The sequence below is a fragment of the Sphingomonas faeni genome, from assembly GCF_003053745.1.
Taxonomy (GTDB): Bacteria; Pseudomonadota; Alphaproteobacteria; order Sphingomonadales; family Sphingomonadaceae; genus Sphingomonas; species Sphingomonas faeni.
The window spans coordinates 170268-227938 of record NZ_QAYE01000006.1; the positions used below are offsets into that span (position 1 = coordinate 170268).

Sequence of the window (57671 nt, forward strand, 5' to 3'; positions counted from 1 at the left end):
GCTTCGCTCTGGTCGACCGCGGTCCGCGCGCGCGTCACGTCGAATGCGGTGCCGCGACCGCCGCGTTGCAGGCGTTGCGTGACGTTGAGCGTCTGGCGTTGCAGCGCGAGGATGCGGTTGTTCGCGGCCAGCACCGAGTTCGCGGTGCAGGCGGTGGCGTAGCTCCGCGCGGTCTCCGCCGCGACGGTCACGCGGACATTGTCGCGCGCGGCGGCGACCGCCTCGGCATCGCCTTGTGCGGCCTCGATCGCGCGGCGGATGCGGCCGGACAGGTCGAGTGGATAGGCTAGCGTGATGCCGAGGTTGTAGTCGAGCGTGCCGGGCAGGCTGCCGCCGGTCGTGTAGGGGCGGTCCAGCGAGGTGCCGCCGCCGAGCGCGGTCGACAACGTGCGACCAGCCGCGACTTCGGCGACGACTGCATCGGCGCGGCGGAGGTTGGCGTCGGCGGCGCGGAGATCGGTGTTGGCGGCGAGCGCTTCGGTGACGAAGCCGTCGAGGCGGGGGTCGCCGTAGAGTTGCCACCAATGGTCGGGGAGCGGGGCGTTGGCTAACGCCTTCTCGTTGCCGCTGTCGAATGCGCCCTGGGCGGAGGGACGGTTGACGACGGCGGATTCGGGGAGGGCGTAGTTTGGGCCGGCGGTGGTGCAGGCCGCGAGTGCGAGGGCGAGGATACTCGCGGCGATACCGCGGCGACCTTTACGCTCGCGTTGCCCAACTCCGTCATCCTGACGAAAGTCAGGACCCAGAGCCACGCAGGACATCGCTTGTAAGCCTGGGTCCTGACTTTCGTCAGGATGACGGCGAGGGGCGGGGCGGATGGAGGTGACCATCATGCCGTCGTCCCCGGTGCGACGCGCGGCTGGACCGTCACCGTCGCCGTGCGGCCGACGATCAGTTGCGTCCCCTTCGGCACCTGCGTCAGCTTCACCCGCACCGGAATACGCTGGGCAAGTCGCACCCAGTTGAAGGTCGGGTTCACGTTGGGCAGCAGGTTCGTCGTGTTGGTCCGCTCGCTGTCGTTGATCCCAGCCGCAATGCTGTCGACGCGGCCGTGGAGCGCCTGCGGCTCGCCCATCAGGTGGACGACCACCGGATCGCCGACCCGGATGCTGCCCAGCTTGGTCTCCTCGAAATAGCCTTCGACGCGGAGCGAGTCGGTGTCGACCAGCGCCATCGCCTGCGCGCCCGTCGCGATATAGTCGCCGGGGTGGAGGTCGAGGTTGGTGACGATCCCGTGCACCGTCGCGCGCACCGTCGTTCGTGCGAGGTTCAGCGCCGCGGTCGACCGCGCGCTCTGCGCCTGCGCCAGCGCCGCCGATGCTGTGGCAACGCGCGCGACGTTCTGCTCGTGCGTTTCCTTCGCTACCAGATCGCCGAGCGCCAGGTCGCGCTGTGCCTCGCGGCGGGCCTGCAACAGCGTCGCGCGGGCGCTCGCGATCGACGCGTCGGACTGCGCCAGTGTCAACTGGAAGCGCGGGCGATCGACCACGAACAGCACGTCGCCAGGCTTCACCGCCTGGTTGTCGTGCACCGCGACCTGGGTGACGAGGCCGGCGACGTCGGGCGTCACGCGAACGATATCGGCGCGGATATGCCCGTCGCGCGTCCACGGATCGGTCTCGTACCGCTTCCACAGCCACAGCGCGACCAGCACCGCTAGCGCGACGATGATCAGCGTGACGGCCGAGCGACCCAGCGGGGCGAACAGCGACTTGAGGCGGGAAGAGGTCATGCGGAAGGTCCGGTCAGCAGGGCGAGCAGCCCGAGGATGAGGATGAACAGCGCGAGGTCGACGAGCGGTCGATACGTCACCACGCGGTAGGCGCCCGCGAACGCGAGCAACCGCGTGGCGATGCCGGTCAGGATGACGGCGGCGACCGCGAGTAGCAGGATGCTCGGCAGATAGACGCCGCCAATCGAGATTTCGCCGGTCATGCCGGTGCTCCGTAGGCTGGCGCTTGTGGGAACAGGTTGCGACGGAGCGAGGTCAGCGCGAGCACGCCGGTGCGGTGGCGATCGGGCGTGCTGGTCGCGAAACCGGTCATCGCGGCGTCGATTCCGGCGAGCAGGTCGGGTTCGGGTGGCGCGGGCTCATCCGGACGTAACGCACGGTAATGCGCGCCGATACCACGAAGGACCGGCGTGATCACCGCGGCCTCGTCGGGGGAGCCATCGATCCGCAACTGCTTGAGTTCGCCGACCGCGACGCCGACACGCAGGTCGGTCAACGCGTCGAGCAGCGGCTTGCCTGGATCCTCGCCCTGCAACGCAAGGCGCGGCGCGAGCAGGCCGATGCGGTCCAGCATCCGCGCGATCCAGCCCGCGGCGTCGGGGCGGCTCATCGAGTCGCTGCGCGCCGCCAGTTCGCGCCAGCCTGCGCGGATCAATCGCCGCGCGCTGGTATCCGCACCGATCGTCTGGAACAGGCCGACCGTGACGACCGCGAACAACGTGCCGATCAACTGCGCGATGCCGCCGTTGAGGAACGCGTCGAAACTGCCGCCGAACCGATCGTTGAGGCCGACCGTGTTCAGCGCTCCGAGCAACCCGCCGAGCGTCATTAGCAAGGTCGCCGGACGGGCCAGGAACATCCCTCCGATCAGCATCGGCGGTGCGAGCACGGCGGCAAGCGTCACGAAATCGGTCACGCGCGGCAGGATGGCGAAGGCGTAGAGGGCGGATATGACCAGCCCGATGATCGTGCCGTAGAAGAACGCCAGGATCGATGGTGCGGGGTCGTCGCTGTTGCCGAAGAGCGCGCAGCACACGCCCGCGATCAGCACCGCGCCCGCCCCGTCCGCCCAGCCGGTGCCGATCCAGAAGACGCAGCCGAGCAGGATGGTCGCGACGGTGCCGGCGGCGGCGCGGAGTGCGATACCCCGGTCGCGGTGCAGCGGTCGCTTGGCGATCCGGGCGAGCAGCCGTGCGACCGCGGGCGTGACCGGCGCGCGCGATGGCGATCGCATCTGGTCGCGCAGGTCGCGCGCGTTGCGGTGCGCGTCGACCAGTTCGCCGAGCCGCGCGAGGAGGCTGAGCCGCAAAGCATCGCGCCAGATGAGCGTGTCGCCCACCACCGGCTCGAGGACACGCGCCCGTTCGATCAAGGCATCTGCGGTCGGGCCTCGCTCCGCCACGGGCGGCGGATCGCGCAACCATTCGCGGACGTCCTCGATCAGCGCGAGCGCTTTGGGGCGGGGCGCATCGGCGCCGCGCTTCAGCTCGACGATCCGGTCGTCGACCGCGCTCGCCAGGGGCAGAAGCATCGACAACTCCGCCTGCAACGCACGCAGCGTCCGCGTGCGGGGAAGCAGGCGTGCAGTGTCGAACGGCAGGTGGATGGACAGCTGGTGAAGCTCGTTGATGTCGAGCGCCAGCCGCCGGCGATCGCGGTCGAGTGCGGCATCGGATGCTCCCGCCAGCGAATCCCGCGACCAGCGCTCGGCATCGGCCAGGATCGCGTCGATCCGCGCGAGCAGAGTCGCGGTAACGGTCTGTGGGAAGACGAAGCCGTGGATCAGGCTCCCGCAGAGAATGCCGATCGTGATCTCCTGCACGCGCAAGGCGGCGATCGTGAACACCGCACCCGGTGTCGTGACCGACGGAAATCCGATGATGCTGGCCGTATAGCCTGCGAGCAGGAACAGGTACGCGCGCGGCGTCCGATCGAGCAGCGAGATGTACAGGCACAGCCCGAGCCACAGCGCGAGGCCGAGCGAGAGAAGCTCGGGCGCGTTGACCAGGTTCGGCACCAGCACCACCGCGGCCGCCGCGCCGAGCACCGTGCCGGCGACGCGGAATACCGCCTTCGACAGCACCGCGCCTGCCAGCGGCTGCGCGACGATGTACGACGTCGTCACCGCCCAATAAGGACGCGTCAGACCGATCCTGAGCGCGATGTAATAGGCCAGGAACGCCGCGATCAGGCATTTGACCGAGAAGAGCGCTTCCTTTCCGCCGAACCGAGTGAGGTTCATCGTGCCGGGCTCATCGGGCGTGATCCGCGGTGAACCGTGCCCCGAGCCGCTCCGCGACGTGCAACGCGGTGGCGAGATCGTGGTCGGACACGTCGTCGAGCATCCCCGCGCGCAGGCTGGCGAACTTCGCCTCGATCGTGGTGACGAGCGCGCGGCCGTGATCGGTCAGGCGAATACGGCTGACGCGTGCGTCGGCGGGGTCGCGGCGACGCTCGACGAGGTTGGCAGCCGACATTTGGTCGATCGAGCGGACCAGCGACGCCTGCGTCACGTCGAGTTGCTGCGCGAGGTCGGTTTGGCGCACGTCGTCGCCGAGCCTCCCGACCTGGACGAGCGCCCAGCCGGTCGACGCCGACACGTTCATGTCACGCAACGCCCGATCTGCTGCCCGCCGCCACATCCTTGCGAGCGGCAGAAGGGTGCGAGCGTAGGACGACTCGAGAATGGCACGGGGGGAAGTCATTAGCGTGCTAAGTAATGACGATTGCGTGTGCTGCAATGCGGAATCGGTTTGTGACGAAAATGTTAGGAATGGGTGCCGCTAATTGGTCGTTTTCCCGCGAAAGCGGGAACCCAGGAACCAAGCAGCGTTGCGCTCGTGGTCCTGGGCCCCCGCGTTCGCGAGGGAACAGAAGGAGAGCCTACTCCACCGCCAAAATCACATGGCTTGCCTTGATTAACGCCAGTGCGCGGGTGCCGATCTGTAGGTCGAGCGCCTCCGCACTTTCCTTGGTCAACGTTGCGGTCAGCGTCTTGCCGAGCGTCAGTTCGAGCGTCACTTCGCTGGAGATTCCGCCGTCCTCGCGCGCGATCACTGTCCCCGCCAGCGTGTTGCGGGCCGATGTCCGCAGACTCTCGTCACCGCGCGCGAGGATGACGAAGCTCGACTTGATGAGCGCGAGCGCGGTCGCGCCCGGCACCAGTCCCAGATCCTCGGCACTGCCGCGCGTGATCGTCGCGACGATCTCGACGCCGTCCGCCACCGCCAGCGTCACCTCGGCATCGATCGTCCCCGGAGTCACCCGCGACACGGTGCCGCGCAACACGTTGCGTGCGCTCGTCTTCATTCCGATTCCCCATAGCAAAGGTTTCAGCGACAGCCCGTTCGACACGCTCGCCTCGATCCGTGCCATCGCGCTGGCGAGTTCGGCCTCGGCGACCGCATAACCGTCGAGCACCGCGACGCCCGCCTCGGTGATCGGGCTCGCGCCACCGTCCTTGCCGCCCGCCGCGGGGAGCACGAGCGGGCGGTCGAACAGATTGTTCATCACCTGTACCGCGTCCCACGCCGCCTTGTAGCTGAGCCCGACGACCTTGGCGGCGCTGGTGATCGAGCCACCGTCGCGGATCGCGCGGAGCAGCGCGATCCGGTCGGCGCCGACGCGGCCGGTCTGGTCCTTGGCGAGCAGGATCGTGGCGTGGAGGGCGGGGTCCGTCATCCTCGCCTCATACTCACTGCTTGATGCGGAACGTAAGCCCGATCGTGTGCGGGTCGCTCGGCGTGGCGAGGATCAGGCCGGAATTGCCCGCCTGGATCGTCACGTTCTGGATGTAGTCCTTGTTCAGCAGGTTGCGCGAGAACACGGCGAGTTCCCAGCCCTCCTTCGAGCGGAAGCCGATGCTGCCGTTGACGATCGTATAGCCTTCGATCACCGTGAACGCCGAACCCGAGGGATCGCCGAACTGCCGCGTGCGGGTGTTCGAGTCGATATGGACGAAACCGCTGCCGATGTCGGCGATCGGCTGGTTGTAGTCCGCGCCGAGCGTGTACGACCAGCGGGGCAGGCTCGACAGGCGCTGGCCGCTGAGATCGCAGAACGCCGCGGTGTTGAAGATCCGCTCGATCGGGCAGGGGGCCGCCGGGTAGGAATTGAACTTGCCGTCGGCGTAGGCGACGCTGCCGCGCAGCGACAGGTTGCGCGTGACGAGCGCGGTCGCGTCCGCCTCGAACCCGCGGACGGTGACCTTCGGGATGTTGGCGAGGTAGGTGCGGAGCGCGGCGGCGGCGCGCGTGTCGGTGACGTTCGCCTGGAAATCGGTGACGCGCGTGTAATAGCCGTCGACGTTGAAGATCAGGCGATTGTCGAACAGCTGCGTCTTGAGGCCGATCTCGTAGGCGGTGTTCATCTCCGGGCGGACGACTGCGGTGCCGATCGCCGGCTGGTTCTGGTCGTTGAGCGGCAGGCCGGACATGTTGATCCCGCCCGACTTCTCGCCACGCGCGTAGCTGGCATAGGCTAGGACGTTATCGGTCGCCTGATACGCGATGTTGGCGCGCCCAGTCAGAGCGCCGTCCTTGTCGCTGGCGGCGTAGTTCTGGCCGCGCAGGATCGACAGCTTGGCCACATTGAGCGCCGCGTTCGTCGTCTGCAAGCCGCCGAAGGTGAAGGTGTCGTACGTCCCCTCCTTCTCTTCATAGGTGTAGCGCAGGCCTCCGGTCAGGGTGAGGCGATCGACCGGCTTCCAGTTCACTTCGCCGAACGCGGCATAGCTGTCCGAGCGGAAATCGGTGCGGCCGTCGGTGCCGTAGCCGTCGAGCAGGTTGCTCGGGACGGCGGTTGCAGCGGCGCCGGTGCCCGTTGTCGTGCCGATCAGGTAGCGGGCGGCGGCGGGGCCGTAGATCGAAATCGGGCGGCCGATAACGCGCTGGCGGAAGAAATACAGGCCGCCGACGTAGCTCAGTTTGTGGTCGCCGTTCGAGGCGAGGCGGAGTTCCTGGCTGTACTGGTCCTGGCGCGAGGGGATGTGCTGTTCGATCTGGATCGGGATGCTGGTGTAGTCGCGGTCGTTCGCCGCGTCCCAGTTCCAGAAGCGCCACGCGCTGATCGAGGTGAGCGTCGCCGCCCCGAGGTTCCAGTCGGCGATCACGCCGACGCCGCCTTCGTTGGTATCGACGCCGAGCGCCGCGTCGATGTCGGTCTTGCGGTCGTACGGATTGGTGCTGGGCGGTGCGTAGTTGAACTGCGCGGCGAGGCCGGTCGGGCCGCCGAACTGTCGCGTGGCGGTGCGGAACAGGCGGCCGTCGGTGCCACTGCCGGGCCGGGTCGCGACGTTGTAATAGACCTGCGTGCAGCAGTTGCTCTGGAAGTTGGTGAAGTCGGCGCTGGCCTTCACCTGGAACACTTCCGAAGGGCGGAACAGCAATTGCCCGCGGATCGCCTGGTTGCCGATGGTGTTCTGGTCGCGGCCGGTGACGACGTTGTCGATCACGCCGTCGCGGCGCGTGCTGACCACCGACACGCGACCGGCGAGCGTGTCGCCGACGATCGGGCCGGAGACGGCACCCTTCACCTGGAGGAAGTTGTAGCTCGCATAGCTGATCTCGGCCTCGCCCTGCGTCGTGAAGGTCGGCGCTCGGGTCGTGATGTTGATCGCGCCGGCGGTCGAGTTCTTGCCGAACAGCGTGCCCTGCGGCCCGCGCAAGACTTCGACCTGCTCGATGTCGCTGAAGTCGAACGCGGCGGTGGCGGGGCGCGCGTGATAGACCTGGTCGACATAATAGCCGACGCCGGGTTCGAGCCCGTCATTGGCCTGGCTGACCGCGACGACGCTGCTGCCGAGCCCGCGGATCGTGAACGCGGTGTTACGCGGATTGGCCGAACTGTAGTTCAACGCAGGTACGAGTTGCGACAGTTGCTGCGTGTTCACGGTGTACGACCGGTCGAGCAGCGCGCCGCCAACGACGGACAACGAACCGGGGATCTTCTGCGCGTTTTCGGCGCGACGACGGGCGGTGACGATCACCTCCATCGAGGTGTCGGGGTCGTCGCTCAATTGGGCTGTCGTGTCTTCAGTGCGTGTCTGTTCCGGATTGGCGGCGCTGGTCTGCGCGTCTGCCATCATCGGCAGGCACGTCGTCGCCAGCAGCACGGCACCCAGCCGCGCTAAATCATGTCCCCGCATTGTCGTTACCCCTTCGTTATATAGTCGAGCTACATAACGAGAAGTTTCGAAACAGATAGAGGGCTTTGCGGACGCGCACGCACGCGCAACCGCATACCACCCCGACGAAGGCCGGGGTTCAATTGGGGGACGACGCTTGGCGGGCGTCGGATGCCGTTACTGTGACCTTTCCAATTGGGCCCCGGCCTTCGCCGGGGTGGAGGGCAGCGGCGTTAGGAAAGGAGGGCGACGACCTCCGCCGCGATCTCGGCGGGCAAGCGCGACGCACCGTCAGTTACCGTCGACACCGTCGCCCAGCGGCCCAGCAACCCGGCCTCGGCCATCGCTGTGTAGTTCGTCCGCACCCGATCCTGCAGTCCGGTATCCGCCTCGTACGCATCGAACGCGTCGTCGGTGTAGGAGCGCTTGCGCTTCTTCATGATCAGTCCGCGCGCGATGTCGGCCGGCGTGTCGAGATACACCGACAGGTCTGGCTTCGGCAGCGCGAACGACCCCGTCTCGAGGTCTGCGATCCACGCCATCATCGCGTCCGCTTCGTCAGCCGGAACCTGCGCCGCCTGATACGCCATGTTCGAGGCGATATAGCGGTCGAACACCACCACTTCGTTCGCCGCCATCGTCGCCAGCAGGTGCTCCCGCGACTCCATCCGGTCGAGCGCATACAGCACCGCCGCCGCCTTGGGCGACGTGCCGCGTGGCAAGGTGCCGGCCAGCATCGCGCCGAGTGCCCAGCCGCCGACCGTCTCGGTATAGCGCGGGAACGACACGACGTCCGCGGTGCGGCCGGCGGCGCGCAACTGCTCGACCACCAGTGCCGAGGCGGTGGCCTTGCCCGCGCCGTCGGCGCCTTCGATTGCCAGGAGGAAGCTCATGGAAGAGCCCTAGCAAGCCTTACCGGCTCACCAAAGCCCGCAAATCGATCAGCCCGCGCAGCAGGGACGTGCCGCCCGGCGAGGCGATATAGCGCGGCGTCCAGTTCGGTCGGAACTTCTCCTTGTACGCGCGCAGGCCCGCGAACCCGTAGAACCGCTCGCCGTGGCGGAACAGGAACGCGGCCACCTTCGACCAGGTCGGCGACAGCCGCCGCGCCTCGATCCCGGACAGCGGCGCCATCCCCAGCGAGAAATTGCGGTAGCCCTGCTCGTGCCCCCACAGCATCAGCCGCGTGAACAGGAAGTCCATGCCACCCTGCGGCATGTCCTCGGCGTGGCGCATCAGGTCGACCGACAGCTCCTGCCTGTTGGGCGTGCCCCAGACGTTGGCGAACGCGACGATCCTGCCCTCGATCCGCACCACCGCGCAGTCGAACTTCGCCATGTATCCAGGCTCGAACCGGCCGACGCTGAAACTCTTCTCGGCATGATCCTTGTCGGCCAGCCACCAGTCGGAGATCGCCTGCAATTCGAGGATAATTGCGGGCATCTCGGCGGCCGGCACGACCGCGAACTCCGCGCCTGCACGTTCGGCGACACGGCTGGCCTTCCGGACGCTGCGCATTTCGGGCGTCTCCAGCGTGAAGCCGTCGAGCTCTACGGTCGCCTCCTCGCCGTATTTGACGAGCTTCAGCCCCATCTCGATCGCGATCGGGACGATGCGGAGACCGATCTGATACAGCAACAGCCGGCCTTGCGCGGCGTCGGCGCGGGCGCGGATCGCCCATAACAGCTCCGACCATGCCTCGCTCGGCCCGACCGGATCGCCGAGCACGATCCAGCTCGCGCCCTTGACCTGGTACATCAGGAACGCGTCGCCGCTGTCCGAGACCAGGAACCGCTTGTCGCCGGTGAAGGCGAGCATCGCGTCGGTGCGGTCGGCATGCGCGAGTGCGGCGGCCGCAACGTCGTCGGGCAGCATGTCGTGCACCATCGGCACGGGCGCCGCGGCGAACAGCCGCCAGATCGCCGCACCGATCAGCAACAGCCCGACCGCAAGGCTGGTGCGCAGAAAGCGCGAGGCGTTCGCGTTGGTCTCGAACTGCCACCAAAGGTCGCTCGAATAGCCGACGCGGCGATAGGCGAAGAACCCGATCAGCACCGACAACCCGATCGCCGCACCGACGCCGACCAGCCATTCGGGCGACAGCGGCTCGGCGGTCAGCCGCGTCCGCCGGTAGAACGCCGCGCGCGTCCATTGCAGTGCGGCAGCAGTCAGCAACAGGATCGTCGCCTCCTCATAGTCGAGGCCCTTGGCGATCGACAACAGCGCGCCTGCAACGAGCAGCGTCCGCGCCGCCCAGAACGCGCCGTCGAGCCGACGGTACAGCCCGAGCGCGACCAGCAGCAGCATCACGCCGACGAGGCTCGCCGCGACGTGCGCCATCTCGCTGATCGGCAGCGGCAGGATCGTCGCTAGCGTGTCCATGCGACCGGGCGCTGCAGGCAGCGCGCCCGATACGAGCAGCATCGCACCGCTCAAGAACACCAGCACGCCCAGCAGCAAGGGCGCTAGCGGCAGCGCGATCGTCAGCGGATCTGTGCCTCGTCCACGCCACTGGCGTCCCTCGTGGAACGCCATCAGTACCGCTGCCAGGATCAGCGGCGCGACGTAATAGATGATGCGGTAGGCGAGCAGCGCGGCAAGGACGGTCGCATTGTCCTGCGGCATCGTCGCGATGATCACCGCCTCGAACACGCCGAGCCCGCCTGGCACATGGCTGATCAACGCGACGACGATCGCCACCGCATAACCCAGGAACAGCACCGGATAGAGTTCGGGCGAGGCGTTCGGCAGCAGCACGAACAACGCCGCACTCGCCGCGGCCAGGTCGACCGTCGAGACCAGTAGGAGCGCAAGCGCCTGCCGCCAGTTCGGCAGGGGCAGTCGCCAGCCGAGCAGCCCGATCGATCCGCCATGGCGGTGACGCAGGACGATCCCCAGCATGACGAGCGGGATGACGATGCCAACGCTGCGCTCGAGCAGAGGCGGCATCGACCACCTCACGATCGGCAGCGTGCCCGGATGGATCGCCATCGACAGGCACGCGACCGTGATGACCCCCGCCCAGAACGTCACGCCGGCTATCAGCACGACGCGTGCCACGGCGGCTTCGTCGAGGCCAGCCCGGCTGTAGACGCGGTAGCGCGCCGAGCCGCCGGTCAGCATGGCCAGCCCTAGATTGTGGCTGATCGTATAGCTAGTGAACGACGCGACCGCAGCGGTCCGCCACGGCAGCGGATGGCCGATCACTTTCAGTGCAATCGAATCATAGAAGGTCAACGCGATATAGCTGACGACGGTCAGCCCGATCGCGACCGAGAGCTGCGACCAGCCGAGCGCGGAAAACGCGGCGCGCACTTCGGACAGGCGGATTTCTGCGGTCAGCTTGTGGATCGCAGCGAAGCCAAGCACCGCGACGATGAGCACTGCCAGCGCGATCAGCATGCCTCGACGATGCGCGATCCAGTCGCGGGTCCGGATGATCAACGGACGAGTCGTCATCGGGTCAACCGCGGTGCCAGGTCTGCGTCTTGCACAGGAACCCGCCGATCAGGCAGCCTTTCACGTCGATCGTATTCGCGTCGACCAGCGTCAGCGTCGACCCGAAGGTGCGGCCCATGTCGGGTACGAAGATCTGGCCCGACCATTTCCTGCGGCCGCTCGGGCGATATTCGCGGAGCAAGGCGGTGCCGATCAGTTTCGGCGTGCCGCCATCGCGGGCGTCGGCCTGCGCCTCGTCGCTGGCCCGCACCACCCAGCCGCACAGCCTGTCCCCGCAGGCGCCCGTCTTCACGGCCACGCTGTTCTTCGGATTGTGCCAGGTGCCTTCCACGGGGGAAGCAGGGGCCGGGCTGCCCACGGCCATCGCGAGCGCCATTATCACAGGAATCATCGGTCGATCCTCAATCCGCGAAAACGAACCGCGCCAGCACCTCGTAGAGCGCATCGGCGTCGCGGTGAAGCGGGTGTCCGCCCGGCAACGCGATCCGCGTCGCATTGGCTTGGGTCAGCAACGGGCACAGGCTGCCGACTTCCTCCACGCCCTGCACGCATAGCAGGGGTGCCCAGGTCAGCTGCCGCGCGGTCGGAACCGCATCGACGGTTGGGGTCCAGAGATCGAAGACCTCGCTAGGCGACGCGCGGAACTGGACGTTGTCCTCCGGCACGATCAGCGCGACCTTCGCAATTTTCGCGCGGAGTTCGGGGGCAAGGTCGATCAGCCCGACATGCAGCATGTCCGCGCCGAACGACTGGCCGATCAGGACCACCCGGTCGGTATGGCCTAGCCGCAACGCTCGCTGTTCGGCGCGCGCGATCAGCGTCGTGATGTCCGCCGGCGTCCGCGTCGTGCGCAGATAGGTCAGCGTGTTGACCGCGACCATCGGCACGCCATCCGCCGCCAGCCGTCGCGCGATCTGCGGCGCCATGCCGATCTTGTAGCCGAGATCGCCGGTGAGGAGGACAACGGCGAACGGCCGTTGCGGCTTGGCCGGGTAGACATCGGTGAACAACGGCCCACCGAAATAGCCGAGCCAGCCCATGAAGCCGGCCGCGGCGATAGCGGCCAGGACCAGCGCGAGCAGGGATCGGTAGAGCCACGTCATCCGCGACCGATTGCACCGGGGCGGGTGATCGGCACGTGGAGCGATAGTGAAGTTTTCTTCACGCACTGCTCCCCTCCCTAAAAGGAAGGGGCTGGGGGTGGGTTGGCGCGCTCGTGCCGTAACGGTCTGATATGCGGAAACCGACCCACCCCCGACCCCTCCCTTCCAGGGAGAGGGGGAGAACCGTCTCGCCCCTCAAACCGGATCGTGCGCCAACCGCTCATGGTGGCGGATCACCTCGTCGATGATGAAGCGCAAGAATTTTTCAGAAAACTCGGGATCGAGTTGCGCTTCCGCCGCCAGATGCCGCAATCGGGCGATCTGGCGTTCCTCGCGGCCCGGATCGGCGGCGGGCAGGCCGTGGGTCGCCTTGTGCCGACCCACGGCCTGCGTCACCTTGAAGCGCTCCGCGAGCATGTGGATCAGTGCCGCATCGATGTTGTCGATGCTCTGGCGGTATCCGGTCAACAGGTCGTCAGCCACCAAAATACCCTTTCGTTGGTTCGGCGCGCCTTTTGCGGCGACGTGGCCGGATCGGCAAGGCGTCGCACAGCAGATCGGGGCGAGCCGGGGCAGGTCGACGCCCGGCAAGGGTTGCTTTGCAGGGGCATAGGCGTCAGAGGCTCGGGAAGATGAGCGCCACCGTCCACCGCCTCGACACCCTTCGTCCCACGCCCGAGTCCCAGCCCTCGCTGGACCCGATGGTCAAGCTCGTCCGTGGCGACATGGACCAGGTCAACGCGGTGATCCGCGGCCGGATGGAGTCCGAGATCCCGCTGATCCCCGAACTCGCGGGTCACCTTATCGCGGGTGGTGGCAAGCGGATGCGGCCGATGCTGACGCTTGCGAGCGCGCAACTGATCAATTATACCGGTACGCAGCATCACCTGCTCGCGGCTGCGGTCGAGTTCATCCATACTGCAACGCTGCTCCACGACGATGTCGTCGATGGCTCGGACCTGCGCCGGGGCAAGCGCACCGCGAATATCATCTGGGGCAACCCGGCCAGCGTGCTGGTCGGCGACTTCCTGTTCAGCCGCAGCTTCGAGCTGATGGTCGAGGCCGGCAGCCTCAAGGCGCTGAAGATCCTGTCCTCGACCAGCGCGGTCATCGCTGAGGGCGAGGTCAACCAGCTTACCGCGGCGCGGCGCGTGGATCTTGGTGAGGAGCGCTATCTAGATATCATCGGTGCGAAGACCGCGGCGCTGTTCGCGGCCGCCTGCCGGATTTCGGCCGTGGTCGCTGAACGACCCGAGGCGGAAGAGGCCGCACTCGACGCCTATGGCCGCAATCTGGGCATCGCATTCCAGTTGGTCGACGATGCGATCGATTACGTCTCCGATGCTGATACGATGGGCAAGGATGCGGGCGACGACTTCCGCGAGGGGAAGATGACGCTTCCGGTGATCCTCGCCTATGCGCGTGGCTCGGATGAAGACCGTGCGTTCTGGAAGGATGCGGTCGAAGGTCGTCGTGACAGCGAGGCCGATCTGCAACACGCGATCCGCCTGATCCGCTCGACCCGCGCGATCGATGACACGTTCGCGCGCGCCCGGCATTACGGCCAGCGCGCGATCGACTCGATCGCCGGCTTCCCCAACGGCGCCGCCAAGGACGCGATGATCGAAGCCGTCGAGTTCGCGGTTGCCCGCGCATATTGATTGCCTTAGCGGATCGGTGATCCGGCATTAGGCAGCGTAGCCTCGCCGACAGGTGTCGATTTGCCGAACAAGGCGCGGTCGGCGGGGCCGAACGCGTATTTCCACAGGATGTAGAGATAGGTGGCCGCGATCGCGGGTTCGCCGATCGCGAGCTCGACCCATTCGTAGCGTTTGGGCAGCGCGGTGAAGCCTGCGCCCACCACGATCGCGGCTAGTGCGGCCAAAACTAGCGGCCAGCGCCACGGCGAGACGCTGGTCCCGAGAAGATGGCCGAGCAGCTTCGACTTGATGATCGACGTGAGGCCTACCGATAGCATCAGCGCGATCGCTGGGCCGGCGGCCTGGTAATTGACGGGGTAGCCGAGCGCACGGATCGTGAAGATCAGTGCGAAACTGAGGCCGACCTGGAACGCGAGCATCGCCGCGGAGATCATCAAATTGCGATGGCGGGCGATGTAGACGAGCGCGGATTCGCTGACCGCACCGGTCGAGGCGAGGACCTCGGCAGTGAGCAGGAACGCGAGCGCGGCGGTGCCGGCGACGAACTGCGGACCGACCACGCCCATCACCGCTTCGCCGGGAATCGAGCCCATCAACGCGAGTCCGCCTTGCGCGGCCATGATCCAGAACGCGACCTGGCGGACCTGGTTGGCGATCGCGGCGCGGTCGTTGATCGCCAGGCTGTGGGTGATGACGGGGCCGAGGATCGGGTCGAAACTGGTCTTCAGTTTCTGCGGCAGGGACGCGACCTGCTGCGCCATGTAATAGATGCCGACGATCTTGGGCTCGAACATCACGCCGAGGATGAAGCGGTCGACGTTGCGGCTGCCCCATTCGAGGATGTCGGCGCCGGCGAGCGGCACGTTGGCGCGGGCGAGCGCGTAGAGCGGGCGGAGCTGGGGTTTCCAACCCCGCGGCACGCCGTAGCTGCGCAGGAACGGCACGAGGCTGGCGATCAGCGCCGCGGTCATCGACGCGACGTAACTAAGGACCAGGCCGTCGCGGATCGTGAAGTAGGAGAACGCCCAGGCGGCGATCGAGATCGTCCATGGCTCGACCACCGCGCGGGCGGTCACTGCCGCCTTGACGTTGAGCCTGTACGCGAGCGCGGCGAGGCTGACGTCGGACCAGGCGATCGCGACGATAATCAGCGGCAGGAACCGGTCGAGCCCGGTAATCGCGCTGTTCGGATACATGATCTGCGGGAACGTGCAGAGGACTGCGCTAGCGATGAGGGAGGCGACGAACGCCACGGCCATGGCGTCCCAGACGACGTTGGCGTGGGGGCGATCGGCGCTGCTGAGCGCTTGCGCGAGGCCGCGCTTCAGCCCGAGCGTCGCGAGAAGTGCGGCGAGTTCGACCACCACGACCGCGATCGCGAAGCGGCCGACGAGGTCAGGGCCGTAGATGCGGCCGGCGATGAACAGGAACGGGATACGCGCGGCAAGGCGGAGGACGAAGCCTGCGATGTTGGTGCGGCCGCCCTTGGCGAGCGTGTCGATATCCTGCGTGGCCTCGCTCACGCTGCTGCGCCATTCGTGGATCGCGACGCGGCAAAGCCGCGTCGTCGGTCGGAGCGAACGCTCCGCCGGCCGCGCTGGTGCGAGTCAGCCGGACGTGGCCGGCTGCCGCCCTGCGCGTTCAATGTGCCGCTCCCCAGCTAAGGCCGGTACCGATCTCGATGCCGAGTGGGACGTCGAGCGTTACCGCGGGTTGCGCGGCGTTCGCCATGACCTGCTCGATCACGGGTTTGGCCGCAGCGACGTCACCTTCCGGCAATTCGAAGACGAGTTCGTCGTGGACCTGAAGCAGCATGCGGACATTGGGCAGACCCGCTTCGAGCAACGCCGGCCCCATGCGGACCATCGCGCGCTTGATGATGTCGGCGCTCGTCCCCTGGATCGGCGCATTGATTGCGGCGCGTTCGGCGCCCTGGCGTTCGTGCTGGATCTTCGAGCGGATGCGCGGAAAGTGCGTTTTTCGGCCGAACAGCGTGGTGGTGAAGCCGCTCGCGCGAACGCTCTCCGTCGTCTCGACAATATAGTTCGAGATGCCGGGGAAGCGATCGAAATAGCGGTCGATCATCGCTTGCGCTTCGTCCGCCGACACGTCCAAACGCCCGGCGAGGCCCCAGCGGGAGATGCCGTAGAGTATCGCGAAGTTGATCGTCTTCGCGCGGCCGCGGGTGTCGCGGTTGACCTCGCCGAACAATTCCTGCGCGGTGAGGCTGTGGATGTCGTCGCCGTTCGCGAACGCCGCCTTCAGCGCGGGGACGTTCGCCATGTGCGCGGCCAGCCGCAGCTCGATCTGCGAGTAATCCGCGGCGAGGATGACGTTGCCGGGCTCGGCCACGAACGCGTCGCGGATCTGGCGGCCGATCTCGGTGCGGATCGGGATGTTCTGGAGGTTGGGATCGGTCGACGACAGGCGGCCGGTCTGCGCGCCGGTCAGCGAATAGGACGTGTGCACGCGGCCCGTCGCCGGGTTGATCTGCGCCTGCAACGCGTCGGTGTAGGTCGATTTCAGCTTCGACAACTGACGCCAGTCGAGCACTTTCCGCGCGATCACCGCGCCGGGCGAATCCTTGTCCGCCGCGATCCGCTCGAGTTCGTTGACGTCGGTCGAATAGACGCCGGACTTGCCCTTGCGGCCGCCCTTGATGCCCATCTTCTCGAACAGCACGTCGCCCAATTGCTTGGGGCTGCCGATCGTGAAGGGCGCCCCCGCGAGCGCGTGGATCTCGGTCTCCAGGCTCGCCATCTGGCCGGCGAACTCGGTCGAGAGCTTCGACAGTTTGGCGGCATCGACCTTGATCCCGTGCATCTCCATCTGCGCGATGACGGGGACGAGCGGGCGGTCGACCATCTCGTACACGCGGGTCGAGCCTTCCGCGGGCAGGCGGCGCTTGAACCGGCGCCAGAGGCGGAGCGTCACGTCAGCGTCCTCGGCGGCGTAGCGCGTCGCGGCCTTGAGGTCGATTTCGTTGAAGGTCCGCTGCGTCTTGCCGGTGCCGACGACGTCCTTGAACGCGATGCAGCTGTGCGAAAGGTGCGTGGCAGCGAGTTCGTCCATGCCGTGGCCATGTAGCCCGGCGTCGAGATCGAAGCTCATCACGATCGTGTCGTCGAACGGCGCGATCTGCACGCCGCCGGTGGACGCGTAGGCGCGGCCGAGGACGATCATGTCGTATTTGAGGTTGTGGCCGATCTTCAGGACGCTCGGATCCTCCAGCAACGGCTTCAGTTTCGCGAGCACGAGCGCGCGGTCGAGCTGGACCGGGTTTTCCGCGAGCAAATCGGTCCCGCCATGTGCGATAGGTACGTAGCAGGCGAGGTTCGGATGCAACGCCATGCTCACCCCGACGAGGTCCGCGCGCGTCGCGTCGATGCCGGTGGTCTCGGTGTCGATCGCGATCCAGCCCTGGTGCTTGGCGACGGTGATCCAGCGATCGAGCGCGGCTTCGTCGACGACGGTCTCGTAGTCGTCGTGCTTGCAGGGCTCGTCCTCGTCGAACTCGGCTGTGCTCGCCGGTTCGGCGACGGGGGCTTCGGCGACCGCGGAAAGCTTCGCGATCAGCGACTTGAAACCGTGATGCTCCAGGAATGCCCGCAAGGGGGCGTCGGGGATGCCCTTCAATTCGAGATCTTCGAGCGGCTCGGGCAGCGCGACGTCGCATTTGAGCGTGACAAGCACCTTCGACAGCCGCGCCATCTCGGCATGCTCGATCAAATTGTCGCGCAGCTTGCCCTTCTTCATGCCGTCGGCGGCGGCGAGCACGGATTCGAGATCGCCGTGTTCGAGGATCAGCTTGGCGGCGGTCTTGGGGCCGACGCCGGGGACGCCGGGGACGTTGTCGACGCTGTCGCCCATCAGCGCGAGCACGTCGCCGAGCTGCGCGGGCGAGACGCCGTGGAATTTCTCCGCGACATGCTCCGCGCCGAGCCGGCGGTTGTTCATCGTGTCGTACATGTCGAGACCGGGCTCGATTAGCTGCATCAGGTCCTTGTCAGACGAGACGATCGTGACTTCCCAGCCCTGGGCAAGCGCGGCCTTCGAATAGCACGCGATGATGTCGTCGGCTTCGAGTCCCTCGGTCTCGATGCAGGGGAGGCTGAACGCGCGCGTGGCGTCGCGGATCATCGGGAACTGGGGGACGAGATCCTCGGGCGGCGGCGGACGCTGCGCCTTGTACTTGTCGTAGAGATCGTTGCGGAAGGTCTTCGACGACTTGTCGAGGATGACTGCCATGTGGGTCGGGCCGTCGGCGGCGTGGACCTCGTCGGCGAGCTTCCACAGCATCGTTGTGTAGCCGTACACCGCGCCGACCGGCTCGCCATGCTTGTTGGTGAGCGGCGGCAGCCGGTGATAGGCGCGGAAGATATAGCCGGAGCCGTCGACGAGATAGAGATGGGGCATCGCGCGCGGTCTAGCGGATGCTGGGGCGCGCACCAATGGGCGATGCGTGGTTGTTGGGTATTAGGTGGGGAGAAAAGCGGTGGAGTGTTTGGCCTGCTTACTGTCCCGAGAAAGGCACCACCCCGGCGAAGGCCGGGGCCCAGTTGGGGGACGGCGATAACAGAGCGGTGCGCGTCGTTACGACCACCTTTCCAACTGGGCCCCGGCCTTCGCCGGGGTGGTGAAGGAAGGCGAGTTGGGGGTTTGGGGCGTGCGCGTTATCTCAATCCTTCCCCGCTAGGGGGAGGTGGCGCCGAAGGTGACGGAGGGGGAGGATACGAAACGCCTGTTTCTCTTTCCTCCCCCTTCGTCTGGCGAGTGCCAGCCACCTCCCCCTGGCGGGGGAGGATCGATATGGCTCGCCTACTTCTTGATCAGCCCGATTTCGACCAGCCGCTCGTACAGATAATCATGCGCGGTGATCGGGTTCGGATAGCGGTTCGCGTTGTCCGGCGTGATCGTGCCGGGCAGCGTCTCGATCAGGAAGTCCGGCGCGGGGTGCAGGAAGAACGGCATCGAATAGCGCGAGTGGCCGCGGCGCTCGGGGGGCGGGTTGACGACGCGGTGCGTGGTCGAGGGCAGCACGTTGTTGGTCAGGCGCTGGAGCATGTCGCCGACGTTGACGACCATCGCGCCCTCGGGCGGCTTGATCGACAGCCAGCGGCCGTTCGCGCGGTCGAGCAGTTCGAGCCCGGCTTCCTCGGCACCGAGCAGCAGCGTGATGAGGTTGATGTCCTCATGTGCGCCGGCGCGGACGCCTTCGGCATCGGCGGGGATCGGCGGGTAATGCAGCAAACGAAGTATGCTGTTGCCGTCCTTCACGGCTGGATCGAACCAGTCGGGCTTGAGCTTCAGGTGGCGCGCGATCGCCGAGAGGAGCTTGTCGCCGGCGCGGTCGAACGCGGCGAAGAGTTCGAGAAAGACCGGCTTGAAGCCCTCGGGCCGCGTCGGCCAGACGTTCGGCGCCATCGTGTCGGCATAGCGATGACCCTCGGGCAGTTCGCGACCGACGTGCCAGAATTCCTTGAGGTCGACGACCTTGGCGTCCTTGGCGATCTCGGTCTTGAACGGCGTGTAGCCGCGCGCACCGCCGCCGCCGGGGATGTGGTAGCCACGCTTTTCGTCCTCGGGGAGGTCGAACAGAAGCTTGGTTTCGGCCCAGGCGCGCTCGATCAGGTCGGCGGGGATGCCGTGATCGGCGACGATCGCGAAGCCGTACCGCTCGAACGATTCGCCGAACGCGGCGGCGAAACCGTCGGGGTCGGTGTCCTGCGTAGCGAGGCTGAGCGTCGGGACCTGGGCGGCGGGGGTATCGAGCATGGGGGTGCGTGTCCGGATTGGGGGACGCCCGATATAGGCGATCGGGGGTGGCGTGCCAAATGCCTGGGTTAGGGTTGGTCTGGATTTGGAATCTGTAATGATCCTCCCCCTGGCGGGAGAGGATCGTAGACTTATCCGCTGATGACGATCGTGCCGGTTGCCTTGTCCTTGCCGTCGGGGGCGAGTTCGAGGCGGAAGGGTTTGTTCTCGTCGGTAGTGCCGATCAGATTCGCGCCTTCGCCGTGCACCTTGTAGCCGACCTTGCCCAAGCGCTGCGCGAACCAGTCACGGACGATTAGCGGAGGCGCCGGGCTGGTAAATGCAACGCGTAGGCCGCTGCCTGCATCGCTACCGTTGTTTTCGTTACCGACGATGTTCAGGTTCTTGATCGACGACCCTGGATACAGGCGGACGCCGTTAAGATCGAAATTGCTCGTATCGATCTTGATCTTCGGCAGCTTCACCGAGCCCTGGAAGCCGGGCACGTCGATCTTCATCTCGCCGGTCTCGCCATTGATCGCACCGAGCACGTTGCCGCCATCGGCGTTGATCGAGACCGATGCGCCCTCGTTCGTGCGATCGCAGGCGGACAGTGCGAGCACGCTGGTGAGACCGACAGCGGCGAGCAAATACGGGCGGATCATGGTCATCTCCGAAGTGTGTTGTTCTGACAATACAGATAGGGGTCGTCGGCGCACTGCGCAATCGTCGCGTAGCTGCGCCGGTTAGCGGGTTCCGCGCGACCGCCCGAGCGGCTACAGGCGCACGCATAATGCAGACCCAGGATCCCCAATCCGACGCGCCAGCGATGCGCGGCGCGCCGATCGGCTTCGTCGAGTTCGTCGCGCTCGTCGCCTCGCTGATGTCGCTGACCGCGCTCGGCATCGACTCGATGCTGCCAGCGCTGCCGGCGATCGGCAACTCGCTCGGTGTCGCGACCGAGAATGGCCGGCAGTTCGTCGTCACCGCGTTCGTGATCGGTTTCGGCGTCGCTCAGCTCGTCCACGGCCCGCTCGCGGATCGGTTCGGGCGGCGGACGGTGCTGCTCTGGTCGCTCGTGCTCTACATCATCGCCAACGTCGCCTGCGCGACTGCAGGGAGTTTCACTTTGTTGCTGGCGGCGCGTGCGTTCGGTGGCGCAGTCATCGCAGCGGCGCGAGTGGCGACGATCGCTTTGGTCCGCGATTGCTATCACGGGCGGGCGATGGCGCGGGTCATGTCGATCGCGTTCATGGTGTTCATGATCGTGCCGATCCTCGCGCCGACGTTCGGCTGGGCGGTGCTGCAGTTCGGCGACTGGCGCGCGATCTTCTGGACGGTCGCGGTGCTGACGCTGGGGGTGTTGATCTGGTTCTACCTGCGGATGCCTGAAACGCTGGCGCCGGAGAACGTCCTGCCGATCACGCCGGGGCGGATCCTCAGCGACTGGCGGCAAACGCTCGGCGATCGCAATTCGCTCGGCTACACGCTCGCGTCGACCGCGCTGCTCGGATCGCTGTACGGCTATCTCAATTCGATCCAGCAGATCATGGCGGACGTGTTCCACAAGCCGTCGCTGCTCGCGCTGATCTTTGCCACCACGTCGGTGACGATGGCGATCTGCAACCTGCTCAACTCGCGGATCGTGATGCGGCTGGGGACGCGATTGATCAGCCATGGTGCTCTGTCGCTGATGATCCTGGTGTCGCTGGTCCATCTGTTCGCGATCGAGGTTGGGTTCGAGACGCTGGTCAGCTTTGCGGTCTTCCAGGCTTTGACGCTAGGCTGTTTCGGGCTGGCGACGTCGAACTTTTCGGCGATGGCGATGGAAAATATGGGGCGGATCGCGGGTACCGCGTCGAGCGTGCAGGGGTTCCTGAGCGTTACGATCGGCGCGGTGTTCGGCGCTTTGATCGGCCAGGCGTTCAACGGCACCACCGTGCCGCTGGTCGGTGGGTTCCTGCTTGCCGGGCTCGCCGCGCTGCTGTCGATACTGGTGACCGAACGCGGGCGGCTGTTCCGGCCCGCATCGACGGCGCCCGTCCGCGCTTGAAGGAACCACCGCGCACGTCCACCGTTCGCATCTGGTAGGCCCGCAACGTGCGGGCGTCCTGGAACGAGGGAGTGTGACCATGGGCGGACATCAGGTGCCGAGTGCCGGTTCGGGCGACGACGGCTACGACGAAGAGGGCTATGACGAGAGCCAGCGTGCCGAGATCCTCGAGGCCACGCGCAACGGGCCGAGCGACGGCATCATCCTGACCGACCTCGAACCCGATCTGGGCGAAGACGACACCGACGACGAGTCCATCGACGAGACCAAGATGGATTCGGAAGAGGTCGGCGAGACGGACTCGTCGGTGACGATGGACGAAGCCGACATGGACGAGGACGACGTCCAGGACGAACTCGACGACGACACGATCGACGACGATGAAGACCTGAAGGACGCCGACGACGTCGCGCTGAAGCCCTGAACTATCCGCGACGCGCCTTTGACAGGCGCGTCGCCCTCAGCCGGCCGCGTTGGCGAGGATAGCGAGATCGTCCGCGTTGAACGCAGCACCGGCGGCGTCGGTTGGTTGTTCCACCGTGTTACCCGAAGCCGCGTTTGTTGCGGCCGGTTCCGGTGCGTCGCTCGCGACGTCATAGGCCGTCCACACGATTCCCGCGGACCAGAAGAGCGCCGCCCAGCGGCTGCGGAACAGGCGTGAAAACCCCATCCATGCTGCATCGCACACTGGTTGTCACCAGAGGGTAAACGAACGGCGTTAACACCAGCCGCGGCTGTTTTTTGCCGCTTTTCCGCTGTATTCCTGCCTAGTCCGCCCCGCAGCGGCCATGGTTCGTTCATCCAAATGACAGGAACCGTTGCTGTAACGCAACACAGCGGAACAGTTCCCTGCCAGTTCCCTGAATGTGACGTTTTTTGTGCAACCATGTGCTCGCCGACCGGTTTGGCTTGCCTGGACCGAACCGACGCACCGTGCAGTCGGCGATCCACGCAACACCACGGTATAAGGTCAAACTCATGCGTAAGCTTTCCCTGGCAATCGCCCTCGCCGCCGCAACGGTCGCAGTTCCCGCCTTCGCGCAGGACATGTCGGCACCGGCACCCGTCGACAACAGCGCACAGCCTGGCGAAGCAGCAGCGCCCGACGGTTCGAAGGCATTCGGCATCGAGCCGTATTTCGGCGTGATGGGCGGCTGGGAGCAGTTCGACAACGAGAGCGGCCACGGCATCCCGCAGGCGATCAATGCTGACGGTTCGACCCGTCGCAGCTACAAGCCCTCGGGCTCGCTGGTTCAGGGCGTGCTCGGCGTGAACGTGCCGCTCGGCCCGGTCTTCGTCGGCGCAGAAGGCAACGTGATCAAGGGCATCGATGGCAACATCGATTGGGAATACGGCGCAGCAGGCCGCTTCGGCTTCCGCGCTGGTGACAGCGGCCTGATCTACGGCAAGGTCGGCTACCAGTGGGTCAACTTCGACCATTTCTCGGGTCGTTCGAACGTCGTCGCAGACACCGGTCGTGACTATCACGCAGTGACCTACGGCATCGGCGCAGAAGTCGGTCCGCAGAACATCGGCCTGAAGGGCATCACCGGCAACGCAGGCTTCCGCATCCGCGCCGAGGTCAACACCTTCGGTTCGGCACAGAGCTTCCGTCCGATGCTCGGCATCATCACGCACTTCTAAGCCTTTGCCTCGCAAGAGGGAAAAGCTGGACGCGTAACGGGGGCGGGGAGTGGCTAGGGCCATTTCCCGCCCTTCGTGCGTCTGGAATCGTTGGTCTTTCTGGCTGAGATCGAGCGGTTCGAACGCTTGCCATCGCGGTATCGCCGATCCCCGGACTGCGCGGAAGTGCACAAAGTTCACACGCTGGCGCGATTGTGCACATCGCGCGAAAGCGTCGTAATCGGTCGTCCGGATGCGGATGGATGCCATGCTCACGCCGCATCTGATCACGGCTCGCCGATGTAGGACAGCAGCATCGCTCTTGCCCACGCCGCGTTCCAGGGATGCTGGACGCCCCCATGAAGTTGCTCCGGCACGACGCTGATGCGGCAACGCACACCGGCTATCACGCCCGAGATGTGCATCTGGTCGATGTTCACGATGCGTTCGCCTTATTTCCGACTCCGCCCGTCGCAACCTTTGCCGCCGCGAGGTGACATCGTCGCGCGCGCGCGTACGCGCGAGGGACGATGGAGTATGTGTTTGATTTCATGCGGTTGCTGAGTGGCGATCGCGCTGGCGCCACGCGCCGCGGTGGATCCGGTCGACGCCCGGCGCCCGGAGTCCTGCTGCAACTCCGCCTGGTATTCTACGGCGTGCTGCTCGGGCTGATGGTGCCGGTGATCCGCCAGATCGATTGGGCGGCTTTGGTGCCGCCGGGGTTGAAGGTCGAATGGCCCAGCGGGTTTGGCGTCGCCTGGCCCGCCGGCCATCTGCGCGTGCCCGGCGGCTGGAGCAAGGCTGCGGACGCGTCGACTTCCGCAAACGCGGCCGCCGCCGCTTCCACCACCACCGGGGCACTGGCCACCGCGGCAGGCGTCGCGAGTGCGGCGTCGACCGCCGCTGCCGCCGCCTCCGCGCTGTCGGGCGGCAAGGCGGTATCCGCGCGATTCACCATATGCGGCCATGCCAAGCGGATCGACTGCATGGTCGACGGCGACACCTTCTGGATGGCGGGCACCAAGATCCGCATTGCCGATATCGACACGCCCGAAACCCATCCGCCCCGTTGCGCGTCCGAAGCCCGCGCCGGCAAGGCCGCCACGCTCAAGATGCAGGCGTTGCTCAACGCCGGCCCCTTCACGCTGGTCCCGATCAAGCGCGACGTCGATCGCTACGGCCGCAAACTGCGCATCGTCGAGCGTGACGGGAAATCGCTCGGCGAGGCGCTGGTACGGACCGGGCTCGCGCGCCGTTACGGTGGCGGCAAGCGCGCGCCCTGGTGTCGAACCGGCTGGTTCTGACGGGACGGCGCAGCGTCGCTTCGGTGATGATCATCGTTTGGGTTACCGACGTCGACCTTCGGGAATCGTGGTTCCCTCTCTCCGTCCGTCACGGTGCGGATGGCCCGCTTAGTCGAAGTGCTTGCGCTCTATCGTGAGCCGCTTGTCCTGGCAGAACCCGCAGTCCTTGCCGACGAAGCGCGCGGCGGCAGTCCGGTCGTTCTTCAGCCGCCAGTCCAGCCAGGCGGTCACGACTTCCGCCGCGATGCCGCCATGCGGCTGCATGTAGGTGCCGCCATGACCCACCGGTATGTTGACCAGTGCCGCGGGGATATGGTCGATCCGCTGGAAATCGTCGGTACCGTTCGCGACGGCGATGTCGGTTGGGCCGCCAAGGACATAGAGGATCGAGCCGTGGAGCGTCTTTAGCAGCGCCTTGTCGGACACGACGCCGCCGATCGGGTTCGCGCCCTCGGGAAAGAAGCCGCTGTTCATGATCACCGCGGTGGTCACGCGTGGGTCCTGCGCCGCTGATAATGCCTGCAAGCCGCCGCAACTCCAGCCGGACGCCGCGATCTCAGTGATGGCGATCCTGTCCTTGAACGGACTGCCGGCGTGGGCATTCTCGCGCTGCGCCCAGTCGATCGCGTCGGTCAGTGCGCGCGTCGGCGTTGCCGAGGTCAGCTTCGTGCCGGGGGTGGGGGCGGGGGCGGGGCTCGTCGCGGCGTCGGACTTCGGCTTTGGGATCGTGCCCGACGCGATGACGAGATAGCCGTGCGAGGCGATCTCCAGCAGGTGGTTGCGCGAACTCGTGCCGTCCGCACTGCAGCCGCCATTGCCGAAGACGTAGATCCCGAGCTTGGTCCGACCCAGCGCACCAAGATTCGCTGGGCGGTAGACGACATGGTCGGGCAGGTCTGGTCGTTCCTCGAAGATCGCGGGGTACGTGCCCGACCCGCGTTCCAGCGACGCCGGTTGCGCCGCCGCGCCGTCAGCGGTCTGCGCGATCGCGGGCGAACCCAGCATGATGCCGGCAATCAGAAGGGCGAGAGCGCGCATGCTGGATCTCCGTATTGGTAGGCGTGGGGCGTCAGAACGAGAAGCGGACGCCGACACGGTAGATGCGCCCGACGATGTCGTACAACGCCGGGTTGGCGCTCTGCGGCGAGGCGGCCGGGTCGTGATCGAAGACGTTATCGACCTTGAAATACCCGGACACCTGTTTGGTGATGGCATACGTTCCGCCGACGTCGAGATAGAAGGCGCCGGGCATGAAGTTGCGGTCGATCGTCGGCGCGGTCGTAGTCGATTTGGGGCAAGTTCCGGGCGCGCAGACGACGTACTGGTTGCCGTAATTGCCGTCGCTGAACCAGCGTTCCTGCACCGTCAGGCTGAAGCGGTCGTTGCTGAACGCCTGAACCGCGAGCAGCTTCCAGCGCGGGGTGGCACCGAGGTTGACGCCGGCGCCGTCAGTCGGAATCGTCCCCGGCAGGCCGGTATCCGTGACGAACTTCCGGATGTGCGTCGCCAGGCCGCGGAGCGTGAACGTCCCGTCCACACCGAGCGGGCGCCGCCACCGATAGCTTGCCTCGATATCGAAGCCGTCGGTCTTGATCGAGGCGAGGTTGAACGCCTGCGTGTTGATGAAATTGGGGCCGGCGGTGTTGTTCAAATTATACGCGCTGCACGTTTCGGGCAGGATGTTGCGGAAGCACAGGTCGACGATCTGGGCCGCGCCGAGGCTGGAGATCACGTCGGTGACCTTGATGTTATAGTAATCGACCGAAGCACTGAACCCCGGCAGCCAGGACGGATTGGCGTATACCGCGCCGACTTCGGTATTGCGCGCGATCTCGGGCGTGAGCGCCGGGTTGCCGATCGCGTTCTGGATGGCCACGACGTTGACGTTGCGCGCAGGGTCGAGGAAGTTGGGCAGCGTCGTCGTCACTGGAGCGGCAAACAGCTCGGACAGATTGGGTGCGCGAACGTCGCGCGAGGTGACGCCGCGCAGGCGAAGGCCGTTGAGCGGCGTGTCCCATGTCCCGCCGATCTTCCACGTCCAGACCCGACCCGAGGTGCTGTAGTCGGTGATGCGGGCCGCGCCGTTGATGTTGGCCCTGCCCATCATGTCCGACTTGAAGAGTGGGACGTCGAGCTCGAGGAACGCTTCCTTGACGTCGTAGGCGCCGGTGCCGTTCTTGTAGTTGCCGGCATACCAGTTGTTGCCCGCGGTTAGCAGGGTCGGGTCGGCAGGGTATTCGCTGGTATAGGGACTGAGCGCGGAAACGCCGGCGCCGTACGCATCGGCGCGGACCTTGTAGAATTCCTTGCGATATTCGCCGCCGAACGCGACCGACAGGGGACCGGCCCAGAGCTCGACGGGGGTGCCGGAGAAGGCGAGGCTCGCGACGTCCTGCGTCAGGTGAAGGCGTTGAATCGGGCCGTTCTCTGGCTGGACATACCGGCGTGCCGACTCGGATGGTGTCGCGCCGCCGATGATATTGAGCGGGATACAGCCATTGGCGCGTGCGACTGGATTGGCGCAGACGATCGCGCCGTTGAGCGTGATCGCCTGGATCGCCTGGTTGAAATGCGGCGTGAGGACGATGTCGTCGACGTCGATCGCGGTATCGGTGATGCCACGCTCGTAATAGGCATCATAGGTCCAGGGCGACCCGCCAAGTTCGAACTTGCCCTTCAGGCCACCGACGGCACGGTATTGGCGGCGGTCGGTATGAACGATGGTGTTCGGCAGGATCGCGACGCTGGCGCCGAACTGGAAGTCCGTGATCCCCGCGGTCGCACATGCCGCCTGGATCGACGCCGGGACGAACGGGTTCGCGCACTGGAGCCTCAGGCCGGGTCGGTTGGCGCCGTTGGTTGGCTGGTTGTGAGTCTTCACCTGCCCGACGTTGACGCTGACATAGACCTCGTTGTCGGTCGCAAAGTCGTAGCCGATCCGGCCATAGCTATCGATGCGCTGGATCGCCGACTGCAAGGTGCGGCCGGTATCGATGTTCCCCGACAGGTCGCCGCCGACGCAGAAGCCGGGCAGGCAGCCCCTGACTGCGCCGGAATTGTCGCGGGCGGGCACGCCGTTCGAGCCATATTGGAACTGGAAGGGGCGGCCGCTCTGGTCGAACGCGGTGCCTTGCAGTGGACCGGCGGTGATGAGGCCGTATTTCGTAAAGTTATACGGCTGGGCGAAGTCGCGCAGGACGTATTGCGGCAATCCGTCGTCGACTACGTTGCGGTTGATCATCGTCGTCTGCGTGAACCAGTCGCGACCACCGGCGAGGTCGGTGCCGAAATCGCCGGGGCCGACACCTGCTTCCTTGGCATATTCGCCGCTGACGACGAGGTGGAGTCGATCGTTCAGGTAGCTCCGTCCCGCGGCAAGCTGGATCAGACCCTGGCCATCATCGCCGTAATTGGTGATGCCGCCCTGAATGTTACCCTTGAAGCCCTGGAAATGCGTATCGGTGATGAAGTTGACGACGCCGCCGACCGCGTCCGATCCATAGGACGCCGACGCGCCGCCGTTGACGATGTCGACTCGCTTGATCAGCAGTTGCGGGAGAAGGCTGACGTCGGTGACGCCGGTATAATAGGCGCCGACGACGCGCTGGCCGTCGACCAGAGTGAGTGTACGGATCGTCCCCAGGCCCCGGAGCGAGAATGAGCTCAGACCCTGCTGGCCGCTCGACGTGCTGAATGTGTTGGTCGTCGAGCCACTCGATCCCTGCAACGACGGCAGCTGTGCGATCGTCGTGAAGACGTTGGGCTGCGCGTTGTTCTGGATGTCGGCTTCGCTGATGACCGTGGTCGGCGTCGGGGCGGTGAAGCCGCTCGACTGGATCCGGGAGCCGGTGACGATGATGTCGGCGGTTCTGACGGCCTCGGGTTCGGCGGGCTTGGGCGTCTCGGCGAGCGGCTCTGGGGCGGCGACGGTGTCGGTGGTTTGCGCGGGGGCGGCCTGTGCGAAAGACGGCGCTGCGTATAGGGACAGGATGAGCGCGGCGATGCTGCTCGATCCGGCGATGAGAGTGCGCCGTTGCCGTGTAGTCGGACTGGAAATGGTAGAAATCGATCGTGGCGCTGTTGCTAAACGCGATGCCTCTTGCGCCCAAACGCTGGCGCGGACGTGAGCCGACAGAGTCGTGATTCTGGAAATCATTGCATCCTACCCCCTTTTACGGCGCGCCGATTTACCGGCGTTCCTGCATCGTCATCCCGCAACTCGATGTTACTGTTTGATAACGTTACCACGCAACAATGCGGCGACATCGCGAAGGAGTCAATACTCATACTATCGGTGGCGTAGGGTGGAGGTCGTCGACGTCCGCAGAAACGGCGAATGGCGTTAAGCCGTGGCGTCGTCCTGTGGCGGCGACGTCGACTGTCGCTTGACGATTTCGTGGTCCAGCACCCGGTCGGCGCGCTTGGTGGGTGTTCTCGGCGGCGTGGCGATCTCCGCGACCAGCAGACCGAGCGCTTCCGCGGCGAGTCGGCGGACCGGCTGGTGCACCGTCGTCAGCGGCGGCCAGAGCATCACCGCTGCGGTGGTATCGTCGAACCCGACGACCGTCAGTTCGCGCGGTACATCGAGTTGTCGCCGATGCGCGACCGACACGACGGCGGCGGCCATGTCGTCGTTGCTCGCGAAGATCGCGGTGGGGGGCGGGTCGGCCTGGAGCAACTGGTCCCCGGCGGCGAGTCCCGAGGCAAAGCTGAAATCGCCCTGCGCGATCGTCGCGCGAACGCCCGGATGTTCGCGCACCGCGGCGTAGAAACCGTCGAGCCGCTTCAGACTGGCGACCTGGTCTGGGTTGCCGACGACGAACCCGAGCCGACGGTGACCCATCGCGATCAGCTCGCGCGTCATCTCGTACGCGGCGAGACGATCGTCGATACGGACACAGATCACGTTGTCGACATCGTGGGCGCCGACCGCCGCCACCGGCACGCGCGCTTTGCGCAACACGTCGAGGACCGCGGCGGACTCGCTCAACGGCGGCGCGCAGATCATGCCGGAGATGCCCGTTGCGACCAGGTTCTCCAGTGCAGCGGGGCTGGGCGGACGGCCGTCCTCGCCCTTCAGCAGGATCAGGCGCGCGCCGCGGATCGAGGCCTCCTCGAACACACCGGTGAGGAAGTCGCTCATGAACGCGGCGCTCGGGTTGGCGTAGATCACGCCGATCTTGAGTTCGGTGGACGTCACCAGGCTGCGCGCGGCGAGGTTCGGCGTGTAGCCCAGTGCGTCGATCGCATCCTGGACGCTGGCGCGCGTGGTCGGATCGACGCTGGCGCGGCCGTTGATGACGCGCGATACCGTCATCGGCGATACCCCGGCCTGCGCGGCGACATCGATGATCGTCGGGCTGCGCGAGCGCCGAACGCGTTCCTTCACATCGATCCCTTCAACCCCGCCCGACGACCGTCACGTCGAGCCCCTCAATACGAACCATACACGTCGAAGCGACCTAGACCTTTGGCCCCGCGATGCAAGTTGGTCGGATCTCGACCAGAGTATGCCAACCCGCCGGGCATGCATGTTGACGTTATCATTAGTCTGCGTAATCTATTAGGATAAGCGCTGCGACATCGGATCGAACCGGCGCGTCGCGATCATCGCCGCAATGGCGAGCACGTACCAAAGGGAGACGTCGATGAAACCGGTCGTCGCAGCGTTCGTCCTGTTCGCGGGTCAAGCCACGGTCTTGGTCTCGGCCGAGGCGCAACGGGCTCAGCCTATCGCCGTTCGGATCGACGCAACGGCGCGGTCTGCGGCGGTCACACCTTATGAATACGGCATGTTCATCGAACCGATCGGCGGACTGGTCGCGCGGACGCTGTGGGCGGAGATGCTCGACGACCGCAAATTCTATTATCCGATCGGCCCGGCCGCCAGCGACGCGCCACCACCGGTCAATGCGGAAGGGCGGCCCGGTGTCGTCTACCGCAAATGGCGCCCGATCGGCGGCGACGCGGCCGTGACGATGGACACGCAGCATTCGTACGTCGGTACGCAGAGCGCGCGGATCGCGGTATCCGCCGACCATGTCACCGGCATCGGCCAGAGCGGGATCGAGGTCGTCCCCGGCCGGCGGTATGTCGGCAAGCTCAGGCTGAGTGGCGAGCCAGGCGTGTCGGTGTCGGCGGCGTTGGTCTGGGGCGATCGGCCGCAGGATCGGCAGGTCGTGCCGTTGCCGACGCCCGGCGCGGACTGGAGCGAGGCCAGCTTTGCGTTCACGCCGACTGCGGCGGCGTCCGATGCGCGGCTGGAGATCACTGGCACTGGCCCCTCCACCGGTACGGCCGCATTCCGGGTTGGCGTGGTGTCGCTGATGCCAGCGGACAACATCAACGGCTGGCGTGCGGATACGACTGCGATCGCGAAGTCGCTGAACTCGGGCTTCTGGCGCCTGCCTGGCGGAAACTTCCTGTCCGACTGGGACTGGCACGAGGCGATCGGGCCCCGCGATGCACGCCCGCCAATGTTCGATCACGCCTGGAGCGCGATGCAGCCGAACGATCTTGGCATGGACGAATGGATGGACCTGACGCGTATCCTGGGCGTCGAACCCTATGTCACGGTCAATGCCGGGCTGGGCGATGCGAACTCGGCGGCGGAGGAAGTCGAGTATCTCAACGGTGCCGCGACCTCCGAATGGGGCGCCAAGCGTGCGGCTAACGGTCATCCAGAGCCATACCGCGTCAAATGGTGGAACATCGGCAACGAACCGTTCGGCTGGTGGCAGATCGGCAAGACCTCGCTCGATTATTTCATGATCAAGCACAACGAATTCGCGAAGGCGATGCGGGCGAAGGACCCGTCGATAACGCTGATCGCGTCGGGCGCGATGCCCGACCAGTTGCATCCGAAGGGCGTGCAACAGAACTCGTCGATCGAGAGCATCCAGGCGAAGTTCGGTACCGAGGAGGACTGGACCGGCGGCTTTTTCGCCAAAGCATGGGGCAATTTCGACGGCATCACCGAGCATTGGTATGATCGCGCGGAGAAGCGACCTGATGCGCCGGCCGCCGACGAGCTTATCGAGTTCGTTCGTTCGCCCTCGAACCACGTCCGCATGGAGGCGGAGGAATGGGCGATCTACGAGACGAAATTCCCCAAGATCCGCGCCGCCAAGACGTTCCTGTCGATCGACGAATATGCATACATGGCCGGACCGCCGACACTCAAATCCTCGCTGGCCTATGCGATGGTATTCCAGGAGATGCTTCGCCACACCGATTTCCTGACGATGTCGGCGTTCACGACCGGCGTTTCGACGATGGACATCTCGCCATCCGCCGCGACCCTCAACGCCACTGGCACCGTGTTCAAGCTGTACGGCGAGCATTTCGGCGCGGGGACGGTTCCGCTGAAAGTCGATGGCGATGTACCGCAACCAGAGCCGAAGTACCCGGTCGGCCATGCGCATCCCAAGGTGCGCGCGGGCAGCCCTACCTATCCGCTCGACGTGATCGCGGGGCTGTCGCCGGACGGCACCAAACTGCGCCTCGCAGTGGTGAACGCGACGTTCCAGCCGCAGCGACTGAACCTTGCGCTTTCCGGTATGAGCCTGCGCGGCGGCGGCAGGCGCTGGGTCATGACCGGCAAGACGGTGGAGGCGGCGAACACGATCGCAGCCCCGAACGGCGTGACGATCGCCGAAAGCAAGGTGGCGGGGACACGCACCGTGATGGTACCGGCGATTTCCGCAGCGATCTACGAAATGCCGATCGCGGTGGTCCGCTGAGCCGGACCGCGACCGCGCCGCGCATGTCTCCAGTAGCTCTCGACCGCATTTCGACGCGTTTTTGCAGCAGCAATGCTTGCCTAAGGCGAGCGTCGGCGGCTACCACGCGATGATAACGTTACCGAGGGGGTGAGGGTGCGGCGCTTCAGGAATATCCGCTGGACCATCATCGGCCTGTTCGTGGTGGCGATGGTCATCAACTATCTTGCACGCAGCGTGCTCGGCGTCGCGGCGCCGGCGATTATGGCCGAGCAGCATATCAGCGCCGCCGAATATTCCTGGATCACCGGCGCATTCCAGATCGGCATCATGTTCCAGCCGCTCGCCGGCTATGTGCTCGACGTGGTCGGGCTGAAGATCGGCTTCACGCTGTTCGTCGCGATCTGGTCGCTGATCACGATGGCGCACGGACTGGCGACCGGCTGGATGGGATTCGCCGGCTTGCGTGGCGCGCTGGGGCTGGTCGAGGGATCGGCGCAACCCGCGGGCATGAAGCTGGTCGCCGAATGGTTTCCGGCCCGAGAGCGCGGCGTCGCGGGCGGCATCTATCAGATCGGGGCCTCGTTCGGCGCGGTGTTCGCGCCGCCGCTGGTGGCCTGGGCGGTGCTCAACCATAGCTGGCGCGCGGCCTTCTTCATCGCCGGTGCGCTCGGGCTGGTGTGGGTGATCGCGTGGCTGTTCTGGTATGCGCCGCCCGCAAAACATCGACGGCTGTCGCCGGCGGAACGCACGCTGATCGTCGAAGGACAGGAGGCATCGCTAGCCACGCATCGCAAGCGTCCCCCGCTCGGCGAACTGCTGCGACGTCGTAATTTGTGGGCAATTGCGGCGGCGCGGTTCCTCGCCGATCCGGTGTGGGGCATGCTGTCGTTCTGGATGCCGCTGTACCTGGTGCAGGTGCGCCATTTCGATCTCGGCCAGATCGCGATGTTCGCGTGGCTGCCGTTCCTGGCGGCGGACCTCGGATGCCTGTTCGGGCCGATCGTGGTCGCGTGGCTGCAACGGCGCGGTGTCGACCTGATCGATGCGCGGCGTGGCGCCTTCACGGTAGGCGCGGTGCTGATGACGGGGATGATGTTCGTCGGCACGGTGACCAGCCCGATCGCGGCGATCGCACTGCTGTGCCTCGGTGGTTTCGCGCATCAGACGCTGTCGGTGACGGTCATCACGCTGTCGTCGGACCTGTTCCCGCAGGATCAGGTCGCGACCGCGACGGGGATGTCGGGCACCGCCGCCAATCTCGGCGTGCTGATCTTCACGCTGGTGCTCGGCTCGATGGTCGCGGAGGTCGGCTACCAGCCGTTCTTCATCCTGCTCGGACTGCTCGACCTGGTCGGCGCCGCACTCCTCTGGGTCCTGATACGAAAGCCCGCATGACTATTCGAAATCCGATCCTTCCCGGCTTCAATCCGGACCCGTCGATCGTCCGCGTCGGCGACGATTACTACATCGCGACCTCGACCTTCGAATGGTACCCGGGCGTCCAGATCCACCAATCGCGCGACCTCGCGAACTGGCGGCTGGCAGCGCGGCCGCTCAACCGCGCGAGCCAGCTGGACATGCGCGGGAATCCGGACTCGTGCGGAGTATGGGCGCCGGACCTGAGCCATGCGAACGGCCGGTTCCACCTGATCTACACCGACGTGAAGCGTTACGGCCAGACTACGATCGACGGTGCGCGAGGCGCGTCGCTCCGCGATTTCCATAATTACTGGGTCACGGCGGAGCATATCGACGGACCGTGGTCCGATCCCGTCCACCTCAACAGCAGTGGGTTTGATCCGGCGTTTTTCCATGATGATGACCAGCGGAGCTGGTTGCTCAACATGCTGTGGGACCACCGGCCGGGTGGGCGGCGGTTTGCCGGGATCGTGGCGCAGGAGATCGATCTCGCGACGGGCGACATGCTCGGCGACCGTCGCATGATCTTCGAGGGGACTTCGCTCGGTTTCACCGAGGGCCCGCACCTCTACAAGCGCGACGGCTGGTATCACCTGCTGGTCGCGGAAGGCGGCACCGAGCGCAACCATGCCGTCGTGATGGCGCGGTCACGGTCGCTGTTCGGTCCGTACGAGGTGCATCCGGATGGCCCGGTACTGACCGCGGCGGGCAAGCAGGGCGTGCAGTTGCAGCGAACCGGGCACGGCGACCTGGTCGAAACGCCGACCGGCGAAACCTGGATGGTGTATCTATGCGGGCGACCGCTGCCCGTCAGTGACCGGTGCGTGCTGGGCCGCGAGACAGCGATCCAGCCGATGCGCTGGGGCGAGGATGGCTGGCTGCGGACGCTCGACGTCGACGCGAGTCCGGCGCTGGTCGTGGAGGATGGCACGGCGTCGGCCGCTTCCGAACCGCGGCACGAGCGCAGCGTGTTCGATACCGCGGCGCTGCCCGAGGCTTTCCAGTGGCTGCGTACCCCGGATGCCGACCGGTTGTTCAGCCTGACCGCGCGGCCCGGTTATCTGCGCCTCTACGGCCGCGAGACGATCGGGAGCCACTTCACCCAGTCGCTGGTCGCGCGCCGGCAGCAGGCGTTCGCCTACGCCGCCGAGACGCTCGTCACGTTCGAACCGCGTCACTTCCAGCAGGCGGCGGGGCTGGTCTGCTACTATAATTCGACCAAGTTCCATTATCTGCACGTCACCGCCGACGACGATGGCCGGCGCGTGCTGCAGGTACTGTCGGCGATCCCGACCCCGCTCGGCAGCAGCGTGATCACCCAGCCGATCGCAATCGACGCGGGACCGATCGGACTGCGGGTCGAGGTGGATCACGAAAGCCTTCGCTTCGGATACCGGTATGCTGGATCGAGCGCTTGGACCTGGCTCGCGGACCGGTTTGATGCGAGCATCCTGTCCGATGAGGCGACCTTGCCGGGCCTGCCCAACTTCACCGGCGCCTTTGTCGGGATGGCGTGCCAGGATATGTCGGGAGCCGGCGAACCGGCCGATTTCAGCTATTTCGAGTATGTCGAAGCCGGCGGCGACTGAGCGGACTGAACGCGGCATCGATCCGCGTTCAGTCCGTGACCACTGGCGCAGCCTTATGCTGCGATCTTCAAGTCCTGCATGACGTCGGCGGTGATCGAGAGGCTCCGCTTGCGCGCTTCGTGGTCGTAGATCGCGCTGGTCACCATGACCTCGTCGACGCCGGTCCGCTCGACGAACGCCGCGATGCCGCGGGCGACCTTGGCCGGGCTGCCGACCGCCGAGCATTGCAGGACGTGGTCGAGGATCTGGTTGCCCTGCGCGCCGAGCGACTCGCGATAGCCGGCGAGGGGTGGCTTCATCTTGCCGGGGTTGCCGGTGCGGAGCGCGACGAACGACTGCTGCTGAGAGGTGGCGAGCAGTTCCGCCTCCGCATCGGTCTCGGCCGCGAACACGTTGAAGCCGGCCATGACGTGTGGCTTCGACAGGCGCGCAGACGGACGGAAGTCGCGGCGGTAGATCGCGAGCGCGGCATCGAGCGCGTCGGGCGCGAAGTGCGAGGCGAACGCGTAGGGCAGGCCGAGCGCGGCCGCCAACTGCGCGCCGAACGTGCTGGAGCCGAGGATCCACATCTCCACGTCCGCGCCGGCGCCCGGGGTCGCAACGATGCCGGTCTGGCCGTCGTTGGCGAAGTAGCTCTGGAGCTCCATCACGTCCTGGGGGAAGGCGTTGGCGTCGGTTTCCAACGTGCGGCGCATCGCGCGCGCGACGCGCTGGTCGGAACCTGGTGCGCGGCCGAGGCCGAGATCGATGCGGCCGGGGAAGAGCGCGTCGAGCGTGCCAAACTGTTCGGCGATCGTCAGCGGCGCGTGGTTGGGGAGCATGATGCCGCCCGAGCCGACGCGGATGGTCTTCGTGGCGGCGGCGATGTGCGCGATCACGACGGCGGTTGCGGCCGACGCGATGCCGGTCATGCCGTGGTGCTCGGCGACCCAGTAGCGCTGAAACCCGACGCTCTCGGCATGCCGCGCGAGGTCGGCCGCGTTGGCGAGCGATTGAGAGACGGTGCCGCCTTCGATGACGGGGACCAGATCGAGCAGGGAATAGCGTGTCATGCGGCAGAGATAGGTACCGAGCGGTAGCTTATCCAGTGTTTGGGTTGAATGGTTTGTTTGGCTTCGGCTCCCCTCCCTGGAAGGGAGGGGTTGGGGGTGGGTCGGGTTCCGCATGTTCGCAGGGTTGTGGCTCGATCGGGCGGACCCACCCCCGGCCCCTCCCTTTCAGGGAGGGGGAAGAAGTCAGAACCCCAGGCTGTAGCGCATTGCCATGCCGTAGTCGTTGGGGAGCGCCGCGAAGTTGCCGGGGTCGCGGCGGAAGAACAGGTTGGTGTCGAGGCCACCGCCGAACGCGGGCACGCCGTAGCGCATCTCGACATCGAGCTCGCGACCTTGTGGGGCGAGGTTGAGGCGTTGGGTAGTCCAGTCGGTGACGGTACCGGACGTGTAATCGTAATAGGTTGGCAGCCCGAGGTCGATGCCGCCGCGGGCTACGCGCAACGGTTGCGCGATGCGCACGCCGAGGCTGTCGTGACCGAACACGCCGTCCTTGCCGATGTCGGCCGCGAAGGCGTTGGTGCGGACGAGGCCGTCGCCGCTGAGGCCGCCGCGTACCGCCGCGCGGGTCCAACCTTGGCGCATCGATCCGCCGATGCTCCAGCCGCTCCCCGCATCGAACCGTGCCTTGGTATCCACGAACCACGTTGCCGCGCGCGTCCCGCCGAGCGCGGCGTCGAACCGCGCGCCGAGGACGGTGTCGCGCTCGTCCATCCGGGTGGCGGCAACCATCGTCGCCAGCGCGCCGAAGCGTCGGTCGACCGCAAGCGAGACGCGGTTGTAGCCGGAGCGCTGCCAGCGGTCGCGCAGGCGGAGGTCGCTGTCACGCTGCGTCAGGACATCGCCATTCTCGATGCCCGCGGTGAAGCCGAATCCGCCAAAGCTCTGCCGCATCGCGCTGGACGCCCGGATGCTGCTGTCGAAGCCCATGCCGCCGGTGTTGGCGATCAGGAAGGCGGGTTCGGACTGGCCCGAGAGTTGTGCGCTGAGCGCGCCTGAGCCTTGTGCGAAGCCGAAGCCGAACGACAAAGTGCTGCCGAGCTTCTGCGTCACCATCCCGGCGATCGCGCGCGCGCTGGTCGCGTCGGCGGTTGAGAGCGACGTGCGATCGAGCGCGACGTCGCCGTTCGCGCGCGGGGCTAGCGTCATCGAAACGGTCATGCCGCCCTGCGCCAGCGCGACCGTGCGGAATCGCGACTGGAGCGCGCCGCCGAGCGATCGTTCCGGACTGCGGCGGGCGATCGTCTTGGCGAGGTCGATCGCGAACGCGCGGCTGTAGCCGTCGAGGATCACTGCGCCGAGTTCACCCTGCGCGGCGTCGCCCATCGGCGCGGACAGACTGGCGTTGCTGATCGTCGAGACGACCGCTTTCGATCCCGCGATCGAGGTCGTGCCGAGCGGCTGGAATGCGCGCGTCAGGTCGAGCACGCCATTGCCGTAGACTGCGTCGACTCCGGGGGCGCCGGCGTCGCGCGCGCTGCGAAACAGGATGTCGACGATCTGTGCGCCGGTCAGGTTGGGGAAGGCCTGGGCCAGCAGTGCCACCGCGCCGGAAATCTGCGGGGCGGCGAACGACGTGCCCGACCAGAGATAGGCGGTGTCGGTCGCGTCGGGGGCACGAACGCTTTCGCCGACAGCGGTTAGGAAGTGCGCGGCGCCGGTGCCTGCGCGGTCGCTGAAGGTGGAGATGCCGTCGCTCGCGCCGACCGAGCCGGCGATGATCACCTGGTTGCGGCCCTGCGCTTCGCCGGCGACGTTGGTGAACGGATCGGGGTTGACCGAACCGTCATTGCCCGCGGCGATCACGACGACCAGCCCGGCAGCAGTCGCGCGGCCGATCGCATCCTTCAGGCTCTGCGGCATCTCGGAGCCGCCGAGCGAAATGTTGACGACCTTCGCGCCTGCCGTGCGGGCCGCATCGAGCCCGCGCGTGATCGCGTCGGTGCCGAACTTGCAGCCCGAATCCTCGTCGTCCTTGCTCGCGGTGGCGCAAGTACCGGGGCGGTCCGCGCGGAGGACGATCAACGTCGCGTCGAACGCCACGCCGTGCGAGCCCGCGCCATTCCTCCGGCCCGCCAGCGTGAAGGCGACCGCGGTGCCATGGCCGCCTTCGTCGTCGATCGAGCTATTGCCGGCGACGTCCTGCGAGGAGGACGAGACACGGCTGCCGAACTCCTGGCTCTGCAGGTCGATGCCGCTGTCGATCACGCCGACGCCGATCCCCTTGCCGGTCGCGCCGACATTGTACGCGGCCAGCGCGTTCATCGAGACCGCGCCGACGGTCGCGCGATATTCGCTGGTGTCGTTGCTGGACGGTGTCGGGGTCGGGGTCGGCGCGGGAGTCGGAGCAGGGGTGGGCGCTGGGGTCGGAAGCGGTGTCGGCGTCGGGGTGGAGACTGTAGGAGGGGCCGGCGTGCTGTTGACGCCGCCGCCACCGCCTCCACAGGCGGCGAGCAGCAGGCCACTTGCCACCGCTGCCGTTCTCAGCAGCCCCGCCTTCGTGCCGCGCATGCAACCCGCCCTTTTGTGATTTTTCCGTAACATACTGGAATGCAAAGCCTTACGCGATCGTAAACATCGGCCATAAAGGTCGACAGTGTCGCACCCCGCTTGTCGCCGCGCGCCGCGGTCCGTAGAGGTTCCGGCCGATGCTTGCCCGCCTTGACCCCCGCCTCGACCATGTCCGCAACTGGATCTTCGATCTCGACAACACGCTGTACCCGGCGAGCGCGGACCTGTTCGCGCAGGTCGACGCGCGGATGACCGGGTTCATCCAGGACCTGCTCGGGCTCGAGCATGACGAGGCGCGACGCGTGCAGAAGGGATATTTCCACAATCACGGCACGACGCTGTCGGGGTTGATGGCCGAGCATCACGTCGATCCGCACGCGTTCCTGGCGCATGTCCACGACATCGAGATGGACGTGTTGGAGCACGACGCGCCGCTGGTCGCCGCGATCGCCAAGCTGCCGGGGCGGAAACTCGTCTTCACCAATGGCGACAAGCCGTACGCGCTCAAGATCCTCGACCGGCTCGGGCTCGGCGAGAGCTTCGAGGCGATCCACGACATCCACGCGATGAACCTGATGCCGAAGCCGCATGCATCGGCCTATGCCGGGTTCTGCGCGGCGTTCGACATCGATCCGCGGGAGTCGCTGTTCGCGGACGACATGGCGCGCAACCTGACGCCGGCCAAGGCGATCGGGATGACCACCGTCTGGATCGACAACGGCTCCGAACAGTCGCCCGACACCGAGCGCGATCACATCGACTTCACCGTGCCAGTGCTTGCGCCGTGGCTCGAAACCATCCTGGAGACATCATGACCTTGCAGACCATCATCGACGCCGCCTGGGATGATCGCGCGAACCTCGGCCTCGATACCAAGGGCGAAGTTCGCGACGCCGTCGAGTCCGCGCTGGCGATGCTGGATGCAGGGACCGCGCGCGTTGCCGAGCCAACCGCTGATGGCTGGCAGGTCAACCAGTGGTTGAAGAAGGCGGTTCTGCTGTCGTTTCGCCTCAACGACAACGTCGTGATCGACGGCGGTTCGGCGGGGTCCCCGGGGTTCGACAAGGTGCCGTCGAAGTTCTCGAGCTGGGGCGAGACCGAGTTCCGCTCGGCTGGCATCCGCGTCGTGCCGGGCGCGGTCGCGCGGCGCGGGAGCTTCATCGCCAAGGGTGCGATCCTGATGCCGAGCTTCGTCAACATCGGCGCGTATGTCGGTGAAGGCACGATGGTCGACGCCTGGGCGACGGTCGGGTCGTGCGCGCAGATCGGCAGGAACGTGCATTTGTCGGGCGGCGCTGGCATCGGCGGCGTGCTCGAGCCGTTGCAGGCGGATCCCGTCATCATCGGCGATGGCGCCTTCATCGGTGCGCGCGCGGAAGTGGCGGAGGGCGTCCGCGTCGGCGAGGGCGCGGTGCTGTCGATGGGCGTATATTTGGGCGCCTCGACCAAGATCATCGACCGCGCGACTGGCGAAGTGTTCAAGGGCGAAGTGCCGCCCTATTCCGTCGTCGTGCCGGGCTCGATCGGTGGCGGTGACGGCAAGCCGGCGCTGTATTGTGCGGTCATCGTCAAGCGCGTCGATGCGCAAACACGGTCCAAAACCTCGATCAATGACCTGCTGAGGGACTGATCGGGTCGACAACCGGATGGCCGCTGCCTATCCGGGACGAAACATACCGAGGAGATAGACTTTGACCGCTGCCGCCAGCCAGGTTCTCGACCGCGTACTCGTCCTCGAAATGGTCCGCGTGACCGAAGCGGCGGCGATCGCCGCGTCCACGCTCGTCGGGCGCGGCGACGAGAAGGCAGCGGATGCAGCGGCGGTCGAGGCGATGCGCGAGGCGCTCAACTCGCTGTACATGGACGGCACCGTGGTGATCGGCGAGGGCGAGCGCGACGAGGCCCCGATGCTGTTCATCGGCGAGAAGGTCGGCTCGGCGATCGGCAAGGGCCCGAAGATCGACATCGCACTCGATCCTTTAGAAGGCACGACGATCTGCGCGACCGCGGGGCCGAACAGCCTCGCCGTGCTGGCGATCGCCGAGGAGGGCGGGCTGCTCAACGCGCCCGATGTCTACATGGACAAGATCGCGGTCGGCCCGGGCTATCCCGAGGGGATCATCGATCTCGACAAGACCCCGACCGAGAACATCAACGCGGTTGCTGCGGCCAAGGGCGTGCCGGCGCGCGACCTGATCGTGTGCGTGCTCGATCGTCCGCGTCACGAGGCGCTGATCGCCGAACTGCGCCAGGTCGGCTGCGGGATCATGCTGATTGGTGACGGCGACGTCGCCGGCGTGATCGCGACGTCGGATCCTGAGACCACGGTCGACGTGTACATGGGTTCGGGTGGTGCTCCCGAGGGCGTGCTGGCGTGTGCGGCGCTGCGCTGCGTCGGCGGGCAGTTCAAGGGGCGGTTGCTGTTCCGGAACGACGACGAGCGTGGGCGTGCGGCGAAGTGGGGGATCACCGATCTCGACAAGCAGTATGACCTGTCGGAACTGGCGAAGGGCGACTGCATCTTTGCGGCGACCGGGGTTACGGATGGGTCGTTGCTGGCTGGCGTGAAGCGCAAGAAGGGCAAGATGACCACCGAGAGCGTGGTGATGCGGGCTTCTTCGGGGACCGTACGTTGGGTCAAGGGCGAGCATCGGACTGACTGATTTGATACTGCGCCGACCGGCAGCTCAGCACCTCCCCGGCGCAGGCCGGGGCCCAGATGGAAAGGTCGGAGTAACGGAGCGTTGTCCGTAGTCAGCAACGTCCCCCAACTGGGCCCCGGCTTTCGCCGGGGTGGGGTACTGGGTTAGCGTGGTGAACCATCCCACCATGTGTCCCCGCGAAGGCGGGGACACAGACTGGGCTCCCGCCTTCGCGGGAGAACATATAAGGCCGAGCGGTGGAACGCATGAGGGGCGAAGTGTCGGCATGATCCTGCCCAACGTCCTCCTCCTCGTCACGATCATGAGCCTCGTCTGGTTCCTCAAGGGCGACCTCCTCGGCTACCGCCGGATCAAGCGCCTTCCCGACACAGCATCGCGCCAGAAGACCTACCGCCTGTGGATCGCCAAGGCCGCGATCGCCTTCGTCCTGCCCCCAGTGAGCGGACTAGCCCTGCTCGGCCGCTTCGACGCGCTCGTCACCGTGCCGCCCGAGTTCGACGCCCTCCGCACGCTCCTGCCCAGCTTCCAAGGCTACAGCCGCGTGGAACTGCTCGGGATGATCGGCGGCAGTGCGCTGGGTGGCCTGATCATCGGCGCGGTGCTCGCGACGCGGCGTAACTGGCGCGTCCTCAAGACGATCGGCAACGTCGGCTCGCTGCTGCCGCGCAACCGGCCGGAGATCGCGCATGCCGCCGCCATGTCGATCGCGGCGGGCATCTCCGAGGAGCTCGCCTTCCGCCTGTTCCTGCCGCTGCTGGTCGCGCTCGTATCCGGCAGCGCGTTCGTCGCGTTTGGTGTCGCGGTCGCGGCGTTCGGCGCGATGCATCTGTATCAGGGGCGGGCGGGCGTGATTGCGACCACGCTCGTCGGCGCGCTGATGGCGGCGGTGTATCTGATGACCGGGGAGCTGTGGCTAACGATGGTCCTGCACGCGCTGATCGATCTCAACTCGCTGGTATTGCGCCCAATACTGACCGGAGCATGGCGCGCGGCTTGACTTCGTAGGTTCGGGTTCGTCCAATCGAGGCACGGTCCACGAAGGGAAATTCCATGTCGCGTCACGCCCTCCTGCTCGCGCTTGCCGTCACCGCAGCCGTCCCGGCCGCCACGCTCGCGCAGACCGCGCCGCAAACCGTGACCCAGTCGCCCTTTACCTTCGAGGAAGTGATGGTGCCGATGCGCGACGGGGCGAAGTTGCAGACGGTGATCATGCGGCCGCGCGGGATGACCGGCCCGCTGCCGATCCTGCTTCAGCGGACGCCGTACGGCGTGCCCGACGCGCCGTTTGCCACCGCCGATCGCTTCGCGCCGTTGATGAAGGACGGCTATGTCTTCGTGTTCCAGTCGATGCGCGGGCGGTTCAAGTCGGACGGGGTCTTCACGCTCTCAACCGCGGTCCACCCGAACGATCCGAAGGCGGTCGACGAGGCCACGGACGCCTACGATACGGTCGGCTGGCTGGTGAAGAACGTCCCCGCCAACACTGGCAAGGTCGGCATGTGGGGCGTGTCCTACCCCGGTTTCGCTGCCGCCGTCGCGCTGGCGAACCCGCATCCGGCGCTGAAGGCGGTCTCCCCGCAGGCGGCTTGGATCGATTACTGGCAGTCGGACGACCTGCACCGCAACGGCGCGCTGCGGTTGAGCTATGCGACCGACTGGGTGTCATCGCTGCAACTCGACAAGACGAAGAATTCCGACTTCGCGTATCCGAGCGATACCTACGATTATTTCTTGAAGGCGGGCTCGGCGGAGGCGATCGACCGGACTGTGTTCAAGGGGCGTGTGCCGATGTTCACGGCGCTGCTCGATCATCCCAATCACGATGCTTTCTATACCGCGCAACGCTGGACCGATGCGCTCGGGAAGACGACGGTGCCGACGCTGAACGTCGCCGGGTTCTGGGATCAGGAGGATCCGTGGGGCTCGTGGCAGATTTACGCGCGTCAGAAGCGCAACGATCCGAACCACTTGGCGCAGATGGTGGCGGGGCCGTGGCGGCATGGTGGATGGCAGGGCGTGGCGGATCATCTCGGGCCGATCCCGCTTGGGGAGGCGAGTGGGACGCAGTTCCAGGAGCAAATCCAGGCACCGTTCTTCGCCTATTGGCTGCACGGCAAGGGCCCGCGGCCGGACTTTGCGGCGAAGATGTTCCAGTCGGGATCGAACGTGTGGAAGACCTATGCGGCCTGGCCTCCGACGGGAACGAAGGCGACCGAGCTGTATCTGCACGCGGACGGCAGCCTGTCGTTCACCGCGCCGGCGGCCGGTGAGGGATGTCGCGACTACGTCTCGGACCCCGCAAACCCGGTGCCGTTCCGCCGGCGACCGATGTCGGCGACCTATGCCAGCCCGGACTGGGCGTGGTGGGAGGCTGACGACCAGCGCTTCGTCGATCACCGGCCCGATGTGCTGGGGTATGTGTCGGAGCCTCTGACTTCGGACCTGACGGTGACGGGGGCGCTGTCGGCTACGTTGCAGGCGTCGACCAGCGGGACGGACAGCGATTTCGTAGTGAAGCTGATCGATGTGCTGCCTGAAGATACCGAAACGTTCGACAAGTCTCAGGCGCGACTGGGTGACTATGCGAAGACCCTCAACGGCTATCAGTTGCCGATCGCGATGGAGGTGCGGCGCGGGCGGTTCCTGGCAAGCGATACGACGCCGCATCCGCTGGTGCCGGGGAAGGTGGTCGCGTGGGACGTGCCGCTGCGCGACCACGACCATGTGTTCAAGGCGGGGCACCGGATCATGGTGCAAATCCAGTCGAGCTGGTTCCCGATGATCGACCGCAACCCGCAGTCTTTCGTGCCGAACATCGGGCGGACGAAACCGAGCGATTACGTGAAGGCGACGCAGAAGGTTTGTGCGGGCTCGCGGGTGACGTTGCCGGTAATGCGGTAAGAAGCTTGTTCTCCCGCGAAGGCGGGAGCCCAGACTGGGTCCCCGCCTTCGCGGGGAAACATGGTTCTCCGGTCAGTTCTTCATCCGCCAGCCGGTCTTGAAGATCCAGGCGATCGCGATCAGGCATACCGCCAGGAAGCCCGCAGTCACCGCGAGGCTGACCCCGACCGCGACGTCGCCGACGCCGAAGAAGCTCCAGCGGAAGCCGCTCACCAAGTAGACGACCGGGTTGAACAGGCTGAACGTCCGCCACGGCTGGGGCAGCATGTCGATCGAGTAGAACGCGCCGCCGAGGAACGTTAGTGGTGTGATCAGCAGTGCGGGGACGAAGTTCAGTTGCTCGAAGCCGTTGGCCCAGACGCCGATGATGAAGCCGAACAGGCTGAACGCCACCGCGGTCAGGATCAGGAACGCGATCATCGCGAACGGGTGTTCGATCCGCAGCGGCACGAAGAACGACGCGGTGGCGAGGATGATCAGCCCGAGGATCACCGACTTGGTGGTCGCCGCGCCGACATAGCCGATCACCATCTCCATCGCCGAGACGGGCGCCGACAACAGCTCGTAGATCGTGCCGGTGAATTTGGGGAAGTAGATTCCGATCGACGCGTTCGAGATGCTCTGCGTGAGCAGCGACAGCATGATCAGGCCGGGAACGATGAAGCTGCCATAGCCGACGCCGCCGACCTGCTGCATGCGGCTGCCGATCGCGCCGCCGAAGACGATGAAATACAGCGAGGTGGTCAGGACCGGGGTGACTAGGCTCTGCCACAGGGTGCGCAAAGCGCGCGCCATTTCGAAGCGGTAGATCGCCCAGATGCCGTGGGTGTTCATGCGTGTTCTCCGACGAGATCGACGAAGATGTCTTCGAGGCTCGATTTGCTGGTTTCGAGATCCTTGAAGCCGATGCCGAGTTCGCTGAGTTTTCGGAGCAGCGACGGGATGCCGGTGTGATCGGCCTGCGCATCGAACACGTAACGGAGGCGTTTGCCGTCGTCTTCCAGCGACAGGTCCCAGTCGGCGAGGTCGGCGGGGATCGTCGTCATCGGATCCTGGAGCGCGATGTCGAGTTCGCGCTTGCCTAGCTTCTTCATCAGCGACGCCTTGTCGTCGACGAGGAGCAGCTTGCCCTTGTCGATGACGCCGACGCGGTCGGCCATTTCCTCGGCTTCCTCGATGTAATGCGTCGTCAGGATGATCGTCGTGCCGCCTTCGCGGAGGCGGTGGACGAGCTTCCACATGTCGCGGCGCAGGGCGACGTCGACGCCCGCGGTGGGTTCGTCGAGGAACAGGATCTCGGGTTCGTGCGCGAGCGCTTTCGCGATCAGCACGCGGCGCTTCATGCCGCCGGAGAGTTCGCGAATCTTGGCATCGCGCTTGTCCCAGAGCGAGAGGTCGCGGAGCACCTGTTCGATGTACGCGCTGTGGCCCGAGCGGCCGAACAGGCGGCGGCTGAAGGTGACGGTGGCGAGCACCGTCTCGAACATGTCGACGTTGAGTTCCTGCGGCACGAGGCCGATGCGGCTGCGCGCCTGCTTATAATCGCGGATCGCGTCGTAGCCGGCGACCTTGATCGTGCCGGCGGACGGCGTGACGATGCCGCAGATGATGCTGATGAGCGTCGTCTTGCCCGCGCCGTTGGGGCCGAGGAGGGCGAAGATTTCGCCTTTCTGGATGTCGAGGTCGACGGGGTGGAGGGCTGTGGTGCCGCTCTTGTAGGTCTTGGTGACGCCCGCGATGGACAGGATCGGTTCGGTCATTGGCACCCCTTGTTCGTGGGTGTCAGATGGGGGTGGGGAGGGGGGAATGATAGGCCTTCCCGCGCCTTCTTGTTCTCCCGCGAAGGCGGGAGCCCAGACTGGGTCCCCGCCTTCGCGGGGAAACAAGGAGAGGGCGGTTAGCCGGCGCGGGCTGCTGCTACGGCTTTCTGGAGGTCTTCCAACGGCAACGCGCCCGACAATACGCGGTCGCCGACCACCCAGCTCGGCGTGCCGGTCATGCCGAGCTTGGCGGCTGTTTCCATGTTCTTCGCTATTTCGGCGTCTGCGGTCTTGGTGAAGCTGGCCTGCGTGGTGTCGACCCCGGCCTTGCCCGCGGCTGCGGCGATCGAGGCGTCGCTGACCGGGCCGCCGGCGTAGAGCGCGTCGTGGAAGGTGGCGAACTTGCCCTGTTGTGCGGCGGCAAGACTCGCGCGCGCGGCGATGCGGCTCTCGGCGCTGAGGATCGGGAGTTCGCGGAAGACGACGCGGACTTTGGGGTCGGCGGCGATCAGCTTGGCGATCATCGGCAGGCTCGCGCGGCAATATCCGCAATTATAATCGAAATACTCGACCAGCGTGACGTCGCCCTTGGGGTTGCCGGCCCAGGCGCTGCCGAACGGCGTGACGATCGCGTCGCGGTTGGCGGTGACGGTCTTGCCCGACTCGCGGTCGCGCAGTTTCTCCATCGCCTCGGGCAAGATTTCTGGGTGCGCCAGCACATAGTCGTGGACGATCGATTCGACCTGCGCACGCTCGACGCCGCCGCCCTGGCGGTCATAGCCCCAGACCGCGAGGCCTCCGATGACAGCGCCCGCGACGGCAATCGCGGGGAATGTAAGTTTGCTCATTTGCGGCGCTTATACTGCTTGGGATTGTCGTCCATCTCGTTCTGCGCGGCCATCGCGATATCCTGCGCGCGGATCCAGTCGGTGGTGTTCGCCGGGATGTTGGCCAGCGCATATTGCGCGCTCGCCGACGCGGTCCGCATGTCGCCGCCCATGCTCGCGCGCTCGGCGGTGGCGAGCGCGGCGCGGGCGGTGTCGCCGGTGAGTTCGTAGACGGTGCCGAGCTGCATCCAGGCGAACGGGTTCTGGTCGTCGCGGCCGACCGCAGTGCGCAGGACCCTGGTCGCCTCGGGGTAGTTCGCCTTGTTCTCGGTCGCGATCAGCGCGTGGCCGAAGGTGGTGGCGATCAGTGGGTTGTTACGCGAACCCTCCGTGGCTTCGCGCAGGGGGGCCAGCGACTCGTTGGGCTTGCCCGCCTCGAGCAGGATCTGCCCCTTGATCTCGAGGAAATACGGGTCGGTCGGCTCGGCCTTCACCAGTGCGTTCGCCTCGGCATCGGCTTTGTCGGGGTAGCCGGCCTTGTGGTACGCATAGGCGCGGGCATAGTGCGCGTAGATCGACTGGTCAGACGGCGGATAGGCCTGGAGCGTCTGGTCGGCGGGCATGACGTAGCCGGCGAGCTTCGCCTTCACGCGGCGGAAGCGTTCCTCCAGCGCGGCGTCGGGTTTGTTGGCCCAGGCGGGCGAGGCTTGCAGGTCGGCGGTCAGTGTCGCGACGCGTTCGCCCGAGAGCGGATGCGACTGCATGAAGGGATCGATGTTGGCGGTGCCGAAGCGGTATTCCTGCTGCTGCAATTTCTTGAAGAAGCTGAGCATCCCGCGGCCGGAGACGTTCGCCTCGCGGAGGAATTTCGCGCCGGTCGCGTCGGCGGTCGATTCCTGGACGCGGCTGAACGAGAGGTAGCTGCCCATCGCCGCCTGCTGACCCGCGGCCATGATGCCGGCGCCTGCTTCGCCGCTGCCGGCCGCCATCGCGGCGAGGCCGAGGACCATCGAGAGCAGGTACATGCCCATTGCCGGCTTGGTGCCGCGATCGGCGAGGACGACATGGCCGTCGGCGATGTGGCCGAGCTCGTGCGCGATGACGCCCTGGACTTCGTTGGCGTTGTCGGCGGCCTGGATGAGCCCTGAGTGGACGTAGACGGTCTGGCCGCCGGCGACGAACGCGTTGATCGACTCGTCGTTGATGAGGACGACCTTCACGTCGCGCGTCGAGAGCCCGGCCGCCTTGATCAGCGGGTTCGACATCTCCGCGAACATGGTTTCGGTCTCGGCGTCGCGGAGGATCGACTGGGCCTGGAGGGGCGTCGTCCAGAGGAGGAGGGCGGTGGCTGCGGCGGCTACGAAGCGCTTCATATTACGGGGTATCGTCGATTGGGGGCGGGGGGGCAATGGTCGTGCGATCGGGCGTGCGGTGGAGTGAAGTACAGGAAGTGCAGACGCTGGGAGCGGTTTTGCGGTTGGTGGGAGTGTGGGTGGCATTGGGGGAGGGGAGCAGGGTTTGGGTGTGTAGGACAGGGGTTTGAGGGGGGGCTGTTGGGTCGCTGGAGGGCACGTCGTGCTCGTTTCTCTCCGACCGTCATCCCAGCGAAAGCTGGGATCTCATGGTTTGGCGGGTGCCGCGTGCCACGCGGGATACCCCAGCTTTCGCTGGGGTGACGCGTTTTGGTTTGGGGTGGGCGTTGCGGTTTGGAGTGGCATGAGAACGCGTTCGACACAGTGCCGTCGAATGGCCACCTCCCCGGCGGAGGCCGGGATCCAATTGGGGGACCGGGCTAACTGAGGGCGGCGCTTCGTTATTGCCACCTTTCCAATTGGGCCCCGGCCTTCGCCGGGGTGGTGGTGGGTGGGGGAGGCGGGAGTGCAATGCCCGATGCGGAAGAATCGCAAACCCAGGGCCGCCCTCCCGTCTTGTTCACCCGCGAAGGCGGGTGCCCAGTCTGGGTCCCCGCCTTCGCGGGGATACAGGCTTTCTCGTTCGCTACGGCAGGCATTGGACGTTCACGGATACCGCGCGTCCGGACAATCGCCCTCCTAACAAACGAAAACGGGCGCGGCCTTTCGGTCGCGCCCGTTTCTTCGGTGGGTAGCGTCCGGGGTTAGCCGAAGGTGCGCTGCCACCAGCCGCGGCGGGGGGCGCCGTCGGGGTCGTCGTTGGCGCCGTCGTTGGTGTCCGACGTCGCGACGTCCTGGGGCTGGACTTCTGCCTTGGGCGGGGTGGTTGCGATCGGCTCGGCGAGGGGCTCGCTGGTCGGGGCGGCATCGCCGGCATCGACCACGGCTGCCTTGCGCGGACGACCGCGGGGCTTGGCGACCTTGGCGGGCGCTTCCTCGACGACCGCCTCTTCAACCGCTGGGGCTTCGACCACCGCGTCCGACGCCTTGCGACGCGCACGCTTCGGCTTTGGCGCCAAGGCTTCGATGGTCTCGGCGGGCGTTGCGCTCACCTCTTCCATCGTTGCTTCTGCAACCGCTTCGCGACGACGACGACCGGGCTTCGGTGCGGCCGGCTCGGCCGCGACGGGCTCCGGAGCGATTGGCGCCGGGACCAAAGGCTCCGGTGCAACCGTCTCGGCGTCCGCTTCGACCGCGCGTGGCTTGCGACCACGGCGTGCCTTGGGGGCTGCATCGGCCACCGCCTCGGCGATGTTCGCCGCTGCGGCTGCCGCACGGGCACGCGGACGACGGCGCATCTTCGGACCCTCGGCGACTTCCGCCACCGGGGCTTCCTCGACGACCGGCTCGAACGCGGGCTCGTAAGGCGGCTCGGCGTAAGTCGACTCGACCGGCTCATACGCTTCCGGCTCAGGCGCCTCGGCGATCAGCTGGGCGTCGTCGACGCTGCTGACGGCGACCGACTGGCCGTTCTCGGCGCCCTGCTCGTTGCGGCGACCGCCACGACGTCCCCGACGACCGCGACGACGACGACCTTCGCCCTCTGCGCCATTGGCCTGCTCGGATGGCGCACCAGCCGAGACCATTTCGCCACCGCCGACTTCGACGATGTCGCCCTCGACCTCGTCGATTTCCTCGACGTTGGTGTCGGCGTCCTCGAACGTGCCGTCCTCGTTGACGCCCTCTGCGGCACCCTCTTCACCCGGACGAGCGCGACCGCGACGACCGCGGCGACGGCGGCGCTTCTTGCCGCCTTCACCGTCCGCATCGCGAGCTTCACGGGGAGCACGCTGCTCGCCATTGCCTTCGCGGGGCTCACGACCCCCCTCACGACGGCGCGGCTGCTCGGCTTCAGTCTCCTCGACTTCCTCTTCCTCGATCTCGTCCTCGATCTCCTCGGGAAGGTCGTCTTCGTCTTCCTCGATGATCTGGACGAACTTCGGCGCATGCGCAGGGGGCGGGCCGCTGGCCTCGACCGTCATGTGCGCGCCTTCCTCGTCCTGGCCGGGGATGATCTCGACGATCACGCCGTAGCGATCCTCGATCTCGGCGATGTCGGCGCGCTTGCGGTTGAGAATGTAGACCGCGGCTTCCTGGCTGGCGCGCAGGGTGAGCAGCGAACCGCGACCGCGGGCGGCCTCGTCCTCGATGAGGCGGAGTGCGGAGATGCCCGACGACGATGCGGTGCGAACGAGGCCGGTGCCCTCGCAATGCGGACAGGCGCGGGTCGACGCTTCGAGCACGCCGGTGCGGAGGCGCTGGCGGCTCATTTCCATGAGGCCGAACGACGAGATGCGGCCGATCTGGATGCGCGCGCGATCGTTCTTGAGCGCCTCCTTCATCGCCTTCTCGACCTTACGGACGTTGGAATTGTTATCCATGTCGATGAAGTCGATGACGACGAGCCCGGCCATGTCGCGCAGGCGGAGCTGGCGGCCGATTTCCTGTGCTGCCTCGAGGTTGGTCGCAGTCGCGGTCTGTTCGATCGAATGCTCACGTGTCGAACGGCCCGAGTTGATGTCGATCGAGACGAGCGCCTCGGTCGGGTTGATGACCAGATAGCCGCCCGATTTCAGCTGGACGACGGGGTGGTACATCGCGGCAAGCTGATCCTCGACGCCGGCACGCTGGAACAGCGGCACGGGGTCGGCGTAATGCTTGATGCGCCGCGCGTGCGTCGGCATCAGCAGGCGCATGAACTCGCGCGCCTGGCGATAGCCGTCCTCGCCCTCGACGATGACCTCTTCGATTTCCTTGTTGTAGATGTCGCGGATCGCCCGCTTGATCAGGTCGCTGTCGCCGTAGACGAGCGCGGGGGCCGACGCCTTGAGCGTAGCTTCGCGGATGCCGTCCCACAGGCGGGCGAGGTAATCGAAATCGCGCTTGATCTCGACCTTCGAGCGCTGGAGGCCCGCGGTGCGGACGATGCAGCCCATCGACGGCGGCAGCTGCATGTCGGCCATGATCGTCTTGAGGCGCTTGCGATCGCCCGCGTTGCTGATCTTCCGCGAGATGCCGCCGCCGTGCGACGTGTTCGGCATCAGCACGCAGTAGCGACCGGCAAGCGACAGGTATGTGGTCAGCGCCGCGCCCTTGTTGCCGCGCTCCTCCTTGACGACCTGGACGAGCAGCACCTGGCGGCGATGGATCACGTCCTGAATCTTGTAGCGGCGGCGCAGGTTCATGCGACGCTCGCGCAGGTCCTCGACCGCGGCATCGTCGGCGCTCGGCTTGCGCTTGCGACGGGGTGCTTCGCCCGCTTCGCCGCCTTCGAGTTCTTCGGCGACGTCGGGATCTACCCCGCCATCGTCCTCGAAGCGCTCGATGTCGTCCTCGTCGTCACCCTCTTCGTCATCCGAGTCGTAGTCGGCGCGCAGGGCGGCTTCCTCGGCGGCGTGCTCGGCTTCCTCACGGAGCAACGCGTCGCGATCTTCCTTGGGGATCTGGTAGTAATCGGGGTGGATCTCGCTGAATGCGAGGAAGCCGTGGCGATTGCCGCCGTAATCGATGAACGCCGCCTGGAGCGACGGCTCGACCCGCGTGACCTTGGCGAGGTAGATATTGCCCTTGAGCTGCTTGCGTTCGGCACTCTCGAAATCGAATTCCTCGATCCGGTTACCCTTGACGACTGCGATCCGGGTCTCTTCCCGGTGGCGTGCGTCGATCAGCATGCGCGTTGTCATTATAGATTCTCCGCGCGCGCGCCGGGCCTGTCGGCAGCCGTCGCGCGCTTGATGGTGGTGCGGTCGGGCACGGACGCCCGGACTCGCGGATGGTATGCGAAACTGCCTCTGCGCGAAGTGCATGCCGCGGGAACTCTCCCTGCGGCGCCCGCACGACCGCGAGTCCGTCGGCGAAGGCCGGTCGGAGTGCGGGGCGGGGGGAATGCGTCATTCGAGCGTCAACCTGAATTGCCGCGCCGGCGAGAATCCGCTGGCGGGCGTCGAGACCGGCGCGTCGCTGGTAAAATCCAGGCGACACACGGCTGTACGACAGGACTAGCACTGCATACCCGATCTCGCAACTAGCCCCGGAACCGTCGCTTTCGTGGGCGTTTCGGCTCGAAATAGGGGCAGCGAGGCGCAGACTTGCCGGGGCGGCAGAGCCTTGCCGGCAAATACATGGCAAACGGCAAATTAACCGCACTGCGCAACCGCGTCTTGTGATGCGAGGCGCTATCGCTCGCTCACAGAGATCGGATGTATCGATCAAAGGGGTGTAGCATGGGTTTTCGCTGGACCGGCGGCAGGGCCGCACGGCAAGGACGCGAGGTGTTGACGGTCATCGCCCTCATCGCCGGCTGGCTGGCGAGCGTTCCCGCCTGGGCGGCGACCGTGCAGAGCGTCGCGATCAGGGACGGGCGGATCGTCATCCGCTTCGACGAGGCGGTCGGCGATGCCGCCAGCCGCGTGCTGACCGGCCCGCGCCAGATCGCGGTCGACGTGTCGGGCGCGTCTCCGGGGCGGGAGGTCGTGGGGCGCGGGCTGGTGACCGGCGTCACGCAGATGCGCAGTGGTCGGTCGGGGATGCGGATGGTGTTCGATCTGGCCGAGCCGGCGATCGTGACCGACGGCGGGTTCGACTCCGACCGCCGCGAGCTGACGCTGGCGTTGCGCACGGTCGATTACGACCAGTTCGCGGAAGCCGGGATCGCCGGGCCGCTGAACTTCTTCCCGTTCAATTTCGGGGCTGCGTCGCGGCCGAAGTACAAGGTGTCGGTGCCTGTGCCGCCCAAGGCGCGGGGCATGAAACTGCCGCGCGTGCAGGGCGACGATACGCGGCCGCTGGTGGTGATCGATGCGGGGCATGGCGGTGTCGATCCCGGTGCGATCGGGCCTAACGGGCTGCGCGAGAAGGACGTGACGCTGAAGGTCGCCAAGGCGATCCGCGACGAGTTGCTCGCGTCGGGGCGCGTACGCGTGGCGCTGACGCGCAACGACGACCGTTACCTGATCTTACGCGAGCGGTACGGCGTCGCGCGGCGGTTGAAGGGTGACCTGTTCATCTCGATCCATTGCGACAGCACGGGATCGGAGAACGCGACCGGAGCCACCGCGTACACGCTGTCCGAGGTGGCGTCCGACAAGGAGGCCGCTCGGCTGGCGGCGCGCGAGAACAAGGCGGACGTGATCTCGGGTGTAAATCTCGGCGAGGCGCCCGCGGACGTGTCGTCGATCCTGATCGACCTGACGCAGCGCGAGACGATGAACGCCTCGGCGACCTTCGCGCGGTTGCTCGGGCGTGAGGCCAAGCCGTTGATGCCGTTGAAGGCGAACTTCCACCGGATGGCGTCGTTGATGGTCCTGAAGGCGCCGGACATGCCGTCGATCCTGTTCGAGACGGGGTATATCTCGAACCCGCAGGACGCTGCGTTCCTGGATAGCGAGGAGGGGCGACACCGGATCGCGGAGAGCGTGACGCGGGCGGTCGAGGTGCATTTCGCGCGGCGGATGGCGGTTCGGTAGGTTTGGGTTGCGGGTTGGGCGAGGTCAGCCCGCCCTTACCTTGTTCTCCCGCGAAGGCGGGAGCCCAGTCTGGACTCCCGCCTTCGCGGGAGAACACACTAGTGACGGTCGATACGGTTTCCTCACGCCCCACATCATGTCACAAGTCGCCCGAATTGCTTTGAGGCTGACCAGATGACCGACGCGACGCGGGGCGTAACCGACACGGGTCCCGAGACCAGCATGCGCGAGCTTACGTTTCGCGGGATCGTGCTCGGCGGGATCATCACGCTGCTGTTCACCGCGGCCAACGTGTATCTCGGGCTCAAGATCGGGCTGACGTTCGCGACGTCGATCCCGGCTGCGGTGATCTCGATGGCAGTGCTGCGGTTGTTCAAGGATTCGACGATCCTCGAGAACAACATCGTTCAGACCATCGCGTCCGCCGCCGGCACGCTGGCAGCGATCATCTTCGTGTTGCCGGGGCTGGTGATGATCGGCTGGTGGCAGGGCTTTCCGTTCTTCACGACTGCGGCGATCACGATGTTCGGCGGTGTGCTCGGCGTGCTGTTCTCGGTGCCGCTGCGCCGTGCGCTCGTCGTCGACACGGTGCTGCCGTATCCGGAAGGCCGCGCGGCCGCCGAGGTGCTAAAGGTCGGCGCAGGTAGTCGTGAAGGCGGCGAGGAGAGTGCGCGCGGGCTGGGCATCATCGTCGCCAACGCGGTCGTCTCGGCGGGGTTCGCGATCCTGACGCAGACCAAGCTCGCCGCCGCGGAGGCCGCGACGTGGTTCCGCGTCGGCGCGGGTGCGACCGGGATCTCGGGCGGGCTGTCGTTCGCGTTGCTGGGCGCGGGACATCTGGTCGGCATCTCGGTCGGCATGGCGATGTTCGCGGGGGTGGTGATCGGGTGGTGGATATTGCTGCCGATCCTGACCTCGGGCGGGAGCGTCACCGGCACCGCCGAGGTGATCGCCAACACAGTGTTCCGCTCGGATGTCCGCTTCTTCGGCGCAGGCGTGATCGGCGTCGCAGCGATCTGGACGTTGCTCAAGATCGCAGGCCCCGTTGTCGGCGGCGTGCGCTCGGCGCTGGCGGCGTCGGCAGCGAAGCGTGGCGGTGAAGTGTTGGCGCTGGAAGAGCGCGACATTCCGATCGGGATCGTCGGGATCGGTTCGCTCGCGATGCTGGTGCCGATCGGCATTCTGCTCTGGACCGTCTTGCAGGGCGGACCGCTGGAGGCGTCGGCGATCGGGCTGATCGCGGGGAGCCTAGTGTTCATCCTCGTCATCGGTCTCGTGATCGCGGCGGTCTGCGGGTACATGGCGGGGCTGATCGGCGCGTCGAACTCGCCGGTGTCGGGAATCGGTATCCTGGCCATTCTCGCGGCGTCGATCCTGCTGGTGTCGTGGTTCGGCCGCGCGGTCGAGCCGGGCACGACGCAGGCGCTGGTCGCGTACGGGTTGATCGTGACGGGGATCGTGTTCGGGATCGCGACGATCTCGAACGACAATCTGCAGGATCTGAAGACGGGCCAGCTGGTCGGTGCGACGCCTTGGAAGCAGCAGGTCGCGTTGCTGATCGGCGTGATGTTCGGCTCGATCGTCGTGCCGCCGGTGTTGAACTTGCTGGGAAGCACGCTTGGGTTTGCTGGTGCGCCGGGGGCGGGGCCTAACGCGCTGGCGGCGCCTCAGGCGGCGCTGATCTCGGCGCTGGCGAAGGGTGTGCTGGGGGGCAATCTCAACTGGGCGATGATTGGCTATGGGGCACTGACTGGTGTGGTCGTGATCGCGGTTGATGAATTGCTCGGCAAGGCGGGGAAGCTGCGGCTGCCGCCGCTGGGCGTTGGGCTCGGTGTGTATCTGCCGATGTCGGTGACGTTGCCGGTGACGATCGGGGCGGTTGTGGGGTTTGCGTATGATCGCTGGGCGGACCGGGCTCGGGATCCTGAGTTGGCGAAGCGGATGGGGGTGCTGACGGCGACGGGGATGATCGTTGGGGAGTCGCTGTGGGGGGTCGCCTTTGCGGGGATCGTGTATTTGACCAACAAGGAGACGCCGTTGGCGCTTGTTGGGGACGGGTTTGCTAGCGTGGCGCTGATTGGCGGGACGCTGCTGTTCGCGGTGCTGACTTGGGTGATGTACCGGCGGACGATGGCGGCTTCGCGGTAGGCGCGTGCCCTCACCCTTCCCACCCGGCAAGCGCCGGGCGGGCCCCTTCCCTCTCCCCGAGGGGAGAGGGGGTAAGTGAGCTTGTTTCCCCGCGAAGGCGGGGATCCAGACTGGGCTCCCGCCTTCGCGGGAGAACAAGGCCCTTTCCCGTTCGTGCTGAGTAGAGACCGAGTAGCTGCGTCAGCAGCGTATCGAGGGCGCGTATCGAAGCAGGGGTTCCGCGCGCCAACCTGTCCTTCGATACGCCCTCTCGATACGCTGCAAGAGCAGCTACTCGATGGCTACTCAGGACGAACGGAAGGGGTGGAACGAAGGGGGGAAACGGAAGAGGAGATGGAACGGAGGACGGGCGCAACGGAGGACGGGTGAGCGCCCGCTCCATTGAGCCACGCCCCCCCCCTCACTTCATCGCAGCAAGCATGTCCTTGATCGGCACGAACGCGAAGCCCACCGAGCTGTCGGCGATCCCGTACGGCATGAAGATCGTATCCCCGTGCTTCAACGCGCCGCAGCTATAGACGACGTTGGGCACATACCCCTCGCGGTCCTGGTCCTTCGCCGCCAGGATCGGCTGGCTCGTCCGGCCGATCACCTTAGACGGATCGTCCTTGTCGAGGAGCACCGCGCCGATCGAATATTTCCGCATCGCGCCGACGCCGTGCGTCAGCAGAAGCCAGCCCTCGTCGAGCTCGATCGGCGGACCGCAATTGCCGATCTGCACCAGCTCCCACGGATATTCGGGCGTCAGGATCTTCTCGCCATCGTCCCAGTCGGTCAGCGTGTCGGACTTGAGCAGGAACAGGTTTTCGCCGTCCTGCCGGCCGATCATCATGTACTGGCCGTTCACCTTCCGTGGGAACAGCGCCATGCCCTTGTTGCGCGCGGCCGGGCCGGTCATCGGCACGAGGTCGAACGCGCGGAAATCGCGGGTACGCATCAGTTCGGACTGGATCACCGAGCCGTTATACGCGGTGTAGGTGCCGATCCACTCGTAATCGCCGTCGTCGTGCTGGAAGCGGACGATGCGGAGATCCTCGAGGCCTTTCGACTGCGCCTGCGTGATCGGGAAGATCACCGTGCCGCTCAGCGTGCTGTCGCGGTGGCGATAGACGGTGACGGGGCCGATCGGCATCTCGTCCTCGCCGCTGCCGACCGCATCGGTCGCGGTCGCGAACGGCGGCTCGGGCGCGAGCTTCATCTGGTTTTCGCAGGTGATGATGCCTTCGCGGAACGCGACCGACGAGATGTGACCCTCGCCGACCGCGCGCAGGCTCATCAGGATCCGCATCGAGCCCGGCGGCATGCCCGACTGGTCGAAATGCGGCACCGCGCTGGGGTTCATCAGCGCAGCGGCGGCATAGCTGTATTCGTGGCAGAAATACGCGCCGAT

Annotated in this window: 44 protein-coding genes (2 of these 44 cut by a window edge); 15 read left to right on the forward strand and 29 right to left on the reverse strand. The window is 66.3% G+C overall.

Going from position 1 to position 57671, the window contains the following annotated elements; translation table 11 throughout:
* The 12 genes from C8J25_RS12385 to C8J25_RS12440 form a co-directional block, all read right to left on the reverse strand.
* Positions 1 to 683 carry the start of an efflux transporter outer membrane subunit gene (locus tag C8J25_RS12385; protein WP_244187071.1) on the reverse strand. The gene continues 709 nt to the left of window position 1, outside the view, so 683 of the gene's 1392 nt are visible here — the first part of the coding sequence; the start codon lies at positions 681 to 683; its stop codon lies off the left edge, out of view.
* A 146-nt stretch (positions 684 to 829) separates the two neighbouring features.
* A complete protein-coding gene (locus tag C8J25_RS12390) occupies positions 830 to 1732 on the reverse strand; it encodes an efflux RND transporter periplasmic adaptor subunit (RefSeq protein ID WP_107954703.1) in 903 nt (300 codons plus the stop codon).
* Positions 1729 to 1935 (reverse strand): DUF1656 domain-containing protein, encoded by a 207-nt coding sequence (locus C8J25_RS12395; protein ID WP_056065737.1) that lies wholly within the window; start codon positions 1933 to 1935, stop codon positions 1729 to 1731. Before C8J25_RS12395 ends, C8J25_RS12390 begins: the two co-directional genes overlap by 4 nt.
* Positions 1932 to 3974, reverse strand: coding sequence for an FUSC family protein (locus tag C8J25_RS12400; protein ID WP_107954704.1), 2043 nt, complete (start codon positions 3972 to 3974; stop codon positions 1932 to 1934). The genes C8J25_RS12395 and C8J25_RS12400 overlap by 4 nt, the downstream gene beginning before the upstream one ends.
* Before the next feature lie 10 nt (positions 3975 to 3984).
* Complete coding sequence (locus tag C8J25_RS12405; RefSeq protein ID WP_235518970.1) at positions 3985 to 4338, reverse strand: MarR family winged helix-turn-helix transcriptional regulator; 354 nt, start codon at positions 4336 to 4338, stop codon at positions 3985 to 3987.
* A 277-nt stretch (positions 4339 to 4615) separates the two neighbouring features.
* Positions 4616 to 5413 (reverse strand): TOBE domain-containing protein, encoded by a 798-nt coding sequence (locus C8J25_RS12410; protein WP_107954705.1) that lies wholly within the window; start codon positions 5411 to 5413, stop codon positions 4616 to 4618.
* 13 nt (positions 5414 to 5426) lie between these two features.
* On the reverse strand, positions 5427 to 7877 hold the full coding sequence (locus C8J25_RS12415) for a TonB-dependent receptor (protein WP_107954706.1): 2451 nt from the start codon (positions 7875 to 7877) through the stop codon (positions 5427 to 5429).
* 212 nt (positions 7878 to 8089) lie between these two features.
* On the reverse strand, positions 8090 to 8749 hold the full coding sequence (locus C8J25_RS12420; protein WP_107954707.1) for a nucleoside/nucleotide kinase family protein: 660 nt from the start codon (positions 8747 to 8749) through the stop codon (positions 8090 to 8092).
* A 19-nt stretch (positions 8750 to 8768) separates the two neighbouring features.
* On the reverse strand, positions 8769 to 11315 hold the full coding sequence (gene mprF, locus C8J25_RS12425; RefSeq protein ID WP_208622595.1) for a bifunctional lysylphosphatidylglycerol flippase/synthetase MprF: 2547 nt from the start codon (positions 11313 to 11315) through the stop codon (positions 8769 to 8771).
* A gap of 4 nt (positions 11316 to 11319) precedes the next feature.
* Positions 11320 to 11706: a DUF2147 domain-containing protein gene (locus C8J25_RS12430; protein ID WP_107954708.1), complete on the reverse strand. Its 387-nt coding sequence runs from the start codon at positions 11704 to 11706 to the stop codon at positions 11320 to 11322.
* A gap of 10 nt (positions 11707 to 11716) precedes the next feature.
* Positions 11717 to 12418, reverse strand: coding sequence for an AcvB/VirJ family lysyl-phosphatidylglycerol hydrolase (locus C8J25_RS12435; protein WP_107954709.1), 702 nt, complete (start codon positions 12416 to 12418; stop codon positions 11717 to 11719).
* 195 nt (positions 12419 to 12613) lie between these two features.
* Positions 12614 to 12901 carry a chorismate mutase gene (locus C8J25_RS12440; RefSeq protein ID WP_107954710.1) on the reverse strand — a complete coding sequence of 96 codons (288 nt, stop codon included), beginning with the start codon at positions 12899 to 12901 and terminating at the stop codon, positions 12614 to 12616.
* Between the two features lie 149 nt (positions 12902 to 13050).
* Here C8J25_RS12440 and C8J25_RS12445 point away from each other — a divergent pair, with 149 nt between their 5' ends.
* Positions 13051 to 14079 (forward strand): polyprenyl synthetase family protein, encoded by a 1029-nt coding sequence (locus tag C8J25_RS12445; RefSeq protein ID WP_107954711.1) that lies wholly within the window; start codon positions 13051 to 13053, stop codon positions 14077 to 14079.
* A 5-nt stretch (positions 14080 to 14084) separates the two neighbouring features.
* On the opposite strand, the gene C8J25_RS12450 is transcribed toward C8J25_RS12445, so the two are convergent.
* The 4 genes from C8J25_RS12450 to C8J25_RS12465 all read right to left on the reverse strand — a co-directional run bounded on the left by C8J25_RS12450 (position 14085) and on the right by C8J25_RS12465 (position 20498).
* Positions 14085 to 15602, reverse strand: coding sequence for a lipopolysaccharide biosynthesis protein (locus C8J25_RS12450; RefSeq protein ID WP_107954712.1), 1518 nt, complete (start codon positions 15600 to 15602; stop codon positions 14085 to 14087).
* Positions 15603 to 15720: 118 nt separating this feature from the next.
* Positions 15721 to 18495: a DNA polymerase I gene (polA, locus tag C8J25_RS12455; RefSeq protein ID WP_107954713.1), complete on the reverse strand. Its 2775-nt coding sequence runs from the start codon at positions 18493 to 18495 to the stop codon at positions 15721 to 15723.
* A gap of 402 nt (positions 18496 to 18897) precedes the next feature.
* A complete protein-coding gene (locus tag C8J25_RS12460; protein ID WP_056055084.1) occupies positions 18898 to 19854 on the reverse strand; it encodes an isopenicillin N synthase family dioxygenase in 957 nt (318 codons plus the stop codon).
* Between the two features lie 131 nt (positions 19855 to 19985).
* Positions 19986 to 20498: a hypothetical protein gene (locus tag C8J25_RS12465; RefSeq protein ID WP_146173335.1), complete on the reverse strand. Its 513-nt coding sequence runs from the start codon at positions 20496 to 20498 to the stop codon at positions 19986 to 19988.
* A gap of 128 nt (positions 20499 to 20626) precedes the next feature.
* Here C8J25_RS12465 and C8J25_RS12470 point away from each other — a divergent pair, with 128 nt between their 5' ends.
* Together C8J25_RS12470 and C8J25_RS12475 are read left to right on the forward strand one after the other, a co-directional pair.
* Positions 20627 to 21886 carry a multidrug effflux MFS transporter gene (locus C8J25_RS12470; RefSeq protein ID WP_107954715.1) on the forward strand — a complete coding sequence of 420 codons (1260 nt, stop codon included), beginning with the start codon at positions 20627 to 20629 and terminating at the stop codon, positions 21884 to 21886.
* Positions 21887 to 21965: 79 nt separating this feature from the next.
* Positions 21966 to 22310 carry a hypothetical protein gene (locus tag C8J25_RS12475; RefSeq protein ID WP_056065779.1) on the forward strand — a complete coding sequence of 115 codons (345 nt, stop codon included), beginning with the start codon at positions 21966 to 21968 and terminating at the stop codon, positions 22308 to 22310.
* A gap of 36 nt (positions 22311 to 22346) precedes the next feature.
* Here C8J25_RS12475 and C8J25_RS12480 read toward each other — a convergent pair whose 3' ends face one another.
* Positions 22347 to 22556, reverse strand: coding sequence for a hypothetical protein (locus C8J25_RS12480; RefSeq protein WP_107954716.1), 210 nt, complete (start codon positions 22554 to 22556; stop codon positions 22347 to 22349).
* A 308-nt stretch (positions 22557 to 22864) separates the two neighbouring features.
* On the opposite strand from C8J25_RS12480, the gene C8J25_RS12485 reads away from it, so the two are divergent.
* Positions 22865 to 23530 (forward strand): outer membrane protein, encoded by a 666-nt coding sequence (locus C8J25_RS12485; RefSeq protein ID WP_107954811.1) that lies wholly within the window; start codon positions 22865 to 22867, stop codon positions 23528 to 23530.
* Positions 23531 to 23796: 266 nt separating this feature from the next.
* On the opposite strand, the gene C8J25_RS20760 is transcribed toward C8J25_RS12485, so the two are convergent.
* Entirely contained in the window at positions 23797 to 23949 is a 153-nt protein-coding gene (locus C8J25_RS20760; RefSeq protein WP_167397714.1) for a hypothetical protein, read from the reverse strand.
* Between the two features lie 99 nt (positions 23950 to 24048).
* On the opposite strand from C8J25_RS20760, the gene C8J25_RS21130 reads away from it, so the two are divergent.
* Entirely contained in the window at positions 24049 to 24813 is a 765-nt protein-coding gene (locus C8J25_RS21130) for a thermonuclease family protein (protein WP_244187056.1), read from the forward strand.
* Positions 24814 to 24921: 108 nt separating this feature from the next.
* Here the strand turns inward: C8J25_RS21130 and C8J25_RS12495 are convergent, their stop codons facing one another.
* The 3 genes from C8J25_RS12495 to C8J25_RS12505 all read right to left on the reverse strand — a co-directional run bounded on the left by C8J25_RS12495 (position 24922) and on the right by C8J25_RS12505 (position 30202).
* Positions 24922 to 25851, reverse strand: a complete 930-nt coding sequence (locus C8J25_RS12495) for an alpha/beta hydrolase (protein WP_244187057.1) — start codon at positions 25849 to 25851, stop codon at positions 24922 to 24924.
* A 31-nt stretch (positions 25852 to 25882) separates the two neighbouring features.
* Entirely contained in the window at positions 25883 to 28969 is a 3087-nt protein-coding gene (locus C8J25_RS12500; RefSeq protein ID WP_208622596.1) for a TonB-dependent receptor plug domain-containing protein, read from the reverse strand.
* A gap of 186 nt (positions 28970 to 29155) precedes the next feature.
* Positions 29156 to 30202: a LacI family DNA-binding transcriptional regulator gene (locus tag C8J25_RS12505; protein WP_107954717.1), complete on the reverse strand. Its 1047-nt coding sequence runs from the start codon at positions 30200 to 30202 to the stop codon at positions 29156 to 29158.
* Positions 30203 to 30461: 259 nt separating this feature from the next.
* On the opposite strand from C8J25_RS12505, the gene C8J25_RS12510 reads away from it, so the two are divergent.
* The 3 genes from C8J25_RS12510 (at position 30462) to C8J25_RS12520 (ending at position 35545) form a co-directional block, all read left to right on the forward strand.
* Entirely contained in the window at positions 30462 to 32555 is a 2094-nt protein-coding gene (locus C8J25_RS12510; protein WP_208622597.1) for an alpha-L-arabinofuranosidase C-terminal domain-containing protein, read from the forward strand.
* Positions 32556 to 32690: 135 nt separating this feature from the next.
* Complete coding sequence (locus tag C8J25_RS12515; RefSeq protein WP_244187058.1) at positions 32691 to 33932, forward strand: MFS transporter; 1242 nt, start codon at positions 32691 to 32693, stop codon at positions 33930 to 33932.
* Positions 33929 to 35545, forward strand: coding sequence for a glycoside hydrolase family 43 protein (locus C8J25_RS12520; protein ID WP_107954718.1), 1617 nt, complete (start codon positions 33929 to 33931; stop codon positions 35543 to 35545). The genes C8J25_RS12515 and C8J25_RS12520 overlap by 4 nt, the downstream gene beginning before the upstream one ends.
* A gap of 53 nt (positions 35546 to 35598) precedes the next feature.
* Here the strand turns inward: C8J25_RS12520 and C8J25_RS12525 are convergent, their stop codons facing one another.
* Both C8J25_RS12525 and C8J25_RS12535 read right to left on the reverse strand, forming a co-directional pair.
* Positions 35599 to 36597 (reverse strand): LLM class flavin-dependent oxidoreductase, encoded by a 999-nt coding sequence (locus C8J25_RS12525; RefSeq protein WP_107954719.1) that lies wholly within the window; start codon positions 36595 to 36597, stop codon positions 35599 to 35601.
* Positions 36598 to 36780: 183 nt separating this feature from the next.
* Positions 36781 to 39105, reverse strand: coding sequence for a S8 family peptidase (locus tag C8J25_RS12535; RefSeq protein ID WP_107954720.1), 2325 nt, complete (start codon positions 39103 to 39105; stop codon positions 36781 to 36783).
* A gap of 137 nt (positions 39106 to 39242) precedes the next feature.
* Here C8J25_RS12535 and C8J25_RS12540 point away from each other — a divergent pair, with 137 nt between their 5' ends.
* The 5 genes from C8J25_RS12540 to C8J25_RS12560 all read left to right on the forward strand — a co-directional run bounded on the left by C8J25_RS12540 (position 39243) and on the right by C8J25_RS12560 (position 44669).
* Positions 39243 to 39920: a pyrimidine 5'-nucleotidase gene (locus C8J25_RS12540; protein ID WP_056065797.1), complete on the forward strand. Its 678-nt coding sequence runs from the start codon at positions 39243 to 39245 to the stop codon at positions 39918 to 39920.
* Positions 39917 to 40735 carry a 2,3,4,5-tetrahydropyridine-2,6-dicarboxylate N-succinyltransferase gene (dapD, locus tag C8J25_RS12545; RefSeq protein WP_107954721.1) on the forward strand — a complete coding sequence of 273 codons (819 nt, stop codon included), beginning with the start codon at positions 39917 to 39919 and terminating at the stop codon, positions 40733 to 40735. Before C8J25_RS12540 ends, dapD begins: the two co-directional genes overlap by 4 nt.
* A 61-nt stretch (positions 40736 to 40796) precedes the next feature.
* On the forward strand, positions 40797 to 41768 hold the full coding sequence (glpX, locus tag C8J25_RS12550; protein ID WP_056065803.1) for a class II fructose-bisphosphatase: 972 nt from the start codon (positions 40797 to 40799) through the stop codon (positions 41766 to 41768).
* A gap of 265 nt (positions 41769 to 42033) precedes the next feature.
* Positions 42034 to 42765, forward strand: coding sequence for a CPBP family intramembrane glutamic endopeptidase (locus C8J25_RS12555; RefSeq protein ID WP_167397715.1), 732 nt, complete (start codon positions 42034 to 42036; stop codon positions 42763 to 42765).
* 53 nt (positions 42766 to 42818) lie between these two features.
* Entirely contained in the window at positions 42819 to 44669 is a 1851-nt protein-coding gene (locus C8J25_RS12560) for a CocE/NonD family hydrolase (RefSeq protein ID WP_107954723.1), read from the forward strand.
* Positions 44670 to 44741: 72 nt separating this feature from the next.
* On the opposite strand, the gene C8J25_RS12565 is transcribed toward C8J25_RS12560, so the two are convergent.
* The 5 genes from C8J25_RS12565 to C8J25_RS12585 form a co-directional block, all read right to left on the reverse strand.
* Positions 44742 to 45503: an ABC transporter permease gene (locus C8J25_RS12565; RefSeq protein WP_056065813.1), complete on the reverse strand. Its 762-nt coding sequence runs from the start codon at positions 45501 to 45503 to the stop codon at positions 44742 to 44744.
* Complete coding sequence (locus tag C8J25_RS12570) at positions 45500 to 46429, reverse strand: ABC transporter ATP-binding protein (protein ID WP_107954724.1); 930 nt, start codon at positions 46427 to 46429, stop codon at positions 45500 to 45502. Before C8J25_RS12570 ends, C8J25_RS12565 begins: the two co-directional genes overlap by 4 nt.
* A 137-nt stretch (positions 46430 to 46566) precedes the next feature.
* Positions 46567 to 47277: a DsbA family protein gene (locus C8J25_RS12575; protein WP_107954725.1), complete on the reverse strand. Its 711-nt coding sequence runs from the start codon at positions 47275 to 47277 to the stop codon at positions 46567 to 46569.
* Positions 47274 to 48629, reverse strand: a complete 1356-nt coding sequence (locus C8J25_RS12580; RefSeq protein WP_107954726.1) for a M48 family metalloprotease — start codon at positions 48627 to 48629, stop codon at positions 47274 to 47276. The genes C8J25_RS12575 and C8J25_RS12580 overlap by 4 nt, the downstream gene beginning before the upstream one ends.
* 743 nt (positions 48630 to 49372) lie before the next feature.
* Entirely contained in the window at positions 49373 to 52351 is a 2979-nt protein-coding gene (locus C8J25_RS12585; RefSeq protein WP_244187059.1) for a ribonuclease E/G, read from the reverse strand.
* A gap of 540 nt (positions 52352 to 52891) precedes the next feature.
* Here C8J25_RS12585 and C8J25_RS12590 point away from each other — a divergent pair.
* Positions 52892 to 54133, forward strand: a complete 1242-nt coding sequence (locus tag C8J25_RS12590; protein ID WP_107954728.1) for an N-acetylmuramoyl-L-alanine amidase — start codon at positions 52892 to 52894, stop codon at positions 54131 to 54133.
* A gap of 174 nt (positions 54134 to 54307) precedes the next feature.
* Positions 54308 to 56281: an OPT family oligopeptide transporter gene (locus C8J25_RS12595; protein WP_244187061.1), complete on the forward strand. Its 1974-nt coding sequence runs from the start codon at positions 54308 to 54310 to the stop codon at positions 56279 to 56281.
* Positions 56282 to 56681: 400 nt separating this feature from the next.
* Here C8J25_RS12595 and C8J25_RS12600 read toward each other — a convergent pair whose 3' ends face one another.
* Positions 56682 to 57671: the 3' portion of a glycoside hydrolase family 130 protein gene (locus C8J25_RS12600; protein ID WP_056065833.1), read on the reverse strand. It continues 294 nt past the right edge of the window; the window shows 990 of its 1284 coding nt (coding positions 295-1284); the start codon falls outside the window, past its right edge; its stop codon occupies positions 56682 to 56684.

Coding starts and splice junctions, on each gene's coding strand:
- C8J25_RS12580 (WP_107954726.1), bottom strand. CDS start 48,629: ATGAAGCGCTTCGTAGCCGCCGCAGCCACCGCCCTCCTCCTCTGGACG.
- C8J25_RS12555 (WP_167397715.1), top strand. CDS start 42,034: ATGATCCTGCCCAACGTCCTCCTCCTCGTCACGATCATGAGCCTCGTC.
- C8J25_RS12535 (WP_107954720.1), bottom strand. CDS start 39,105: ATGCGCGGCACGAAGGCGGGGCTGCTGAGAACGGCAGCGGTGGCAAGT.
- mprF (WP_208622595.1), bottom strand. CDS start 11,315: ATGACGACTCGTCCGTTGATCATCCGGACCCGCGACTGGATCGCGCAT.
- C8J25_RS12405 (WP_235518970.1), bottom strand. CDS start 4,338: ATGAACGTGTCGGCGTCGACCGGCTGGGCGCTCGTCCAGGTCGGGAGG.
- C8J25_RS12415 (WP_107954706.1), bottom strand. CDS start 7,877: ATGCGGGGACATGATTTAGCGCGGCTGGGTGCCGTGCTGCTGGCGACG.
- polA (WP_107954713.1), bottom strand. CDS start 18,495: ATGCCCCATCTCTATCTCGTCGACGGCTCCGGCTATATCTTCCGCGCC.
- C8J25_RS12390 (WP_107954703.1), bottom strand. CDS start 1,732: ATGACCTCTTCCCGCCTCAAGTCGCTGTTCGCCCCGCTGGGTCGCTCG.
- C8J25_RS12470 (WP_107954715.1), top strand. CDS start 20,627: ATGCAGACCCAGGATCCCCAATCCGACGCGCCAGCGATGCGCGGCGCG.
- C8J25_RS12410 (WP_107954705.1), bottom strand. CDS start 5,413: ATGACGGACCCCGCCCTCCACGCCACGATCCTGCTCGCCAAGGACCAG.
- C8J25_RS12475 (WP_056065779.1), top strand. CDS start 21,966: ATGGGCGGACATCAGGTGCCGAGTGCCGGTTCGGGCGACGACGGCTAC.
- C8J25_RS12565 (WP_056065813.1), bottom strand. CDS start 45,503: ATGAACACCCACGGCATCTGGGCGATCTACCGCTTCGAAATGGCGCGC.
- C8J25_RS12480 (WP_107954716.1), bottom strand. CDS start 22,556: ATGGGGTTTTCACGCCTGTTCCGCAGCCGCTGGGCGGCGCTCTTCTGG.
- C8J25_RS12585 (WP_244187059.1), bottom strand. CDS start 52,351: ATGACAACGCGCATGCTGATCGACGCACGCCACCGGGAAGAGACCCGG.
- C8J25_RS12540 (WP_056065797.1), top strand. CDS start 39,243: ATGCTTGCCCGCCTTGACCCCCGCCTCGACCATGTCCGCAACTGGATC.
- C8J25_RS12445 (WP_107954711.1), top strand. CDS start 13,051: ATGAGCGCCACCGTCCACCGCCTCGACACCCTTCGTCCCACGCCCGAG.
- C8J25_RS12430 (WP_107954708.1), bottom strand. CDS start 11,706: ATGATTCCTGTGATAATGGCGCTCGCGATGGCCGTGGGCAGCCCGGCC.
- C8J25_RS12575 (WP_107954725.1), bottom strand. CDS start 47,277: ATGAGCAAACTTACATTCCCCGCGATTGCCGTCGCGGGCGCTGTCATC.
- C8J25_RS12500 (WP_208622596.1), bottom strand. CDS start 28,969: ATGATTTCCAGAATCACGACTCTGTCGGCTCACGTCCGCGCCAGCGTT.
- dapD (WP_107954721.1), top strand. CDS start 39,917: ATGACCTTGCAGACCATCATCGACGCCGCCTGGGATGATCGCGCGAAC.
- C8J25_RS12395 (WP_056065737.1), bottom strand. CDS start 1,935: ATGACCGGCGAAATCTCGATTGGCGGCGTCTATCTGCCGAGCATCCTG.
- C8J25_RS12590 (WP_107954728.1), top strand. CDS start 52,892: ATGGGTTTTCGCTGGACCGGCGGCAGGGCCGCACGGCAAGGACGCGAG.
- C8J25_RS12570 (WP_107954724.1), bottom strand. CDS start 46,429: ATGACCGAACCGATCCTGTCCATCGCGGGCGTCACCAAGACCTACAAG.
- C8J25_RS12520 (WP_107954718.1), top strand. CDS start 33,929: ATGACTATTCGAAATCCGATCCTTCCCGGCTTCAATCCGGACCCGTCG.
- C8J25_RS12510 (WP_208622597.1), top strand. CDS start 30,462: ATGAAACCGGTCGTCGCAGCGTTCGTCCTGTTCGCGGGTCAAGCCACG.
- C8J25_RS12420 (WP_107954707.1), bottom strand. CDS start 8,749: ATGAGCTTCCTCCTGGCAATCGAAGGCGCCGACGGCGCGGGCAAGGCC.
- C8J25_RS12560 (WP_107954723.1), top strand. CDS start 42,819: ATGTCGCGTCACGCCCTCCTGCTCGCGCTTGCCGTCACCGCAGCCGTC.
- C8J25_RS12400 (WP_107954704.1), bottom strand. CDS start 3,974: ATGAACCTCACTCGGTTCGGCGGAAAGGAAGCGCTCTTCTCGGTCAAA.
- C8J25_RS12465 (WP_146173335.1), bottom strand. CDS start 20,498: ATGATCCGCCCGTATTTGCTCGCCGCTGTCGGTCTCACCAGCGTGCTC.
- C8J25_RS12525 (WP_107954719.1), bottom strand. CDS start 36,597: ATGACACGCTATTCCCTGCTCGATCTGGTCCCCGTCATCGAAGGCGGC.
- C8J25_RS12485 (WP_107954811.1), top strand. CDS start 22,865: ATGCGTAAGCTTTCCCTGGCAATCGCCCTCGCCGCCGCAACGGTCGCA.
- C8J25_RS12435 (WP_107954709.1), bottom strand. CDS start 12,418: ATGACGTGGCTCTACCGATCCCTGCTCGCGCTGGTCCTGGCCGCTATC.
- C8J25_RS12460 (WP_056055084.1), bottom strand. CDS start 19,854: ATGCTCGATACCCCCGCCGCCCAGGTCCCGACGCTCAGCCTCGCTACG.
- C8J25_RS12495 (WP_244187057.1), bottom strand. CDS start 25,851: ATGCGCGCTCTCGCCCTTCTGATTGCCGGCATCATGCTGGGTTCGCCC.
- C8J25_RS12595 (WP_244187061.1), top strand. CDS start 54,308: ATGACCGACGCGACGCGGGGCGTAACCGACACGGGTCCCGAGACCAGC.